The following is a 43,974-nucleotide window of genomic DNA, read 5'->3' on the forward strand; positions in this document are numbered from 1 at the left end:
GCTTTATGCCAGCCAAGTCATTCTAAACTCAACACGTTGCACGCCACATCAAATCGCCAGGCCGCGGGACGGCCCGGCGATCGCGCGGCACCTTCGGTGCTGTTCGCGCGGTTGGCTCTTAGGTCCGTTCCAGGCCATCCCCGCAACGAAGAGCTGTTCATTTCGGCCGCGCACAACCCGGGAAAACGCGCGCCGCGCCGCATGGCGTTTCATGCGGCGCGGGGCAGGGGCTTTGATGGCGCTCAGATATCGAGCGTGTGGTCGCGCTCCCAGCGGCTGAAGTGGTTTACGAAGGAATTCCACTCTTGCTTCTTGAGCTTGAGATAGGCGGCGGAAAATTCGTCGCCCATCGTCGCCTTGAGTTCCTTGTCCTTGTCGTATTCGCGCAACGCGTCGAGCATGTTGAGGGGCAGCTTGGGCGCACCGCGCACCTTGTGGCCCTCGGCGTACATGTCGATATCGTGGCGCTTGCCCGGATCGGCCTTGGAGCGGATGCCCGAGAGACCGGCTGCGATGATGACCGCCTGCAAAAGATAGGGATTGGCCGCGCCGTCAGGCAGGCGCAGCTCGAACCGGCCCGGGCCCGGCACGCGCACCATGTGGGTGCGGTTGTTGCCGGTCCATGTCACCGAATTGGGGGCCCATGTGGCGCCCGAGATGGTGCGCGGGGCATTGATCCGCTTGTAGCTGTTGACGGTCGGGTTGGTGATCGCGGCGAGCGCGCTGGCGTGCTTCATGATGCCGCCGAGGAAATGCTTGCCGCGCTCGGAGAGGCCCAACTCGCCGGTGGGGCCCTCGCCCTCGCCTGCAAAGACGTTGCTCTTGGACGCCTTGCCGGGCGCATCCCAGACCGAGATATGCGCGTGACAGCCATTGCCGGTCAGCCCCTCGATGGGTTTGGGCATGAAGGTGGCGCGGAAGCCGTGCTTTTCCGCGACCGACTTGGTCATGAACTTGAAAAAGGAATGCTTGTCGGCGGTGGACAGTACGTCGTCGAATTCCCAGTTCATCTCGAACTGGCCATTCGCGTCTTCGTGGTCGTTTTGATAGGGGCCCCAGCCCAGCTCCAGCATGTAGTCGCAGATTTCGCGGACGACGTCATAGCGGCGCATGACGGCCTGCTGGTCATAGCAGGGCTTGGCGGCTGTATCGAACGGGTCACTGATCTGATCGCCCTCGGGCGTCAGAAGAAAGAACTCGGCCTCGATGCCGGTCTTGACGTGCAGCCCTTCGGCGGCGGCCTCGTCGATCAGGCGGCGGAGCACGTTGCGCGGGGCCTGACCCACGTCTTTGCCTTCCATCACGCAGTTGGCGGCAACCCAGGCCACTTCGGGTTTCCACGGCAGCTGGATCACCGAGGACGGGTCAGGCACCGCGAGCATATCTGGATGTGCGGGCGTCATGTCGAGCCAGGTGGCAAAGCCCGCAAAGCCCGCGCCATCCTCTTGCATATCCGCAATGGCCTGTGCCGGCACCAGCTTGGCGCGCTGTCCACCGAACAGGTCGGTGAAAGAGATCATGAAGTATTTTACGCCATTGTCCTTGGCAAATTTCGCCAGATCACTGGTCATTTTTTGTCCCCGTTGTCATGCGTTGTAAGGTTGTCTGGAGACGCGGCCCCCATCGGGGCCGCGCCGGGTGTCGTTTCAGAAGGTGCCGCCGGGTTTGCCGGGCCACCAATCGGTCCCCGCGAGAGGCACCCGCGCCATCGCGGCGGCCTCCATGGTCACGGCGCAGAGATCCTCGGGTTCGAGATTGTGCAGATGGTTCTTGCCACAGGCGCGCGCGATGGTCTGCGCCTCAAGGGTCATCACCTTGAGGTAATTGTTGAGCCTGCGCCCGCCCTCGATGGGGTCGAACCGCTTCATCAACTCAGGGTCCTGCGTTGTGATACCCGCCGGGTCGTTGCCTTCGTGCCAATCGTCATAGGCACCGGCGGTGGTGCCGAGCTTGTTGTACTCCGATTCCCATTTCGGGTCGTTGTCGCCAAGCGCGATCAGGGCCGCGGTACCGATGGCCACGGCATCTGCTCCGAGCGCCATGCATTTGGCCACGTCCGCCCCGGTGCGGATGCCGCCCGAGACGACAAGTTGAACCTCGCGGTGCATGCCAAGGTCCTGGAGCGCGCGGACGGCCTCGCGGATGCAGGCCAGTATGGGCTGGCCGACATGCTCGATAAACACGTCCTGCGTTGCCGCCGTGCCGCCCTGCATGCCGTCCAACACGACGACATCTGCCCCCGCCTTGACCGCCAAGGTGGTGTCGAAATAGGGGCGGGCCCCGCCGATCTTGATGTAGATCGGCACTTTCCAGCCGGTGATTTCGCGCAGTTCGAGCAGCTTGATTTCCAGATCGTCGGGGCCGGTCCAGTCGGGGTGACGGCAGGCCGACCGCTGGTCGATGCCCTTGGGCAGGTTGCGCATCTCGGCCACACGGTCCGAGATTTTCTGGCCCAGCAGCATGCCGCCGCCGCCCGGCTTGGCACCCTGGCCCACAACGACCTCGATCGCGTCGGCACGGCGCAGGTCATCGGGGTTCATGCCGTAGCGCGAGGGCAGGTATTGATAGACCAGCTTTTTGGAATGGCCGCGTTCCTCGGCGGTCATGCCGCCATCGCCGGTGGTGGTCGAGGTGCCGGCGAGGGTCGCGCCGCGGCCCAGAGCCTCCTTGGCCGGGCCCGAGAGCGCGCCAAAGCTCATGCCGGCGATCGTGACCGGAATATCGAGCTCGATGGGGTTCTGGGCGTAGCGCGTGCCAAGCGTCACCGAGGTATCGCAGCGCTCGCGGTAGCCTTCGAGCGGGTAGCGTGAGATCGACGCGCCGAGAAACAGCAGGTCGTCGAAATGGGGCACCTTGCGTTTGGCGCCGCCGCCCCGGATGTCATAGATGCCGGTGGCCGCCGCACGCCGGATCTCGGCGTTGATGGATTGCGAGAAAGTCGCCGACTGGATCGGGGTTGTGCGCGGTGCGCCGTGGGTCTCGTCTTTCATGATGTGAGCCCTCAGTAAGCGTTGTCAGGTTTGAAATTGTAGAGTTCGCGTGCGGAGCCGTAGCGTTTGAACTCTTCGGGTCGCGCGTCGCAGCCGCCGCGCTCCAGCAGGTTGGCCAGAATCTCCAGATGTTCGGGGCGCATCTCCTTTTCGATGCAGTCCGCCCCCAGGGATTTGACGCTGCCGCGCACGAAGAGGCGGGCCTCGTAGAGCGAATCGCCAAGAGCGTCGCCCGCATCGCCGCAGACCACAAGATTGCCGGATTGCGCCATGAAGGCGGACATGTGTCCGATATTGCCATGCACGATGATGTCGATGCCCTTCATCGAGATGCCGCAACGCGACGAGGCGTTGCCCTTGATGACCAGCGTGCCACCGCGCCCGGTGGCCCCGGCATATTGGCTGGCATCGCCTTCGACGATCACTGTGCCGCTCATCATGTTCTCGGCGACGCCGGGACCGGCAGAGCCGTGGACATGCACGGTGGCCTGCTTGTTCATGCCGGCGCAGTAATAGCCGGTGGAGCCCTTAACGTGCACTTCGATGGGCGCATCGAGGCCGACGGCGATGGCGTGGCTGCCGCGCGGATTGATCACGTCCCAGGCGGTCTGGTTGGTCTGTTCCGCCTGGGCGTGAAGTGTCGAATTGAGGGTGCGCAGCCCTTCGGCTGCAAGGTCGAATGTCTGCATGTCAGTGCTTCCAGAAATATACGGTTGCGGGTTCCGGCTCCCAGACGCGGGCGTCTTCGATGCCGGGCAGGTTGACCAGAGCGCGATACTCGCTGCCGAAGGCGACATATTGATCGGTTTCGGCCATGACAGCGGGCTTGCAGGCGATGGGATCGCGGACAACGCCAAAGCCGTCCTCGGTGCCCACGACAAAGGTGAAGAAGCCGTCAAGATCCTTGAGCGAGCTTTCAAGCGCCTCGCCGAGGCTCGCGCCCTCGCGCATTTTCCATGTCAGGTAGGCGGCGCCGACCTCGGTGTCGTTCTGGGTCTCGATCCGCACACCTTCGCGCAGGAGCTTGCGGCGCAGCGAGTTGTGATTGGAGAGCGACCCGTTGTGCACGAGACATTGATCGGCACCGGTGTTGAACGGGTGCGCGCCCATGGTCGTGACCGCCGACTCGGTCGCCATGCGGGTGTGGCCGATGCCGTGGCTGCCGCTCATCGACGAGATGTCAAAGCGCGCGGCCACATCCTTGGGCAGGCCGACTTCCTTGTAAATCTCGATGCTTTCGCCGGTTGACATGACGCGCACGTCAGGGGCCACGCGGGCAAGGGCGTCGCGCAGGTCGTCGGCTTTTCCCTCGGGGAAATCGAGCACCGCATGGGTGTCCTTGCGCCGCAATCCGACGGGCGCGCCGATCTCGGACGAGAGCTGCTCTGCGAGCGTCTCGAACACCGTGTCGGCGGCGTCGGATTGGACGGTGAATTTGCTCCGGCCCGAGGTTGCCTCGCCGTAGATCGCGATCCCGGCGCTATCGGGGCCGCGATCTGTCATGGTGATCAACATATCTGTCAACAAGCCGCCAAGCTGAGGCTCGAGCGCCTTGTCCTTGAGGAAGAGTCCGACAATTCCGCACATTCGCGTTTGCTCCACTTTTGAATTCTGCCCAAGGGCTTGGCCGAGTTCGAGGCTCGTACTGATTCTGCCCGGGGGCGTCCCTGTCTCAAGACTAGCATCAGGGATCATCAGCCGCAACTCTTATGAATAAAAGTTTCCTGTAAGTGATATGCGCGAATCGTGGGATCCGCGCAGACCGAAGCGTGTCAGTAGCGTTCGAGGTTCTTCTGTATCTTTTCGGGATCGCCCATCTTGCGGGCTTTCTCGAGGTGCTCGCCTTCGCGGACGAACTGTATCCGGTGCCAACCGATCCAGAAGATCACGCCGAGCACGGTCATCGCGATTTCCCAGCCCTGGAAGGGGTAGATGGGGCCAACCTCGGCAAGATCAACGGCCCAGGATTCGTATCCGATTGTAGACATGGGTCTTCTCCTTATTCTGCGGCTGTTGCCCTGGATGCCAGATAGGCTTTGTCGGCCTCGATGACGTCAAGCTTGGCGTCCTCGTAGGCATGATGTTCTGCGTAATCGAGACCTTGCAGCTCGACCTCTTCGGGGATGCGCAGAACGCCGGCGGCGGCCTGCATCTTGGCCACGATCCATGCGGGCAGGAAGCCCAGGCAGAAGAACATGATCACAGCGCCGATGGTGTTGCCGAGCGGGTTGATCGTGGCGTAGCCCTCATACGGAGAGGACGGCACGCCCCAGAGCAGGAACCCCGCGATGATCAGGCCGACAACGCCCGCGTAGCCATGCACGGCCACGGCACCAACCGCATCGTCGAGCTTGAATTTGCGCTCGACCCAGAAATGCAGCTTGTAGACGATGACAACACCGACAGCCGCCACCAGCATCGCCTGGATCGGGTGATAGAGGTCATTGCCCGCCGAGGCGGTGATGATACCTGCTAGACCGCCGGAGAAGGTCCAGAACGCATCGCCGCGCGATATGACATAGGCCGCCATCAGACCGCCCGAGAGCGACATCAGGAAGTTGAAGGTGATCGCCGAGAGCGAGGTGGGGGCAAGATAGATATTGGTGGCCGTCCACGTGGTGCCGGTGATCTGGCCGTCGATGACCTCTGGCGAGATGAGCGGCACGTTGCAGGCGGCGTAGAAGCCCCAGAACCCGGTGTAGATCAGGAACAGGCCGATCGTTACCATCCACGGGTTATGCGGGGGGATGTCACGGGGTGTGCCATCCGGCGCGAACTTGCCGATGCGCGGACCAAGAACCATGATCACCCCGAGCGCGTAGCCCCCGGCAATGGCGTGGATCACGCCTGACGCATAGGCATCGTGGTAGCCCAGATATTTGACCATCCAGCCGCCATAATGCCAGCCCCATGCCGCGTCGATGATCCACCAGACGGAGCCGATCAGCACCGCGTGCACCCAGAGCGCCGAGGAGCGAATCCGTTCGATGACCGAGCCCGAGACGATCGAGGCGGCTGTCCATGAGAACAGCAGGAACGCCGCCCAGAACACGCCGGTGATCCGGTCGTCGAGGTTGGTCGCCATGTTCTGTGACCATGGCAGGTTGGCGCTGGCCATGTCGTGATCGAGGCCGCCGAAGAACGGGAACATCGGGAAGGCCCAATAGATCCACCATCCGAAGAGGAAGAACGTCACGGTGACCAAAGGAATCACCATGACGTTCTTCATCAGTGTGTGCATGTGGTTGCGTCGGCGGCTCGCGCCGACCTCGTACATGCAAAAGCCCACGTGGATCAGGAACATGAAAACGACCGTGACCCAGTAGTAGAATTCGGTGAAGATGGTTGTTAACGCATCTAGATTTCCGTTCATAGCACTCTCCCTGTTGTGCCGATTTTTCATTGCAGGTGAAAAGTTTTTCCGCAAAGGAGACAAAGATTTGCCCATGTGTCAACAATTTTGACGTGATCGGGCGATCAAATGTTGGGCGGCCCGCAATATCGCAGTGCAAATGCCTATTTTCCCAACAGGAAAAAAATCTGCATGAAAGTGTTGATTTTTGAAGCGATATGGGTCTGAATATCGTGAAGCATAACATCGACAGGGAGCCTGCCATGGCCATCATCTACAGAACATCCGCACTTGCATCGCGACATGCCGAGATCGGCGGAGAGCTTGAGGACTGGAACGGCATGGGAACCGCCTGGTTCTATGATCCGTCCGATGAGCGGGCCGAGGCCGATTATCTGGCGGTGCGCACCAAGGCGGGGTTGATGGATGTGTCTGGCCTCAAGAAAATCCACCTCGTGGGGCCGCATGCCGCGGCGGTCATCGACCGCGCCACCACGCGCAATGTCGACAAGATCATGCCCGGCCGGGCGGTCTATGCCTGTATGCTCAACGACGACGGCAAGTTCATCGACGATTGCGTGATCTACCGCCTATCGGTCAATCACTGGATGGTGGTGCATGGCACCGGCACCGGCCACGAATCGCTGGCCATGGCCGCCTTTGGCAAGAATGTGTCGATGATTTTCGATGACGATCTGCATGACATGTCCCTGCAAGGCCCGCTGGCCGTCGATTTTCTGGAAAAGCACGTGCCGGGTATTCGCGATCTGGCCTATTTCGGCATTCTGCAAACCAAGATCTTTGGCCTGCCGGTCATGATTTCGCGCACCGGCTATACCGGCGAGCGCGGGTACGAGATCTTTTGCGAGGCGCGTCATGCTCCTCAGATCTGGGACCAGATTCTCGAGAACGGCAAAGAGATGGGCATCGTACCGGTGCAGTTCTCGACGTTGGATCTGCTGCGCACCGAGAGCTACCTGCTGTTCTATCCCGGCGACAATTCGGAGACCTATCCGTTCAAGGACGAGCCCTGTGGCGACACCTTGTGGGAACTGGGGCTGGATTTCACGGTCTCGCCCGGCAAGACCGGCTTTCGCGGGGCCGAGAACCACTATGCGCTCAAGGGGCGCGAGCGGTTCAAGATCTATGGTGTGCGCTTGGAGGGCACGACGCCCGCCGATATGGGCGCGGCGCTCGTCAAGGATGGCGAAACCGTGGGCGTTGTCACTTTCGGGATGAATTCCAACCTGAACGAGCACAATGTGGGAATCGCCCGCATGCCGGTGGAATGTGCCGTGCCCGGCACCAAGCTGAGCGTGCGCAACGAGGATGGTTCCGAGATCGCCTGCGTGGCGGAGGAAATGCCGTTCTACGACAAGGAAAAGGTCATCCGGGCCGCCAAAGGCTAAGCCAGTGACCAACGGGCCTGCGGGCCCGGCATGACGCGAAAGGGAGCAGACGCCAAGATGTCGAAATTCCAGTTTCCGGAAAGTATCTCAAGCCGGCCGGTCTATGGCACGCTTGCGCCCCGTCCGGGCAAGGCCCATCTGGTGATCGCCGATGCCGAAGGGGCGGAGGCGATCATCGAACTGGCCGCGCAGGATGCGGCGCTTATGGCCAAGACCCATATCATCTACATCCCCAAGGGGACGGGTGAGACCTATGTCGACCAGCTGCGCGCGCTTGAGCCTGCGCAGCTCTATGTCGGGCCGTCCTATCCGGCCTCGGTGCAGCGTCTGCGCCGGGTGCTGTCGGATGCGCATATGGGATTGCAGGTCTATCTGACAGGCACCGAGGGGCTGATGGGTCAGGCGATGAACGAGGCGGTCAACGCCGGTATCCCGCATAGCGCGATACAGACCGAGCATCGCGGCTCGACCGCGCGGCGCATGCAATGCGTGCATTGCAAGGGCATTACCGAGGACGTGACCACCGATCCGTTCGTGTGTTCGCATTGCGGGCTGAATCTGTTTGTACGCGATCACTATTCGCGCAGGCTGGCCGCGTTTCAGGGGGTGTGCATTGACGCAGAGGACCCTGGAAATGTGCCCCCCGCACAGGAGTTGTACTCATGAGCGCCGCCCCACAGAAGGCCCGCGCCGGGGCTGAAAAGATCGAGGTCGAAGTCTCTGCCATCGTGCCGGTCAACGAATTGGTCACGCGATTCGAGTTTCGGCGCCGCGACGGTCAGTCCTTTCCGCCGTTCTCTGCCGGGGCGCATACCGTGGTCGAGATGCAGGATGATGGCCGGACGCGGCTCAACCCCTACTCCTTGATGTCCGACCCCGGCGATCTGTCGCTCTACGCGATTTCCGTGCGGCGCGATGACGAGGGGCGCGGCGGGTCGCTCTATATGCACCGCAATGTCAATGTCGGCGACGAGATGACCATTACCTATCCGGTCAATCTCTTTCCGCTGGATCTGCGCGCGCGCAAGCATGTGTTCCTTGCCGGGGGCATCGGGATCACGCCGTTCATGGCGATGATTGCCCAACTGGAGCAGACCAACGGAAACTGGGAGCTGCATTACGCCTGTCGCAGTGCCGCGCTCGGGTCTTATGCCGATGACCTGCGCGACAAGTACCCGAACAAGGCGCATATCTATTACGACGATCAGGATCAGGCGATCGCGCTGGATGATCTGCTGGGCGGGCAGCCTCTGGGCACGCATATCTATGTCTGTGGCCCCAAAGGCATGATCGGTTGGGTGCAATCGCGCGCCGAGGCCCTTGGTTGGCCCGAAGAGGTCGTGCATTCCGAGGAGTTTCTGGCCCCGCAGCCCGGCGTGCCCTTTGAGGTGAGGCTGTGCCAGTCGGATCTGGTCGTGCAGGTGGGCGAACACGAGAGCCTGCTGGAGGCCATCGAGCGCTCGGGTGTCGATGCGCCGTTCCTGTGTCGCGGCGGGGCCTGCGGCCAATGCGAGACCGATGTCGTCGAGCTCGATGGCGAGATCATTCACCGCGATCACTGGCTGGATGACGACGAGCATGCCAGCGGCAAGAAAATCATGCCCTGCGTCAGCCGATTCCTCGGCAAGACGCTGGTTCTGGACCGGTAAGGAGCCACGCAGATGACCATTCAGTTCAACAAGGAAACCTTTCGCGACGATTATTCGTTCCGCAATTCGGCCTGGGCCATCAAGCGGTTTCCGTTTCCGTTTCACGAAGACAGCTACATGTACTCGGTGAATATGGAGCAGCATCGTGGCGGGCCTGAGGGATCTGTCTACGAGAAGCGCTTTGACGTGGACGAGCATTATCTGGCGGAAATGGAGGATCGTGCGCTGGTGTTGGCCGACGATCCGCTGCGCTGCCAGTCGCTGCCGCATATGACGCTGGCGGGGTGGGATACGCTCGAATTGATCATGACCTGCAAGGCCGAGGATTATCCTGACCTCTTTGAGTTGCACTGCGATGGCAACCGCTGGCGGTGGATCAACAAGCCGATGGGGATCGACCACAGCTTTACCTTCCTGGACGAGACCACGCTGCCGTGTGGCCCGCTGGAGTATATCACCCGGCAGACGCAGGGGGATTTCGCGGTTCTCGATCAGCGCGACGAGATGCTGTGGATGGATGCCGGCATGGTGACGACGCAGGCCGACTGGTCGCTTGATTTCGACATCGGCATGAATTTCTTTGAATGGCATGCGCCGGTGCCGATGGCCCATGAGATGGGCATCTTCAAGCGCGCGTTGAAGTTTCTGCTCAACGTGCAGCAGGGGGCGCCCGCGCGGCGGCTGAACTGGACGATGACGGTGAACCCGCTGCTCGATACCAGCCCGGAGAACTATCACAAATGGGGTGTGCAAAAGACCACGCTGACGCCTGAGAACATCGGTGCGAAACAGCATCTTAGGGTCGAGTTGCAGACGTTCTTTCGGCTGCCGCGCTCGAATGCGCTGCTGTTCCCGATCCGCTGCTATCTGATCGCGTTTCAGGATCTGGTCACGGTGCCGAAATGGGGCCGCCGCCTGCATCGTGTGGTGCGCGATCTGCCCGAGGAATTGGCCAGCTACAAGGGGTTCATCGACAATCGTCCGATGATGCTCGACTACCTGAGCCAGTTCGATGACGGCCTGCCCACGAGCCCGGGTGTCTGGCCCGATATCGAGAGCGAGCCCGCTTTGCAGAAGTGAACGGCGCGTCTCAGGCGGCGGGGTGATCGCGTCGGGGATTTCGCCCTTGGGCGGATCGACCTCGCGGCCACAGCATCCATCCGGGGGCCGCATCGAACAGCATCTGCGTATAGGGGTGGTTGGGGTCGTTGAAGAGCGCGCCGGTCATGTCGCGGATGATGAGCGGCTCGTAGATCTGATGGGCCAGCGTGTGCGTCGGCCCCTCAGGTCTGCGCGTGCGGGTCTGGCATGAGCGAATCGCCCGCGCGCGCCCAGCGCAGAGCATGAGATTTGGGCTGTCGGTTCAGGTGGCATGTCGCTTTTTGCAACAGGGTTTCGCAATCCTGCAGGCCAATCGGCGCTGCGCTGCGGAAAATCGCATGGAAAAGGAGAGCGTCCATGACGATTGAGACCATGCCCCGCACGCGGTCTGGCGGCCGCTCGGCCCGCCGTGCGATCCGCAACGCGCCCAAGGTTGCGATGCTTGCCGGACTGACCCGGCAGATGCCCTATTGCGAGGTCATGGAGGGCGCGCAGGTCGAGAGGATCGACGCGGCCTCGATGGATATTCTGGAGAATGTCGGTGTGGTGTTTCGCGACGAGATCGCGCTGGCCGATTGGAAACGCGCAGGCGCCAAGGTGGTGGGCGAGCGCGTTTATCTCGACCGTGGTCTGGTGCGGGAGCTGATCGCGACGATCCCCGCGGATTTCACATATCATGCGCGTGACCCTCAGAAAAACGTGCGTCTTGGCGGGCCGCATTCGATCTTCGTGCCGATGACCGGCGCGCCCTATCTGCGCGACCTCGATGATGTGCGGCGCAATCCGATGCTCGACGATCTGGCGATGTTCCACAAGCTGAGCCACATGATGCCCGCGCTGCACTCATCCGCGCATCACATCGTGGAGCCCTATGACCACCCGATCAGCCAGCGGCACCTGCGCATCACCTATTCCTCGATGAAACACTCGAACAAGACATTCATGGGGATGACGACCAGCCCGAAAAACGCCGAGGACGTCATGGAGATGTGTGCGATTCTGTTCGGTGAGGCGTTTCTGGAGGAGCACCCGGTCACCACTGGCAACTGCAACGGCAATTCGCCGCTGGTCTGGGACGAGACGATGCTGGGCGCGATGCGCGCGTTCTGCCGCCGCAACCAGCCGGTGCTGTGCTCGCCCTTCGTGCTGGGCGGGGCGAATACCCCCGCTTCCGTCCCCGCCACCGTGGCGCAGCTCAACGCCGAGGCGCTGTCGGCGCTGGCCTATACACAGGTCATTCGCCGCGGCTGCCCGGCGATCTACGGGCATTACCTGTCGACCGTGTCGATGCGGTCCGGTGCGCCGATGGCGGGGACTCCGGAGATTTCCCTCATGAATTTCATGATCGGCCAGATGGCGCGGCATTACGGCGTGCCGTGGCGCACGTCGAGCACGCTCGGCGGGGCCAAGACATTTGACGCGCAGGCGGGTTACGAGAGTGCGACGACGCTGTCGGCGGTGATCCACGCCGGGGCCAACTATATCTGGCATTCGGCAGGCTGGAACGAGGCGGGGATGCATTGTTCGGTCGCCAAGTTCGTGGTGGATGCCGAGCAATGCGCGATGGCGTATCGCATGGCCGAAGGGCCGAAGTGGGGCGATTTCGACGAGGCGCTCGCCGCGATCCCCGATGTGGGCCCGGGCGGGCACTATCTGGGTCATCCGCATACGCAGAAGAATTTTCAGACCGCATTCTATATGCCGGATATGTTTGACAACAATTCGATCGAGCAATGGGGTGCCGATGGCTCTCGGGAGATAACGGAACGTGCGCTGATCCATGCCCGCAAGCTGCTTGCAACCTATGAAGAGCCCAAGCTGGACGAGGGCGTGAATGAGGCGCTGCTGGAGTATATAACACGCCGCGAGCGCGAAATTCCGGCGGCGGATGCGCTCAATCAGGAATATTGACACCCGTGCCGGCAGGCCCGCGCGAGAGCGTGATTGCCCGCCTCTGCCAAGCCGTGCTACCGTCGCCGAAAAGAGGCAGGGCAGCCCCCGACTATGAAAAAGACGGCACTGAGCAAATATCAGAGGCTCGAGGCTGCGGGCCTGTGGCGCGCCGAGCCCGAGGCGCAGCGTCTTGATGTGATCGTTTCGGTGGGCGAGTCCACGTTGACCATCACCGACATGCGCGACCGGGTTCAGGCGCATTGGTCGATCGCGGCGGTCGCGCGTGCCAATCCGGGACAACACCCCGCGATTTATCATCCGGACGGCGACCTTGGCGAGACACTGGAACTGCCAGAAGACGAAGCCGAAATGGTCACGGCGATTGAAAAGTTGCGCGCGGCGGTGGCGCGTCAGAGGCCGCGGCCCGGCCGGCTGCGTCTGCTCGGGGGATTGGTCAGTGTCGCGGCCGTGGCGGGGCTTGCTGTGTTTTGGCTGCCGGGCGCGGCACGCGAGCATGCGCTGGCTGTCGTGCCGCCGGTCAAGCGTGCCGAGATCGGCGGCGCGCTTCTCGAGGAGTTGCAGGGGGTTGCAGGGCCGATTTGCGAGGGGCCCGGGGCAACTGCGGCGCTCGCACAACTGGCGCGGCGCCTGCCGCCCCGGTCCGGTCGAGCGGCAAGGCTGGTGGTCGTGCGCGGCGGCATCGAGGGGGCATTGCGCCTGCCCGGCGGCGTGGTCGTGATAAACACCGATCTGGTCGAGGATTACGACGAGCCGGATGTCGTCGCGGGCCATGTGATCGCGGCCTATCTGCGGGCCGAGGCGCGCGACCCTTTGGACCGGCTCTTGCGGCAGGGCGGGCTGGCTGCGTCGTTGCGGCTGCTGGCTACGGGTGAGGTGACTGACGCCCTGCTGAGCGCGCATGCAGAACGGTTGATGACCGCCACCCCCCGGCGCGTGCCGCCCGACGTGATGTTGCAGGGATTTGCCGGGTGGAAGGTGCGTGCGCGCCCTTATGCCTATGCGCTCGACATCACCGGCGAGACGACACTGGCCTTGATCGAGGCCGATCCCTTTGCGGGTTCGGATCCGCCGCCGCCGTTGCTGAGCGATGCCGACTGGCTGCGCCTTCAAGGGATTTGCGGCGGGTGACCGATCGGGCCGCTGACATGGCTTTGCCGTATTCGCCCTTGCCCTCGACCGGGCAGGCGCCTAACACGGAGTCCCATGAAACTACTCTTTCTCGGTGATGTGATGGGGCGTGCAGGGCGCGCGGCGGTTGCGGAAAAACTGCCGGGCCTGCGCGCAGACTGGACACTCGATTTCGTTGTGGTCAACGGCGAGAACGCGTCGGGCGGCATGGGGCTGACAGCCGCCCATGCCAAGGGGCTGTTCGAGGCCGGGGCCGATTGCGTGACCCTCGGCGACCATGCCTTTGACCAAAGGGACATGTTGCAGGCGATCGAGCGGGACAATCGCATCATCCGCCCGCTCAACTATTCCAAGGTGGCCCCCGGACGGGGCGCGCGTGTATTTACTGATCGGCGCGGCCGCAAGGTGCTGGTGGCGCAGGTGCTGGGCAATGTCTTCATGCGGCGCGCCTTTGACGATCCGTTCTCGGCGATTGACGTGGCCCTGCGCACGCATCCCCTGGGCGGCGCGGTGCAGGCGGCGGTCGTGGATGTGCATTGCGAGGCGACCAGTGAAAAGATGGCGATGGGCCATTTCTGCGACGGGCGCGCGAGCCTGGTGGTGGGCACGCACACGCATATTCCCACGGCGGATGCGCAGATCCTGCCCGGCGGCACCGGGTTTCAGGGCGATGCGGGCATGTGCGGCGATTACCTGAGCGTGATCGGCATGGACAAGACCGAGCCGATGCGCCGTTTCGTGACCGGCATGGGCAAGGAACGGTTCACCCCTGCAATGGGCGAGATCACCGTGTCTGGCGTCTATGTCGAGACCGACGATGCGACGGGCCGCACGGTTCGCATAGAAATGGTGCGACAGGGCGGGCGGCTCAAGCCGTCAGGCCCTTGATTGCACGGGGTCTTCGCTTCGCGCTTGCCGTGTCAATGATGATCGGAGAAGGTGGCGCAAGGCCGTAAAAAGGGTGAGGGCAGGTGATTCACGTTTTGGGTCTGTCGCAGACCGGACAGGCGATTGTGACGCTCTCCGTCGTCGTTGTGATGTTCATTCTCTTCGTTCGCGAAGTGTATCCGACCGAAGTGGTGGCGATCAGCGGTGCCGCGTTGCTCCTTGCATTGGGGGTGCTGCCGTATGAGGCGGGGCTGGCCGTGCTGTCCAATCCGGCCCCCTGGACGATTGCCGCGATGTTCATCGTGATGGGGGCCCTGGTGCGCACCGGCGCGCTGGATGCATTCACGTCACTGGCGGAACGTCAGGCCAAGGACAACCCGAAGGTTGCGATCGTCATGCTCCTGATCGCGGTGGTCATCGGATCTGCCTTCATGAACAACACGCCCGTCGTCGTGGTGATGATCCCGGTGTTCGTACAACTTTCCCGCAGCCTCAAGGTGCCGGTCTCCAAGCTTCTCATGCCGCTGAGCTATGCCGCGATCCTGGGCGGCACGACGACGCTGATCGGCACCTCCACCAACCTGCTGGTCGATGGCGTCGCGCGGACGGAGGGCATGGAGGCGTTCTCGATTTTCGAAGTGACACCGCTGGGCATCGTGCTGGTGATCTGGGGGGCGATCTATTTGCGCTTTTTCGGGCCGTTCCTGCTGCCTGTGCGTGAAAGCATGGCGGACCTGCTGTCGGATCGCTCGAAGATGAAATTCTTTACCGAGGCGGTGATTCCGCCCGAGAGCAACCTGATCGGCCGCGAGGTGACGGGGGTGCAACTCTTCAAGCGTGAGGGTGTGCGGCTGATCGACCTCATTCGTGGGGACGAGTCGTTGCGCCGCAATCTGGCCGGGGTGACGCTTCAGGTCGGCGACCGCGTGGTCTTGCGCACGCAGATGACCGAATTGCTGAGCCTGCAACGCAACAAGAGCCTCAAGCGCGTCGATCAGGTCTCGGCCGTGGAAACGACCACCGTCGAGGTGCTCATCACGCCGGGCTGCAAGATGATCGGGCGCTCCCTGGGGGGGATGCGTCTGCGTCGGCGGTACGGCGTTTATCCTCTCGCGGTGCATCGCCGCAATCAGAACATCGGGCGCCAACTCGACGATCTGGTTGTGCGGGTCGGGGACACGCTGCTGCTGGAAGGCGCGCCGGAGGATATTCAGCGGCTCTCGCGCGAGATGGACATGGTTGATGTCTCGCACCCGTCGGCCCGCGCGTTCCGGCGTGGCCACGCGCCGCTGGCGGTTATAGCGCTGATGGGGATCGTGGTGCTGGCCGCCCTCGGCGTGGCACCCATCCTCGCTCTTGCGGTGGTCGCCGTGGCGGTGGTGCTGCTGGCGCGCTGCATAGATGCTGACGAGGCGTTTTCGTTCGTCGACGGGCGATTGCTGGCGTTGATCTTTGCCATGCTCGCGATCGGCGCGGCCTTGCAGGCGTCCGGCGCGGTCGAATTGATCGTGGGGGCAATCGCGCCGGGCCTCGCGGTGTTGCCCGGTTTTCTGGTGGTCTGGGCGATCTACCTGCTCACCTCGATATTGACCGAACTGGTCAGCAACAACGCCGTGGCTGTCGTTGTCACGCCGATTGCGATCGGCCTTGCGGATGCCATGGGCATTGATGCCCGGCCCCTTGTCGTGGCGGTCATGGTGGCGGCAAGTGCTGCGTTCGCGACGCCGATCGGATATCAGACCAATACGCTGGTGTATGGTCCCGGCGGTTACAAGTTCACTGACTTTCTGCGTGTGGGCATTCCGCTCAACCTGAGTGTGGGGCTACTGGCCAGCGCGCTCATTCCGTTCATCTGGCCGCTCTGACGGGCAGGGCGGGACGCCTCTGGCGGGGGTATTCTGACCAAGAAGAAACCGGTCAGCGCCAGGAGATTTCAAACTGGCAGGCGGAGGCACATGTGGCGCAACAGGTGGTTTCGATCACCTGAGATCGGGCATGCACGAGCCGGGCGAAGAGCCGCTCAAAGCAGGCCGCGTGCCAGTGGCAGACCGGCGTGGCGCTCTCGCCCGTTTGCGGGATCGGGTTGGTCTCTAAGGTGAAAATCACCGGGTGATGGCCCTGTGCTGTCAGATGACCGCTGCCGCAAAAGGTCCAGCCATGGGCGAGGATCGCGCGCATGAGCAGCGGCGCGGCGAGGGAGGCGGGCAGGGCGTGCAACAGGGTTTGCGCGGCGCGGGGGATGCGATTGGCAAGGATATAGTCGCCGGTGGCGATGCCGGCGGCGGTCGCGATCTGTTGCGCGACTTCGGGATGGTCCCGGCGCAAGGCGCGGTGCAGGGCGGCGACCGGGCGCTCGTCGATCATGGCATCATTGCCAGGCAGCGGGTCAAATCCCACAGGCTCAAAGAGCGCGCGGCGCGCACGTTCGCCCACTATTCGATCCATCACCGGGGCGAGTTGCAGGACCGCGTTGGGGCCAATGCGGGCGGGCATGTGACCGCCGTCAGGCATCCATCTGCTCGGTGCTTCCACCGCAGGCGCGCACCTCGGCCCCGTTGGGCATTTTGAAACCCTCTTTGCGCTCGGTCGCGCGGTCCTTCATCTGGGCGCGCACCGCCACGCGGCGCTCGGCGGCACGGGCGGCACGGTCGGCGCTGGCCTCCCAATCCTCCATCTGTGCCTCGGCGATGGTGCGGGTCTCGTCAAAGTCGAACGTGACCTTGTTCTTGGTCTGCGGGCCCCAGTATCCGGCCTTGCCAAGATCATAGAAGGTGCGGGAAAAGCCTGCCTTGAGAAACGCCTTGAGACAGCCCAGCAGGTAACGCCGCCGATAACCGGTGCCGCGCCACGGGTAATGAAACAGCGCCTTGCGCATGTAGAAGCGGCGGTAGTTCTTCATCACCCCGTCCAGCAACTCGCCGCGCGTCATGGTGGCGGGTTTCATGATCGGGGTGACGAAGTTGTATTTCGAGAAATCGAAAATCTCGACCCGATCGCGCAACTCCTGAAAGAGCGGCGTGAAGGGCCATGGCGTATACATCGCCCAGTTTGCCAGATCCGGCTGCCAGTCCCACGCCATCTGAAAGGTTTCCTCCAGCGTCTCGGGCGTCTCATTATCAAGCCCGACGATGAACTGCGCCTCGGTGAAGATATCGGCCTCGCGCAGCAGGCGGATCGCCTCCTTGTTTTCCTCGACCCTGGTTTCCTTGTTGAACTGGTCGAGTTTCAACTGCGCCGCCGCCTCGGTGCCAAGGCTGACATGCACCAACCCCGCCTTACGGTAGAACGCCAGCAGGTCACGGTCGCGGTAGATGTCCGTGACGCGGGTGTTGATGCCCCATTGCACGCGGGCAGGCAGGTCGCGCTTGATCAGCTCTTCGCAGAACTGGACGAATTTCTTCTTGTTGATGGTCGGTTCCTCGTCAGCGAGGATGAAAAACCCGACGCCGTGGTTGTTCACCAGATTCTCGATCTCATCGACGACCTTTTTGGGGTCGCGCACGCGGTAATCGCGCCAGAATTTCCATTGTGAGCAGAACGAGCAGGTGAACGGACAGCCGCGCGCCATGTTGGGGATGGCGACGCGCTTGCCCAGGGGCACGTAGATGTATTTCTCCCATTCCAGAAGCGACCAGTCGGGATTGATCGAATCGAGGTCCTTGACCGTGGCCGCCGCCGGGGTGGCCTTGATCGTGTCACCGTCGAGATAGGCCAGCCCCTTGATCGCGCCGCGCGCGGCGGGCCATTCGCCCTGATCGACGGCGCGGATGAGGTTGAGAAAGATCTCCTCACCCTCGCCGCGCACGATCACATCCACCCAAGGGGCCTCGGACAACACCTGTTTATACATGAACGTGGCATGCACGCCGCCGAGGACACGGAGCGCGTCCGGTACTTCCTCCTGTGCGAGTTTGAGAATATTTTCGGCTACGTAGATCGACGGGGTGATCGCGGTGACGCCGATGACATCGGGCTGCAACGCGTGCAGGCGGGCGCGCAGGGTGTCGTCGTCCAGATGATTGGTCATCGCGTCGATGAAGGTGACATCGTCATAACCCGCATCGCGCAAGTGCCCTGCGAGATAGGCGACCCAGGCGGGCGGCCAGCTTCCTGCGATCTCGGCGCCGCCGGAGTGGTAATTGGGGTGGATCAGTACGATGCGCATGGTGGTGCCTCCCTGTTCTGTCAACTCAGGCTATCAAAGAATATGTCTAGTTTAGTTGACATACATCAAACCGCTCCGGTGCGGCGCTGTGCGAGAGGGGCGTTGCCCTGCGGCGCATCACCGGATAAAAGGCGGCAGATTTCCGAAGATGCAGGAGAAGGCACCATGGCCGGCCATTCCAAATGGGCGAATATTCAACACCGCAAGGGGCGGCAGGATGCTGTCCGGGCCAAGCTCTTTTCGAAGTTCTCAAAGGAGATCACGGTCGCGGCCAAGATGGGCGATCCGGACCCGGACAAGAACCCGCGCCTGCGGCTTGCGATCAAGGAAGCCAAGGCGCAATCCATGCCCAAGGACAATATCGAGCGCGCCATCAAGAAGGCGAGCGGCGGCGATGCCGAGGATTACGAGGAAATCCGCTATGAGGGCTATGGCCCCAACGGGGTCGCGGTGATTGTCGAGGCGATGACCGACAACCGCAATCGCACCGCGTCGACCGTGCGTTCGACCTTTACCAAGAACGGCGGCAATCTGGGCGAGACCGGCAGTGTCGGCTTCATGTTCGAGCGTAAGGGTGAGGTGACCTATCCGGCGGAGGTGGGCGACGCCGATACGGTGATGATGGCCGCGATCGAGGCGGGCGCCGAGGATGTCGAAAGCAGCGAGGATGGTCACGTGATCTGGTGTGCCGATACCGATCTCAATGATGTGGCGACCGTGCTAGAGGAGGAATTGGGCGAGAGCACTTCGACCAAGCTGGTTTGGAAACCCACCACGACGACCGAGATGGACCTCGAGAATATGCAAAAGCTTATGAAGCTGATCGAGGCGCTGGAGGATGACGACGACGTGCAGCGCGTCACCACCAATTTCGAGGCCTCCGACGAGGTGATGGAACAGCTTTGACGGTCGGGCGGGCTGAGCTGTCTCAGACTGCGGTTGATGGTCCGAAATCTTGAAAAGATTTCGGTCCGATTTCTTTTGAAGAAATCGGTGTGAGGGCGGGGGTAAGCCAGCGGACGGGCCCGCGGTTGCAGAAGATCACGATCTGGCCGGAGTTTTCCGCCACCTGAAACCCGCGCCGGTGGATTTCACGCATGAACAGGTCCATCCCCGCAAACCGCTCCACATCCCGTTTCTTGCGCCGGATCACGGTGCCTTGTTGCACGGATTTTGAGGTGAAGAGGTCATGCAGCCAGATCTCGGGCGTGAGGGGAGAGTTTCGGTTTCGCATGACGCGAGGATGCGGGACGGTTGGTTAAGGGGAGGTTAAGGGACGTGGGGTGGGTGATGCCTCGCCATTTCATGAAACGGCCAGTATTGGTGGGTTGGAACCCCACCCTACGCTTTGTAGGATTGGATTTCCGACTAGGCGGTCGGCTGATGAACGAGTTGGGCAGGGTTTCATTGAAATTTCGGGCGTGCTTAGGTCATCTGCTTGCACCGAATAACGCTCAGAGGATCCAAATGAATTTTGAAGCGATTTGGCAAGATTACTGGAAAATGCTCTATTCGGATTTGGAGCAAGAAAACGAATTCCCTGAAGTATCTCCGCTTCTGTGCCACTACACTTCGATGCAGAATCTCGAAAACATACTAGCGGGCGAAGAAGTTTGGCTATCAAATCCTTTGTATATGAATGACCTTGAAGAGGTAAGGTTCGGTGTCAACACCGGGTTTGACTTAGTGATGAAAGATGACGGAATCCGTTCAGCGCTAGGTTCAGACGAACGAGCAGAGCGATTTTTCAACACTTTCGCTGAAAGTTATGATGAATACGCTCGGGAGCATGTCCTAGACCTATACGTAATGTGCTTCTCGATACATGAAGATGATGATCAAGATGGTCGACTATCAATGTGGCGGGGATATGGGCAGAACGGTAAGGGAGCAGCAGTTGTCTTCGACACATCGAAGGTGAAAGCAATGGAGAATAGCCCGCTTGCTCTTGCACCCGTTCACTATGCCAGTGTTGAAGATCGAATTGCACGTTTTGATGTAAAAATTCAAGAAGTTGCGCACTTTCTGGAAAATAACAGAGTGCCGTTGGAATATGTACATGCGACGGCTCAAGCGCTCTTCCAGCGGATTTGTTTGTATGCGGTGTTTTCTAAGCACATTGGATTTAAAGAGGAAAATGAATGGCGGTTAGTCTATTTGAAGGACCGTGATCTTGGTAACGCTTTGCATCCATATTTTAGCTACTTAAACGGGTCTGACGGTATTCAACCCAAGTTAAAGCTTCCAATGGGTGCGATACCGGGCGTTATAAGCGATGAGTTTCGCTTATCCGATGTAGTGCATTCTATTATTATCGGTCCAAGCGCTTCTTCTCCTTTAACTCAAGCATCAATCAAACGCATGTTGACAGCAAGAAACAAACCCGAACTGATCGAAAGGTTGCGGATGTCGAGTATTCCTTTCCGTGCCACATAGCCTACCGCCCCCGCCGCTTCACATTCCCCCCGCGCTGCCCCGGCCGCCCCGCCGTTGACCGCCCGCGTGAGCCCACGGCGGCGTCGCTTGCCTTCTCAACGGCCTGTTGCCGCGCCAGTGGATCGTCGGCCACCGCCAGATCCACCGCCTCCAGCCGCTTGACCTCATCCCGCAGGCGGGCGGCCTCTTCGAATTCCAAATTTTCGGCGGCCTTGCGCATGTCGGTGCGCAGCCCTTCCAGCACCGCTTGCAGGTTGGCCCCGGCCATCGGCTTGTCGACGCGTGCCGTCACGCGGTTCATGTCCACGTCGCCCTTGTAGAGCCCCTGCAGGATGTCATCGACATTCTTGCGGATCGTGGCGGGGGTGATGCCGTGTTCCTCGTTATAGGCGATCTGCTTGGCGCGGCGGCGGTCGGTTTCGTCCATCGCGCGCTGCATCGAGCCGGTGATGCGGTCGGCATACATAATCACGCGGCCGTCGGCGTTGCGCGCGGCGCGGCCGATGGTCTGGATGAGCGAGGTTTCCGAGCGCAGAAAGCCCTCCTTGTCCGCATCTAGAATGGCCACCAGCCCGCATTCGGGGATATCGAGCCCCTCGCGCAGGAGGTTGATGCCGATCAGCACGTCGAAGGCGCCGAGGCGCAGGTCGCGCAGGATCTCGATCCGCTCGATCGTGTCGATATCGGAATGCATGTAGCGCACGCGGATGCCCTGTTCGTGCAGGTATTCGGTCAGGTCCTCGGCCATGCGCTTGGTCAGCGTGGTGCAGAGCGTGCGATAGCCCGCCTCGGCCACCCGGCGCACCTCGTCCAGCAAGTCATCGACCTGGGTGTCGACGGGGCGGATTTCGACCTGCGGATCGAGAAGCCCGGTGGGGCGGATCACCTGCTCGGTGAAGACGCCGCCGGTCTGCTCCATCTCCCACGCGGCGGGGGTGGCGGAGACAAAGACCGATTGCGGGCGCATCGCGTTCCATTCCTCGAACTTGAGGGGGCGGTTGTCCATGCAGGAGGGCAGGCGAAAGCCATGTTCGGCCAGGGTGAACTTGCGCCGGTAGTCGCCCTTGTACATGCCGCCGATCTGCGGGACCGAGACGTGGGATTCGTCGGCGAAGACGATGGCGGTGTCGGGGATGAATTCAAAGAGGGTGGGGGGCGGCTCGCCGGGGGCGCGTCCGGTGAGGTAACGTGAATAGTTCTCGATGCCGTTGCAGACGCCGGTTGCCTCCAGCATCTCCAGATCGAACTGCGTGCGCTGTTCCAGCCGCTGTGCCTCTAGCAGCTTGCCTTCTCCGACCAGTTGGTCGAGGCGCTGACGCAGCTCTTTTTTGATGCCGATGATGGCCTGCTGCATGGTCGGCTTGGGTGTGACGTAATGCGAGTTGGCATAGACGCGGATCTGATCGAACGTGCCGGTCTTTTCACCGGTGAGCGGGTCGAACTCGGTAATCTGCTCCAGCTCTTCGCCAAAGAATGACAACCGCCAGGCGCGGTCTTCGAGGTGGGCGGGAAAGATTTCGAGACTGTCGCCACGCACCCGGAACGAGCCGCGTTGAAAGGCCTGATCGTTTCGCTTGTATTGCTGGGCCACGAGATCGGCCATGATCGCGCGCTGGTCATAGCTCTCGCCGGCCTTGAGATCCTGGGTCATGGCGCCATAGGTCTCGACGCTGCCGATACCGTAGATGCAGCTGACCGAGGCGACGATGATCACATCGTCACGCTCCAGCAGCGCGCGGGTGGCCGAGTGGCGCATCCGGTCGATCTGCTCGTTGATCTGGGATTCCTTCTCGATATAGGTGTCGGAGCGGGCGACATAGGCCTCGGGCTGGTAATAGTCGTAGTAGCTGACGAAGTACTCGACAGCGTTATCGGGGAAAAATCCCTTGAATTCCCCGTAGAGCTGGGCGGCCAGCGTCTTGTTCGGGGCGAGGATGATCGCGGGGCGCTGTGTTTCCTCGATGATCTTGGCCATGGTGAAGGTCTTGCCGGTGCCGGTCGCACCCAAAAGCACCTGATCGCGTTCGCCGTCGGCTATGCCGGTTGAAAGCTCGGCGATGGCGGTGGGCTGGTCGCCCGCCGGCTCGAACACGGTGGCGAGTTGAAATTGCTTGCCGCCTTCGAGTTTGTCACGGGCCGTCACGTCCGGTGCCGGATGGCTCAGGACCGGGGCGGTCTTGTCGGAATGGGCATAGGGCATGGCGGTGGTCCTTTGACTGAGGTTCACATTTGTTCTCTTTGAAGCGGGGTTCAAGCCCCAATGCGGGTTGCGTTCGGTTTTACCCTTGGCGCAACGAATGGGCACAGCCGATCAGAGGGATCATGATGCCCGCAGGCAGCCACGCTTTCGGGCTTGTCGGGCGCTGCACAAGAGAGGCACCGTATGTCTGGCACCCGGCCTATGCCGATATGGTGCGGCCTCGCTCAAAGTTTGAAGACCCCGCTTGCCCACACGCTTGAGACGAATCGCCGTTGGCGGTCTTACGCAACGTCATATGTTCCCGGCGTCGGACATAGTGCCGCAGGGCGCGGGAAACGGCATGATTTTGGTTTGAGATGATCGGGTTTTTGAGGGCCAAGCCGTTCTGGATGCCGAAAATCACCAGAGAAACAAGTATGGAAAACTTTTTTACACAGTTTCAGGGGAGCGAATACAAGAAATTCACCTATCTTTTGGTTAGTTAATAGCCCTTTGTTAATTTTTTGCGCATTTTTCGCTATTGTATCCCAAGGAGTACGGAGCCTGCCTGACTGTTCCTCAGGAGGCCCATGGGATGGAGGATTTCAAGCGATGAGCGAGACAAGCGCGGCCATTGGTGCCGGGGATGCCGAATTTCACATCAATGCGTCGGATTACGCGGATATGTATGCCGCGTCGATCAATGACCCCGAGGGGTTCTGGGGCGAGCACGGCAAGCGGCTCGACTGGATCAAGCCTTACACACGCGTAAAGAACACCTCGTTCGCCTATGACGACGTGTCGATCAAATGGTTCGAGGATGGCACGCTGAACGTCGCCGCCAACTGTGTCGACCGGCATCTGGCGACGCGCGGCGATCAGACCGCGATCATCTGGGAACCGGACGAGCCCACCGACGAGGCGCTGCATATCACATATCGTGAGTTGCACGCACAGGTCGGCAAGATGGCCAATGTGCTGAAATCGCTCGGCGTCGAAAAGGGCGACCGGGTGGTGATCTACCTGCCGATGATCCCCGAGGCGGCCTATGCGATGCTGGCCTGTGCGCGGATCGGCGCGATTCATTCTATCGTTTTCGCGGGATTTTCGCCTGACGCCCTGGGCGCGCGGATCAACGGCTGCGACGCCAAGGTTGTGATCACCGCCGATCACGCCCCGCGCGGCGGGCGCAAGACAAAGCTCAAGGACAACGTCAATCAGGCGCTGCTGCATGACACCGACGATGTGAAATGCCTGGTGGTGCAGCGCACCGGCGATCAGGTGGCGTGGCGCAATGGCCTCGATTTCTGGTGGCATGAAGAGGCCGAGAAGGTCAGTGCCGACTGCGCCCCCGAGGAAATGAATGCCGAAGATCCGCTGTTCATCCTCTATACCTCCGGCTCCACCGGCATGCCCAAGGGTGTGGTGCATAGCACCGGCGGCTATCTCACCTACGCGTCGATGACGCATGAGTATATTTTCGACTATCACGAGGGTGATATCTACTGGTGCACCGCCGATGTGGGCTGGGTCACGGGCCATAGCTATATCGTCTACGGGCCGTTGGCCAATGGCGCCACGACCGTGATGTTCGAGGGCGTGCCGACCTACCCGGATGCGGGCCGGTTCTGGCAGGTCTGCGAGCGGCACAAGGTCACACAGTTCTACACCGCCCCCACCGCCATCCGTGCGCTGATGGGCAAGGGCACCGCCCCGGTCGAAGGGTCGGACCTGAGCAGCCTGCGCCTGCTGGGGTCGGTCGGTGAGCCGATCAACCCCGAGGCGTGGAACTGGTACAACGAGAATGTCGGCAAGGGCCGCTGCCCCATCGTGGACACGTGGTGGCAGACGGAAACCGGCGGTATCCTGATCACCCCGCTGCCCGGCGTGACGCCCAACCCCAAGCCCGGTTCGGCGACCAAGCCGTTCTTTGGCGTGGCCCCCGTCGTGCTCGACGATCAGGGCAATGAGTTGGAGGGTGCTGTCGAGGGCGTGCTGGCGATCAAGGACAGCTGGCCCGGTCAGATGCGCACCGTCTGGGGCGATCACAAGCGGTTCGTGTCGACCTATTTCGAGATGTTCAAGGGCTACTATTTCTCGGGCGATGGCTGCCGCCGCGACGCGGATGGCGATTACTGGATCACCGGCCGTGTCGATGACGTGATCAACGTCTCGGGGCACCGCATGGGCACGGCGGAAGTCGAAAGCGCGCTGGTTGCGCATTCGACCGTCAGCGAGGCTGCCGTGGTCGGTTATCCACATGATATCAAGGGGCAGGGCATCTATTGCTATGTCACTCTGATGGACGGGATCGAGGCCACGGACGAGCTGCGCACGCAGCTTGCCAACTGGGTGCGTCAGGAGATCGGCCCGATCGCCAAGCCGGATGTCATCCAATGGGCGCCGGGCCTGCCCAAGACGCGCTCGGGCAAGATCATGCGCCGCATCCTGCGCAAGATCGCCGAGAACGACTTTGACAGCCTTGGGGATACCTCGACGCTGGCCGATCCTTCGGTGGTGGATGATCTGATCACCAACCGCGCGACCGCATGAGGGGGCTGTGACAATGGACGGAACCAAGACAGCACAAACCGCCGCCAATCTGGTCCTGCTCGGGCCGCCGGGTGCTGGCAAGGGCACGCAGGCGCGGATGCTTCAGGACGCGTTCGGGCTGGTGCAACTCTCGACCGGAGATCTGCTGCGCGCCGCCGTCACGGCGGGCACCGACGCAGGCCAACAGGCCAAGGCAGTGATGGAGGCGGGCGATCTGGTGTCCGACGAGATCGTCATCGCGATCCTGCGCGACCGGCTGGCTGAGCCGGACTGTGCGCAGGGCGTCATTCTCGATGGCTTTCCGCGCACCACGGTGCAGGCCGAGGCGCTGGATGGCCTGATGGCCGATCTGGGCGCAGGCATTCGTGCCGCGATCAGCCTCGAGGTGGATGACGCCGCGATGGTGACACGCATTTCCGGGCGTTCGACCTGTGCCGGCTGCGGCGAAGGGTATCACGACGTGTTCAAGACCCCCGCCGTGGAGGGCACCTGCGATAAATGCGGCGGCACTGAAATGACCCGCCGCGCCGATGACAACGCTGAAACGGTGGAGAGCCGCCTGCGCGCCTATCACGCGCAGACCGCGCCGCTGATCGATTATTACGACGCGCGGGGCGTGCTCGTCCGCGTCGATGCCATGGCCGAGATCGGCACCGTGGCGCAAGAGCTGAACACGATCGTCAAGCAGGCGGTCGCGTAAGGGAAGGCCCGCGCCGGGATGGTCCCGGCCCGGTCAGGAGGAAACCTTTGACAAAAGGGAGGACACGCTTTGTCCGATAAGGAAGCCGCAAAGGCATATTGGAAAACCAATGTGCGCATCATTCTCTGGAGCCTGGTGATCTGGGCTCTGGTCTCGTTCGGGTTCGGCATTCTGTTGCGCCCCATGTTGTCGGGGATCGCCGTGGGCGGCACCGACCTTGGGTTCTGGTTCGCACAGCAAGGCTCGATCCTGGTCTTTCTGGCGCTGATCTTCTTCTACGCCTGGCGGATGAACAAACTCGATGCCGAACACGGCGTCGGTGAAGAATAAGGGAGCCGGGGACAATGGATCAGTTTACACTCAACCTGATATTCGTGGGCGCATCCTTCGCGCTTTATATCGGCATCGCGATCTGGGCACGCGCCGGATCGACCTCTGAATTCTATGCGGCTGGCCGTGGGGTTCACCCCGTGACCAACGGCATGGCGACCGCCGCCGACTGGATGTCGGCTGCCTCGTTCATCTCGATGGCGGGCCTCATCGCCTTTACCGGCTATGACAACTCGACCTTCCTGATGGGCTGGACCGGTGGCTATGTGCTGCTGGCGCTGCTGCTGGCACCCTACCTGCGCAAGTTCGGCAAGTTCACCGTCTCCGAGTTCATCGGCGACCGGTTCTATAGCCCGACCGCGCGCATGGTTGCGGTGGTCTGTCTGATCGTCGCGTCGCTGACCTATGTGATCGGCCAGATGACCGGCGTCGGCGTGGCCTTTGGCCGCTTTCTGGAGATCTCCAACACCGCCGGTCTGCTGATCGGGGCCTGTGTGGTCTTTGCCTACGCGGTGTTCGGCGGCATGAAGGGCGTGACCTACACGCAGGTGGCACAATATGTCGTGCTTATCCTCGCCTATACCATTCCGGCGATCTTCATCTCGCTGCAACTGACCGGCAACCCGATCCCGGGTCTGGGTCTCTTTGGCGATCACGTCGCATCCGGCGAGCCGCTTTTGGCGAAGCTTGATCAGATCGTGCGCGAACTGGGCTTCAATGAATATACCGCCCATCATGGCGATACGTTCAACATGGTGCTGTTTACCCTGTCGCTGATGATCGGCACCGCCGGTCTGCCGCACGTGATCATGCGCTTCTTCACCGTTCCCCGCGTGGCCGATGCCCGCTGGTCGGCGGGCTGGGCGCTGGTCTTTATCGCGCTGCTCTACCTCACGGCCCCGGCTGTGGGTGCGATGGCACGGCTCAACATCACCGAGTTGATGTGGCCCAACGGCACCGATGCGCAGGCGGTTTCCGTCGAGGATATCGAAACCGATCCCAAGTATGACTGGATGGCCACCTGGCAGAAAACCGGTCTCCTGGGCTGGGAAGACAAGAACGGCGACGGGCGTATCCAATACTACAACGACGCCAATGCCGACATGCAGGAAAAGGCCGCTGCGAACGGCTGGGAAGGCAATGAGCTGACCAACTTCAACCGCGACATCCTGGTGCTGGCCAACCCCGAGATCGCCAACCTTCCGGGCTGGGTGATCGGCCTGGTCGCGGCGGGTGGTCTTGCGGCTGCTCTGTCGACGGCTGCCGGTCTCTTGCTGGCCATCTCCTCGGCGGTGAGCCACGACCTGATCAAGGGTCAGCTCAACCCGGGCATCTCGGAAAAGGGCGAGCTTTTGTCGGCGCGGGTCGCGATGGCGGCGGCGATCGTGGTGGCCACCTATCTGGGCCTCAACCCTCCGGGCTTTGCCGCGCAAACCGTGGCGCTGGCCTTTGGTCTTGCGGCGGCGTCGATCTTCCCGGCGCTGATGATGGGCATCTTTACAAAGGTGAACAACAAGGGCGCCGTGGCGGGCATGATCACGGGTCTCGCGGTCACGCTGATCTACATCTTCCTGCACAAGGGCTGGTTCTTTATCCCTGACACCAACAGCTTTACCGACGCCGATCCGCTGCTTGGCACGATCAAGTCGACCTCCTTTGGGGCTGTGGGTGCGATGATCAACTTCGCGGTGGCCTTCACCGTGTCGAAGATGACGGCCCCGATCCCGCAAGAGATCGAGGACCTGGTCGAAAGCGTCCGCGTGCCCAAGGGTGCGGCGGCGGCTGCGGCCGATCACTAAATGATGCGGGCAGGGGCGGCGCACAATGCCGCCCCTGTCTTTTTCGCCCGCCGATATTTACGGCCACGACCGGGCGCTTTTAGGTTATTGATCCCGAACACCCCAAGAAAGGCCCGGCAATGCCCGAGACCGACCCCGCCCTGATCGACACGCTGTGTGCGCAGGCCCCCTTTGACGCGCTGACGGAGGCGATGCGCGCGCGGCTTGCCCCCGGTCTGACGGCGGTCAAGGTGGCGCAGGGCGAGACGCTCTTTACCAAGGGGGCGCCGATCAGCGGGCTTTATATCGTCATTTCGGGCGCGTTCGACATTCAGACCGGGGCCAATGACCTCGTGTCGCATCGCGGCCCCGGCGATATCATGGGTGAGCGCGGCCTGCTTCGCGATGGCACCGCGCAACTGACCGCCCGCGCGTCCGAGCCTGCGCGCCTCATCCTCATCCCCGGGGCGGAGTTCCTCGCGCTGATGGAGGAGTGCGACGGGATCGCCCGCTGGTTTGCCCGCGCGCGGCCCACCGACCCTGCCGACACCGGCCCCTATGCGACCGGTCTGACCGCGCTTCAGGTCTCGGACCTGATGGCGAGACATCCTGTCACCTGCGGGCCGGAGGCCACGATCACCGATGTGGCGAAGTTGATGCGCGATCACGTGATTTCCTCGGTCGTGGTGATGGAGGGCGGGCAGCTGGCGGGCATCATCACCGCCCATGACCTGACCAACAAGGTGCTGGCCGAGGGGCTGGACGGGCAGATCAGGGTGGCCCAAGTGATGACGCCCGATCCGGTGACCATCGCGCCGGGGCGGCTGGGCCTTGATGCGCTGATGCTGCTGTCGGAGCTCAAGGTCAATCACCTGCCGGTGGCGCAGGGCGGCCGCGTGGTCGGGATGATCGGCAAGACCGACCTCTTCCGCCAACAGGCCGCTACGGCGAGCCACATGGTCGCCGATATCGCCCATGCCGAGAGCGCGCAGGATATGGCGCATGTGATGGAGCGTGTGCCGGGCCTTCTGGCGCAGCTGGTGCAGGCGGGGGTCAAGCCCGCCTCGATCACCCGGCGGATCACCGATATCACCGATGCGATCACAAGGCGGCTCTTGCGGCTGGCCGAGGCACGGCTGGGCCCGCCGCCGGTGCCGTATCTCTGGGCCGCCTGCGGCTCTCAGGGGCGCCGCGAGCAAACCGGCGTCAGCGATCAGGACAATTGCCTGATCCTCGACGACGCCTTTGATGCGGCGGAACACGACGCCTATTTCGCCGATCTCGCCAAATTCGTCAGCGACGGGCTGGATACCTGCGGGTTCTTCTACTGCCCCGGTGACATGATGGCGAGCAATCCGCGCTGGCGGCAGCCGCGCCGGGTGTGGCGCGAGTATTTCGCGGGCTGGATCGCGCAGCCCGACAACGAGGCGCAGATGCTGGCCTCGGTGATGTTCGACCTGCGCGCTATCGCGGGCGAGACGGCGCTGTTCGAGAACCTGCAAACCGAGGTGCTGGCGCAGGCGAAGAAGAATTCGATCTTCGTGGCGCATATGATCTCGAACGCGCTCAAGCATACCGTGCCGCTGGGCCTCTTGCGGGGCTTTGCGCTCATTCGGTCGGGCGAGCACAAGAACACCATCGATCTCAAGCATTCCGGCGTCGTGCCGGTGGTCGATCTGGGGCGGATCTACGCGCTGCTGGGATCGCTGGAAGAGGCGGGCACCCGCGACCGGATCGAGGGCGCGCGTGCGGGCGGCGTGATCTCGGAAAGCGGCGCGCATGATCTGCTGGATGCCTATGACCTGATCGCCGAGACCCGGCTGCGTCATCAGGCGGCGCAGATCGCGGGGGGCAAGACCCCGGATAATTTTATGAACCCGTCCGATCTGTCGGATCTGGAACGCAATCACCTGCGCGATGCCTTCATGGTGGTCAAGACAATGCAATCGGCCATCGGGCAGTCGCGCGGGGCAAGAGGATAACCCATGTTCTTTGAACTCATCGCCACATTCGCCGCAGGCGCGGTCGCTGCCGGTCTCGCCCTCATCGCGGGGCATCTGAGCGGCGGACGCCTGCCCAAATGGATCACGCCGGTCATGGCCGGGATCGCCATGCTGGGCTATGCGATCTGGTCGGAATATAGCTGGGCCGGTCGCACCACTGACGGGCTGCCCGAGGGGGTGGAGGTGCTGGTCACGGTCGAGGAAACGCGGTTTTGGAAACCCTGGACCTATGTCGTGCCGCAGACCACGCGGATCATGGCGCTGGATCGCGAGAGCGTGCAGACCAATCCGGAGGCCCCCGGTATCCTGCTGGCCGATCTTTACTTTTTCGCACGCTGGACACCGCCCGCGAAACGCCCGCAACTTGTGAATTGTGCAGAAGGCGCGCGCGCCGATGTGAGTGGTACGGCGCTGGCCGACCCGTCCGAGGCCACGTGGAGGAGCATGGCTGAGGACGACCCGCTGAGCGAGGCGCTCTGCCAGACGTGAGTGCGCCGGACATGACCGGGAGAGGAGGCCCGCAATGTCGCAAAAAACCGTTCTGCTCGTCGAGGACGAGGATAATATCGCACTGGCGCTCACCCATCTGATCGGGCGGGCGGGCTATGCCCTGCGCCGGGTGGCCTCGGGAAATGCCGCCCTCGAGGCGCTGGCCGAGGAGCGCCCCGATCTGGTGGTGCTCGACGTGATGCTGCCCGAGCGTTCGGGCTATGAGATTTGTCAGCTCATTCGCCGGGACGCCGCCCTCAGGGGCATCAAGGTGCTGATGATCACCGCGGGCGGCGGCGAGGTGGAGCGGCGCAAGGGCATGGCGGTGGGCGCCGATGCCTTCATGACCAAACCTTTCGCGGCGGCAGATCTGACCGCGCAGATCAACGCGCTTCTGACGGAGGAGGGAGCATGATCGAGCGTCTGACCAAGCGCCTTGGCCTGCGTGTGCGCTTTGCGCTCTTCTTTGCCGCCCTCGGGCTGGGCGGGGCTGTGCTGATCGCGGTGGCGCTGGTTTTCGGCTACTCTCGCGCGGGCGGGCCGCCCGATGGTTACGTGATCGCGGGGCTGATCGGGGGGCTGGGGCTGCTGGGGCTGGCGGCCTGGATCGGGCTGCTGTTCGATGAAAACGTCGCCAAGCCGATCCTTGCGCTCGCCTCTGATCTGACCACCCGCGCCCGCGCCGATGTCGATTTGCAGATCGACGAGGGGCAGGCCAAGCATCTCAGCACGCTCGCCCCCGCCGCCAATGCGATCAACGCCGCGCTCTCGGAGGCGCGCGCTGCAAGGCAACGCGCGGTGGAGCGTGAGACTGCCCGCATCGCCCGCGAAAAGGCGCTCTTCGAGGCGCTGTTTCGGGATCTGGGCGAGGGTGCGGTGGTGGCCACGCCCGACAATCGCGTGATGCTGTATAACCGCATGGCGCAGGACCTTTTGGGCGAGATCGGGCTTGACCGTCCGCTGTCGGCCTTTTTGCGGCCTGAGCCGGTGATGGACGCGCTGGCGCGGATGCAAAAGGCCCGCGTGCGCGGCGAGATCACCGCCGAGACCTTTCTGGCCGCCTCTGCCGATGGTCAACGGTTCCTGCTGGGCCGCGTCAGCCCGATCCTGTCGGATGAGGAACTGTCGGGCCATGTTCTGATCTTCCGCGACGCGACCGAGGATCTGAGCGCCCATGCCGCCCATGATCACCTCTTCACCGCGCTGATGGAGGGGGTGCGCCGCCCCGCAGGCACCATCGGCGCGCTGCTGGACGTGCTGCAATCGGTGGACGATCTCGCGCCCGAGGATCGCGCCAGGATGCGGCAGGGGATCGAGGACGAGGTGGCGCGGCTCTTTACCTGCCTCGACGATTTCAGCGCCCGCCATGCCGCGATCAAGTCGCGCCGCTGGCCGATGTCGCCGGTCGCGGTGAGCCATGTGTTCGACGGGGTGCGCGCGCATTCTAATACGGATGTCAGGATCACCCGCAGCGAGGCGATGCTGGCCTGCGACGGCTTTGCGGTGGCCACGCTTTTGGCGCTGCTCTCATGCCACCTGACCGAGGACGGCACGCGTGACGGGCTGACCCTCGCGGCGGAGGTGGAGGGGGGCGAGACCCGGCTGATCCTTGGCTGGCAGGGCGAGGCGGTGACCGACGGGCAGTTGACCGGCTGGCTGCGCGCGCCGCTCTCGGAGGCGTATGGTGCTTATTCCGGGCGCGATGCGCTGGCCGCGCATCAGACCGATCTCTGGGCCGAAACGAATGCTGCCGGCCACCGGATCGTTCTGCCTCTCGCCTCGGCCGCCCCGCCGCTCGCCCCCGGTGACGCGCGGCCCGAATTCTACGACTTCAACCTGCCCGACACGCCCGGCGGCGATCTGGCCGACAGGCGCTTGTCAGACCTGAGTTTTGTCGTCTTCGACACCGAGACCACCGGCCTCTCGCCGCGCGGCGGCGACGAGATCGTGCAGATCGCCGGTCTGCGCATCGTCAATGGCCGCATCCTGCGCGGCGAGACCTTTGACACATTGGTCAACCCGGGCCGCGCCATCCCGCCCGCCTCGACCCGGGTGCATCACATCACCGACGCGATGGTCGAGGATGCGCCGGACATTTCCGAGGCCGGGCAGCGGTTTCACGACTTTTGTCAGGGCGCGGTGCTTGTCGCGCATAACGCACCGTTCGATCTGGCGTTTTTGCGGCTCAAGGAGCAGGTGATCGGGCGGCGGTTTGACAATCCGGTGCTGTGCACCGTGCTGATGTCGGCGGGGCTGTTCGACCATACCGGGCAGCATACGCTCGATGCGCTCTGCGACCGGTTCGGCGTGCATATCCCGCCTGAGGCGCGCCATACCGCCATGGGCGACACGGTGGCCACCGCGGAGGTCTTTGTACGCATGTTGGACCTCTTGCAGGCCAAGGGCGTGACCACGCTTGGCGGTGCGATCACCGAAGAGGGGCGGATGACCCGCATCCGCAAGGCGCAGAATTATTGATGTCGCCGGGCAGGCGACCTGACGGACGATACCCGGGGTCGGCTATTCTCCGGCCTCTGCCTCTGTCCATCGGTTGAGGTAGTCAGACTGATAGACCTTGTCGGCGGACTTGGTTGCGCGCTGTGGTTTGCGCACCGCGTAATCCAGAATGATCCCGCCCTCTGCAAGCGCGCCGGACAGGCGCGGGCGCTTGCCTGTGACATTGGGGTTGGTGGTGGTCACCACCTTGAGGGCATGGGCAGGCTTGAGCGGTTGCAGGGCACAGCGCAGAACCTCATAGCCAAGGGTTGCCTCCCAGAACCCGTAGACCATTTCTGGATTGATCTGGTAAAAAGAGTGATTGACCCAGTTGTTGCAGGGGCTGTGGCCGATCAGAACGCCACCGGGTTTGAGCATCTTGTGAATGTTGCGGTAGGCGGTGGGCAAATCAAAGATATGTTCGCATGTTCCGCCATCATAGATCACGTCAAATGCGCCGTCCAGTTCGCGGGGCAGGGGTGCGCTCAGATCCTGAATGACGCTTGCCTGCTCGAAATCCGAGAGGTCCATCGAGTCGACGCTCTCAAAGCCGAGCCGCTCGAAGAACGGCTCTGAATAAGTGTCACCCTCTGTGACCAGATCTGTCGCGGAGACGCCGGGAAGATGTGTCTCCAGAACCTTGTCCAGCAGGCGCGCCGAGGGGCCGCGCCGCGACCCGATCCAGCGTTGACGCCCGAGCATCAGGAACTTGCCCGACAGCGCGTGGTCCTTGACCGTTTCGATCAGCCTGGCGGCTAGTGTGTCTGGAATGGCCATTGGTCTGCTCTCGTCATTCTTGTTTTGCCGGAGTTTACGGGTTTGCGGGACGGGATCAAGCGGCACAAATGCACCACGGAGCGTATCCGGCTTCATAATCACTTACAGATCAGAAAAATCATGAGTCTCCTTATGAAAGATAAAATCAAGCCGTATCATGCTGTTGGCAAGACGCGAATGCGCCGCGCTTGGACTGGCGTTCGAAGAGGTTTTTCAAGATCAGTAAGTTATCTCCCGACGGGGCATAGATGCGAGCGGGTTGCGTGCCCGAGTTTTTCGAGCGGTTTGAACGGCAACGTGGCACTCTTTCGGGCCGGTATACAATCATGACGGCATCGGGTGCCGAAGAGCGGGTGTAGTGTGATCCGGCGGGCATGATTGGGGTGGTTTACAACCCCGAGACGCGCCGCGTGACGCGCGAAACAGAGCCGCGACGGGCTTGACCCTTGCGCGAGCCTCGATTAAGTCATCCACCAAAGCGGGCGTTGTGTAATGGTAAGACCTCAGCCTTCCAAGCTGATGATACGGGTTCGATTCCCGTCGCCCGCTCCAAGCTTTCCCCCTGCGGCTGATCTGTCCTCTTGACCCCGGCGTGATCGCCCTCCAAGAACCGGTGCCAAACGACAAGAGGGTAAGACCGCATGGTGCGTAGGGCCGAAAACGGGGCTGATCTGCTGGATCGGGATAAATCGAAGCGCGTCGGCGCACTGGCTGAGCTGTGGCCGTTCCTGCGTCCGTACAGGGCACTGTTGATCGCGGCGATACTGGCGCTCGTCCTGACCGCGAGCGTGGCGCTCGTGCTGCCGCTGGCCGTGCGCCGCGTGGTGGATAATTTCGGGACCGCAGACGGTGCCATTCTCGATCAGTATTTCGGTGCGGCCCTCGGGATCGCCGCGCTGCTCGCGCTTGGCACGGGATTGCGTTACATGCTCGTCACCCGGCTGGGCGAGCGCGTGGTCGCGGATATCCGCAAGGCCGTGTTCGACCGTGTCATCGGCATGAGCCCGGCGTTTTTCGAGCGTCTCATGACTGGTGAGGTGCTGAGCCGGATCACCACCGATACCACGCTGATCCTGTCGGTCATCGGCTCGTCCATCTCGATCGCGTTGCGCAACCTGTTGATTCTCGTTGGCGGCCTCGGCCTGATGCTGATCACCTCGCCCAAGCTGACGGGGCTCGTGCTGTTGATCGTGCCGCTGGTGATCGTGCCGATCCTCACGCTGGGGCGGCGCATGCGGGTGCTGAGCCGCGAGAATCAGGACTGGATCGCCAACAGTTCGGGCAATGCATCAGAGGCGCTCTTGTCGGTTCAGGCGGTGCAGGCGTTTACGCATGAAGGCGAGAGCCGGGCGCGCTTTGCCGATGTAACCGAGCGCAGCCATGACGCGGCGCGGCGGCGGGTCAATACCCGCGCGCTGATGACGGTGATCGTGATCTTTCTGGTCTTTACCGGCATCGTAGGTGTGCTGTGGATCGGCGCGCGCGATGTACGCGCCGACGCGATGAGTGCCGGGAGCCTTGTGCAATTCGTGATCTACGCGGTCATGGTTGCCGGTGCGGTTGCGGCGCTCTCGGAGATCTGGGGCGAGTTACAGCGCGCGGCGGGCGCCACCGAGAGACTGGTCGAACTCTTGCAGGCCGATGACCCGGTCCGCGATCCGGCGCAGCCGCGTGCCGTGCCGCGCCCGGTGAAGGGCGAAATCATATTCGACGGCGTTCAATTCGCTTACCCGTCACGTCCCGAGACGCCCGCGCTCGACAATGTGAGCCTGACCATCCGCCCCGGCGAGACGGTCGCGCTTGTCGGGCCGTCAGGGGCCGGTAAAACCAGTGTCATTCAGCTCATCCAGCGATTTTATGACCCGGACGGCGGCAGGATCACGTTGGATGGTGTCTCTCTGGCGGATATGGCGCGGCATGAGTTCCGTCGCGATTTGGCGCTGGTGCCGCAAGATCCGGTGATCTTTGCGGCCTCGGCGCGCGAAAATATCCGGTTTGGTCGGCTCGATGCGACCGATGCGGAGATTGAAGCCGCGGCCAAGGCGGCGGCGGCGCATGAGTTTATCCGTGCGCTGCCCGAGGGATATGACACCTATGTTGGCGAGCGCGGTGTGATGCTGTCCGGGGGCCAGAAGCAACGGATCGCCATCGCCCGCGCGATCCTGCGCGATGCACCTGTTTTGCTGCTGGACGAAGCCACCAGCGCGCTCGACGCCGAAAGCGAACGCGCGGTACAGCAGGCGGTCGAAACCATGGCGCGCACGCGCACGACGATCATTGTCGCGCACCGTCTTGCGACCGTGAAAAAGGCGGATCGCATCGTTGTGATGGAGCAGGGGCGGATCCTGGCGCAGGGCACGCATGATAGCCTTGTTGCGGAGAACGGACTCTATGCAAGGCTGGCGCGGCTTCAGTTCACCGACGGCGAGGCGGCCTGAACGCGGCCATTCGCCCCTTGCCGAGGCGCGCGCGATTTGGGATAAGATCAGGAAAAGCAGTCAGGGAGAGACGCATGCCCGCGCGCATTTACAAACCCGCCCGCAACGCGATGCAGTCCGGCACCGCAGGGACCCGCAAATGGGTGCTGGAGTTCGTATCGGAAACCGCGCGCGAGGTCGATCCGCTCATGGGCTGGACGTCGAACGACGATACACAGACCCAGGTACGTCTGCGGTTTTCCACCAAGGATGCGGCGCTGCAATACGCCAAGGAACATGGCATAGACGTGGTCGTTCAAGAGCCGCACAAACGCAAGACCAACATCCGGCCGGGCGGATATGGCGACAATTTCGCCACCTCCCGCCGGCAAGTCTGGACGCATTGAAACCTGTGTAAATCGGGGCAACACTCAGAGAGTTTTGGCGACTCCGGAAGGACTTGAACCCTCAACCTCGGACTTAGAAGGTCCTTGCTCTATCCAGTTGAGCTACGGAGCCGCGCAAAACGGTTCGCAAACCGTTTCGCCCGTTGTTTAGCGATCACCGCAGCTGAAATCAAAAGCAAAATGCACGCAGTCCCAATTGTTGGCTTGCCGGTCTTTCAGGCATGCCTGCGCATGCGCGTTCTGTGCCTGGCAGGAGATCTCTACCCTGCGGTCACGTCGCCCCGGTCTTGTCCGGGAACGGGTCCTGCTGATATCCCACACCCGCCAGATAGAGCCCATGTGGCGGGCAAACCGGTCCGCAGGCCGCACGATCACGGGCCTCCAGAGCGCTTTTGACTTGCTCGGGTTGCCAGCTTCCGGCGCCCACGCGCTCCAAGGTGCCGACAAGACTGCGGACCTGATTGTGCAGGAACGAGCGCGCGCGCAGATGAAAATGCAATTCCGGTCCAGAGAACCCTGAGACGGGCTCGATCTCTAATGCATCCAGTGTCTTGAGTGGGCTTTTTGCCTGACAGATCGTGGATCTGAAGGTCGTGAAATCGTGATGCCCCAAAAGACAGGCGGCGCCTGCGCGCATGGCGTCGATATCGAGCCCGCGCGGCACCTGCCATACCAGACCTTTTGCGTGCGTTGCGGGCGCGCGCCGCATCAGGAGGCGAAACAGATAGCGCCGCTCTGTCGCGGAAAAGCGTGCGTGCCAATCTGCCGCCACCTGTTCACATCGGACGATCGCCACCGGCTGCGGCTTCAGGTGATAGTTGAGCGCCTGCCCGAGGCGAAACGGATCCCAGTGGCGCTCGAGATCACAATGCGCCACCTGCGCCAAGGCATGCACACCCGCATCTGTGCGCCCGGCGGCGGCTATAGTGTGGGGACCGGGCTCCAGCTTGTCCAATGCGGCCTCGATGGCGCCCTGCACCGAGGGATGTTCGGACTGCCGCTGCCATCCGCAAAACGGTGCGCCGTGGTACTCGATCTGTAGGGCGTAACGGGGCATGCTGTTCAACGCGTTGTGCGGGATTCGGGTTTCATCTGGCTCAAAATACCTCGGGGGTCCGGGGGCAGCGCCCCCGGGGCGGTATGCCGGCCTAGAATTCTGCGCCGCCGTTCTGCTGCCATGGCTTCACCAGATTGCCAAAGCGGGTGAACTGCGCCTCGAAACTCAGCTCAACGGTTCCGATGGGTCCGTGACGCTGCTTGCCGATGATGACTTCGGCCTTGCCATGCAGGCGTGACATTGCTTCCTGCCATTCGGCCATCTTGTCCATCTCGTGATCGCCGGGTTTCTCGCGTTCCTTGTAATACTCTTCGCGGAACACGAACATGACCACGTCCGCGTCCTGCTCGATCGATCCCGATTCGCGCAGATCCGACAGTTGTGGCCGCTTGTCTTCGCGGCTCTCGACCTGACGCGAGAGCTGGGAGAGCGCGATGACGGGGATGTTCAACTCCTTGGCGATGGCCTTGAGTCCCATCGAGATCTCGCCGATCTCCTGAACACGATTATCGGAGGCACCGCGTACCAGTTGCAGGTAGTCGACGATCAGCACGTCGAGTCCATGCGTGCGCTTGAGACGCCGTGCCCGCGCCGCGAGCTGTGAGATCGGAATCGCGGCGGTATCGTCGATATAGAGCGGGCAGGCTTCAAGCTGTTTGGCGGCCTCGACAAAACGGCGAAATTCGGTTTCGTCCATGTCGCCTTGACGAATCTTGTGCGAGGAAATCTCGGATGCTTCGGCGAGCACCCGGCCCGCCAACTGCTCGGCGCTCATCTCTAGCGAGAAGAACCCCACGACACCGCCATCGACCGCCCCGTCGGTGCCATCTGACAACGTACCACGGCGATACGCACGCGCCACGTTGAACGCGATGTTGGTGGCAAGCGAGGTCTTGCCCATCGAGGGTCGCCCGGCGAGGATCAAAAGGTCGGATTTGTGCAGCCCGCCCAGTTTGCTATCCAAGTCGGCGAGGCCGGTCGACACGCCCGCGAGACCACCCTCGCGCTGATAGGCGGCATTGGCGACATTAACAGCGTCCGTTACCGCCTTGAGAAAACTTTGAAAACCCGTCTCAGACTGACCCTGCTCGGCGAGTTGATAGAGCTTTTGCTCCGCCTCGACGATCTGGTCCTTGGGTTCGCTTTCGACATCGACGCGCGCGGCTTTGCCGGCGATGTCATGACCGAGAGCGATCAATTCACGCCGGACCGCCAGATCATAGATCATCTGGGCATAGTCGCGCACCGCGAAGGTCGAGATGGCCGCACCGGCGAGTTTGGCCAGATAGGCAGGGCCGCCCAATTCCTTGAGCCCGTCATCATCCTCGAGGAAGGCACGGAGGGTCACGGGCGAGGCGAGGTTATTCTTGGCAATGCGCGTCGCTGCTGTCTCGAAAATGCGGGCATGGACCGGATCATAGAAATGCTTGGGCCCGATGATCTGCGCGACGCGGTCATATATGTCGTTGTTTGTCAGGATGGCGCCGAGCAACTGCTGCTCTGCCTCGATCGAATGCGGCACGCTCGCTGCCGACTGGATTTCTGTTCCGGTCGGATTGAATGCGGTGAGTCCGGTCATGCCTGCTGCCCCTGTTCAGGTGGTTTTTCTGTTCGGTCGTTCTAGGCGAAGCTGCCCGTCATCGCCACTTGGATATGTCTGTGGATGATCTGCGGGACAACCCGGTGGATAATCCGGTACCACTGAACTGCGATCAGCATCCTGTAGCTCGACCACGTGAACCTACCACATCTTCATCAGATATGCGATTCGAGTATGGGCCGATCCTGCGATCCTGTGGACAAGTTTATTTCTTGTTTGCGGCCTGCCACTTACGTGGATCACGCAGAAATTCCTCTACCGTATCCATGGTTTGCGGATCAAAGGCCCCTTGGGTGCGGGCCTCTGCCAGCACATCCCACCAGGTGCAGAGATGGTGCAAGGCAACGCCGTGATCGCCGAGGGTTTTCTCGGTCTCGGGGAAAATGTCGTAAAAGAAAATTACCGCCGTGTGCCCGCAACTGGCCCCGGTCTCGCGGATGGCATCGACGAAGCTGAGTTTGGAGCCGCCATCGGTGGTGAGGTCCTCGACCAGAAGCACCCGCTGGCCTTCGCTCATCGCGCCTTCAATGCGGGCGTTACGGCCGTAACCCTTGGGTTTCTTGCGGACATAGGTCATCGGCAGGGCCATGCGTTCGGCCACCAGCGCGGCAAAGGGAATGCCCGCCGTCTCGCCGCCGGCGATATTGTCGAACGCCTCGAACCCGGCGTCGCGCATCACGGTGACGGTGAGAAAATCCATCAAGGTGGAGCGGATGCGCGGGTAGGAGATCAGCTTGCGGCAGTCGATATAGGTGGGCGAGGGCAGGCCGGAGGCCAGCGTGAAGGGCTCCTCCGCGTTGAAATGCACGGCGCCGATTTCGAGCAGCATACGGGCGGTGAGGCGGGCGATTTCATCCTTGGGCGGGTAGGTGGCGGGGATCATGGCGTGGTCCTTGGGTTGGGCGCTGCGCCGAAGAGATTTGATGCCTCCGGCGGGGATATTTCGGGCAAGATGAAGATCAGGTCACCTGCCAGTGCAGCGCGAAGCCGGGGTCGAACACGGTGACGGGGCCATCATCTGTTTCGATCTTGTCAGGATAGGTGACCGTGTCGCCCTTGGTGAGGGTGATCTGCGCCTCGTTCGGGGGCAGACCGTAGAAGGCGGGGCCGTGGAGCGAGGTGAAGCCCTCGAGACGGTTCAGCGCGTTTTCCTCCTCGAACACATGGGCGAGGATCGACATGGTGTTGGGGGCGGTGAAGCAGCCGGCACAGCCACAGGCGCTTTGCTTCAGCGGGTCGGTATGGGGCGCGCTGTCGGTGCCGAGGAAAAACCGTGCGTCGCCTGAGGTGGCGGCGCGGCGCAGGGCGAGGCGGTGTTCCTCGCGCTTGGCCACGGGCAGGCAATAGTAATGCGGTTTGATCCCGCCCACGAGGAGGTGGTTGCGGTTGATCACGAGGTGATGGGTGGTGATGGTGGCGGCGAGGTCGCGGTCGTTCGCGGTCACATACTCCACGCCGTCCCGCGTCGTGATATGCTCCATCACCACGCGCAGCCCCGGCGTGGCGCGACGCACAGGGTCGAGCACGCGGTCGATGAACACCGCCTCGCGGTCGAAGATGTCGATCTCCGGGTCCGTCACCTCGCCATGCACGCAGAGCGGCAGGCCGATCTCGGCCATTTTCTCAAGCACCGGCCGCACTTTGTCAAAGTCGCGCACGCCGGAGGCGGAATTGGTGGTGGCCCCTGCGGGATAGAGCTTTACGGCGGTGATCAGCCCCTCGGCATGGGCGGCGGCGACGTCGTCCGGGTCGGTCTCTTCGGTGAGGTAGAGCGTCATCAGCGGGGTGAAATCCATCCCCTCTGGCAGCGCGGTCAGGATACGCTCGCGGTACGCGCGCGCGTCACGGGCCGTGACGACGGGCGGCACGAGATTGGGCATGATGATGGCGCGGGCGAAGTGGCGGGCGCTTTCGGGCAGGACGGCGCCCAGCATCGCGCCGTCGCGCAGGTGCAGGTGCCAATCGTCGGGGCGGCGAAGGGTCAGGATCTGGCTCATGGCGCAAGCGCATACACAATCGCGGGGTCCAAGACCAGAGAAACAGCGCCGTCCCTTACGCTATTGTGGATCCTGTTTTGCGCGCAACATGTTCAACGCTTTGCGAAAGCGAGGGCCGCCCACGCGGCGGGCGATCGCGTTGCGGCAATGCATCATCGCCAGAAGGTCACGCTCTTCGGACATGAGGCGCTGCAACACGCTAAAGAGATAAGGGGTGTCATCGCGGCGCTTGCGATAGAGCTGGGCGAGGCTGAGCGGGGTCAATTTTCCGGCTCTGATCTGGGCGAGCAGGCGAAAGATGACCCCCATGCGCAACAGGGCTTTCTCGCTCTGATATCCGAGATGCCGGGTCCGGAACTTGAGAACGTTGGAGCGTGTGAAGAGCGCGGCATGCATGGCGTCGAGGTCGATGTCGGGATCATAGAGCAATACCGCTTCGGATGCTGCATCCAGCATGTCGGGGGCATAGCCGTAGCGATTCGTAAACGATGTCCGGCGCATCCGCAGATAGCGATCATCCCACTCTGTGACGCGTGGATCGAGCGTGGCCTGGGGGCGCAGCATGACGACCTTGGCTCCGGGGGAGGCCACAGAAAACGCCGCCGCCGCGTAACCGCAAGCGCCGGCGCCGTAAAAAATGACCTCGTCGAACTCGTCAAAGAATCCGTCGTCGATCAGCCTGTCGAAATAGCCATATACCATGCCGTCTCGAAACCAGGTGTCGCGCTTGCTTATGAGGCACAGGTGCGACCAGCCCAAAGCCTTGGTCAGCGCCCAGCCCAGAGGCTGTGCCTTTGGTGATATTTCGGATAGGCGGTGATGGGTCTCGAACGTCACGAGCAGGGTCTTGGGCTCACGCTCTATCAACACGGCAGCATGCGCATCGCCCAAAGGCTCGGCATAGCCATCGTCGCCCGCCAAGGCGTTGGCGCGCTCGCACCACGCATCCCAGTCGAGCCCTGAGAGATCGGTGTCGAAAATATCGGGGCTGTCCTGCATGTTTGATCAAAACCTCGGTCATGTTGGAGCCATTGCTGCGCGGCCCTGATTGACGCTTATCCTGTCTTTTGAATCGGGCAAAAGTTGGGAAAAAGATGGGGCATTCCGCGAGGCTTGGCCATGCGGGTTGCCGCTTGCGCCCTTGACCGCCCCGGACTTGCGATGCACTTCATTGCCGTGCGGAGTGAAATCGGAGGCCAAAAGCGTGACAAATCCCACATCCATCGGCGCGGTTCAGGACATGCTGGCGGGACAGGACTATGTCTGCGGGCGCGCCTTGGGCACGGTGACCTATCTCGCGCTGACCCTCGGGCGGCCCTTGTTTCTCGAGGGTGAGGCGGGGACCGGCAAGACCGAGATCGCCAAGGCCATCGCTTTGGGCCTCGGGCGGCGGCTCATTCGGTTGCAATGCTATGAGGGGTTGGATGCGGCAAGCGCTGTCTATGAGTGGAATTTCGCCGAACAGATGATTGCCATCCGCACCGCCGAGGCCGCAGGCGGCGTGGATCGCGGACACCTGAAGGATGAGCTTTTTACCGAGCAATACCTGGTCGAGCGCCCGCTCTTGCAGGCGATGCGGCCGCAAGCGGGCGGCGCGCCGGTGCTGCTGATCGACGAGATCGACCGCACAGACGAGCCCTTCGAGGCGTTCCTGCTGGAGGCGCTGTCGGATTTTCAGGTGACGATACCGGAGCTTGGCACGATCCATGCGCCAGAACCGCCGATCGTGATCCTGACCTCGAACCGCACCCGCGAGGTGCATGACGCGCTCAAACGCCGCTGCCTCTATCACTGGGTGGAATACCCGACGTTCGAGCGTGAAATCGAGATCTTGCAGGCCCGCGCGCCCGAGGCGGCAGAGCAGTTGAGCCGCGAGGTGGTCGCCTTTGTCCAGGCCCTGCGCACAGAGGATCTGTTCAAGAAACCGGGCGTGGCCGAGACCATCGACTGGGCCAAATGCCTGCTGGCGCTCGACGTGGTCAGCCTTAGCCCCGAGGTGATCGCCGACACGTTGGGCGCGATCCTGAAATATCAGGACGATATCGCCCGAATGCAGGGCTCGGAGGCGAAACGCATTCTCGACGAGGTGCGCAGCACGCTGGAGCCGACCTGATGTTTCTTCTGGCCTCAAATATCCTGGGGGGGTGTGGGGGCCAGAC

The 43,974-nt window shown here is 62.3% G+C and carries 38 protein-coding genes and 2 tRNA genes; 22 read left to right on the forward strand and 18 right to left on the reverse strand.

The features are described from left to right. Positions 1-242: 242 nt before the first annotated feature. From glnT to Q0X85_RS12515, 6 genes are all read right to left on the reverse strand, one after another. Positions 243-1,571, reverse strand: coding sequence for a type III glutamate--ammonia ligase (gene glnT / locus Q0X85_RS12490; RefSeq protein ID WP_297772378.1), 1,329 nt, complete (start codon positions 1,569-1,571; stop codon positions 243-245). A 75-nt stretch (positions 1,572-1,646) separates the two neighbouring features. Continuing rightward, the gene (locus Q0X85_RS12495; RefSeq protein ID WP_297772380.1) at positions 1,647-2,990 is read right to left on the reverse strand and encodes an FMN-binding glutamate synthase family protein; all 1,344 of its coding nucleotides are present in this window, start codon (positions 2,988-2,990) and stop codon (positions 1,647-1,649) included. Positions 2,991-3,001: 11 nt separating this feature from the next. Beyond that, positions 3,002-3,679, reverse strand: coding sequence for a GXGXG domain-containing protein (locus Q0X85_RS12500; RefSeq protein ID WP_297772381.1), 678 nt, complete (start codon positions 3,677-3,679; stop codon positions 3,002-3,004). Between the two features lies 1 nt (position 3,680). Continuing rightward, entirely contained in the window at positions 3,681-4,577 is an 897-nt protein-coding gene (locus Q0X85_RS12505; RefSeq protein ID WP_297772383.1) for a glutamine amidotransferase family protein, read from the reverse strand. 185 nt (positions 4,578-4,762) lie between these two features. Further along, positions 4,763-4,978, reverse strand: coding sequence for a hypothetical protein (locus tag Q0X85_RS12510; RefSeq protein ID WP_297772385.1), 216 nt, complete (start codon positions 4,976-4,978; stop codon positions 4,763-4,765). An 11-nt stretch (positions 4,979-4,989) separates the two neighbouring features. After that, a complete protein-coding gene (locus tag Q0X85_RS12515) occupies positions 4,990-6,363 on the reverse strand; it encodes an ammonium transporter (RefSeq protein ID WP_297772386.1) in 1,374 nt (457 codons plus the stop codon). A gap of 242 nt (positions 6,364-6,605) precedes the next feature. Between Q0X85_RS12515 and Q0X85_RS12520 the strand changes: the two genes are divergently transcribed. From Q0X85_RS12520 to Q0X85_RS12535, 4 genes are read left to right on the forward strand one after another with little or no spacing between them, the layout of a single operon-like run. Further along, positions 6,606-7,751, forward strand: a complete 1,146-nt coding sequence (locus Q0X85_RS12520; RefSeq protein ID WP_297772388.1) for an aminomethyltransferase family protein — start codon at positions 6,606-6,608, stop codon at positions 7,749-7,751. A gap of 57 nt (positions 7,752-7,808) precedes the next feature. Beyond that, positions 7,809-8,417 (forward strand): dimethylamine monooxygenase subunit DmmA, encoded by a 609-nt coding sequence (dmmA, locus tag Q0X85_RS12525; protein WP_297772390.1) that lies wholly within the window; start codon positions 7,809-7,811, stop codon positions 8,415-8,417. After that, positions 8,414-9,400, forward strand: coding sequence for a PDR/VanB family oxidoreductase (locus Q0X85_RS12530; RefSeq protein WP_297772392.1), 987 nt, complete (start codon positions 8,414-8,416; stop codon positions 9,398-9,400). Before dmmA ends, Q0X85_RS12530 begins: the two co-directional genes overlap by 4 nt. 12 nt (positions 9,401-9,412) lie before the next feature. Then, on the forward strand, positions 9,413-10,480 hold the full coding sequence (locus tag Q0X85_RS12535) for a DUF3445 domain-containing protein (RefSeq protein ID WP_297772394.1): 1,068 nt from the start codon (positions 9,413-9,415) through the stop codon (positions 10,478-10,480). Between the two features lie 10 nt (positions 10,481-10,490). On the opposite strand, the gene Q0X85_RS19820 is transcribed toward Q0X85_RS12535, so the two are convergent. Further along, a complete protein-coding gene (locus Q0X85_RS19820) occupies positions 10,491-10,745 on the reverse strand; it encodes a hypothetical protein (protein ID WP_366129937.1) in 255 nt (84 codons plus the stop codon). Between the two features lie 113 nt (positions 10,746-10,858). On the opposite strand from Q0X85_RS19820, the gene Q0X85_RS12545 reads away from it, so the two are divergent. The 4 genes from Q0X85_RS12545 (at position 10,859) to Q0X85_RS12560 (ending at position 16,296) form a co-directional block, all read left to right on the forward strand. After that, entirely contained in the window at positions 10,859-12,412 is a 1,554-nt protein-coding gene (locus tag Q0X85_RS12545; protein ID WP_297772396.1) for a trimethylamine methyltransferase family protein, read from the forward strand. A 93-nt stretch (positions 12,413-12,505) separates the two neighbouring features. Continuing rightward, complete coding sequence (locus tag Q0X85_RS12550; RefSeq protein ID WP_297772398.1) at positions 12,506-13,543, forward strand: hypothetical protein; 1,038 nt, start codon at positions 12,506-12,508, stop codon at positions 13,541-13,543. 75 nt (positions 13,544-13,618) lie between these two features. Beyond that, on the forward strand, positions 13,619-14,431 hold the full coding sequence (locus Q0X85_RS12555) for a TIGR00282 family metallophosphoesterase (RefSeq protein WP_297772400.1): 813 nt from the start codon (positions 13,619-13,621) through the stop codon (positions 14,429-14,431). 86 nt (positions 14,432-14,517) lie between these two features. Beyond that, positions 14,518-16,296 carry an SLC13 family permease gene (locus tag Q0X85_RS12560; protein ID WP_297772431.1) on the forward strand — a complete coding sequence of 593 codons (1,779 nt, stop codon included), beginning with the start codon at positions 14,518-14,520 and terminating at the stop codon, positions 16,294-16,296. Between the two features lie 52 nt (positions 16,297-16,348). On the opposite strand, the gene bchJ is transcribed toward Q0X85_RS12560, so the two are convergent. Further along, positions 16,349-16,924, reverse strand: a complete 576-nt coding sequence (gene bchJ / locus Q0X85_RS12565) for a bacteriochlorophyll 4-vinyl reductase (protein WP_297772402.1) — start codon at positions 16,922-16,924, stop codon at positions 16,349-16,351. A gap of 10 nt (positions 16,925-16,934) precedes the next feature. Next, on the reverse strand, positions 16,935-18,596 hold the full coding sequence (gene bchE / locus Q0X85_RS12570) for a magnesium-protoporphyrin IX monomethyl ester anaerobic oxidative cyclase (RefSeq protein WP_297772403.1): 1,662 nt from the start codon (positions 18,594-18,596) through the stop codon (positions 16,935-16,937). Between the two features lie 165 nt (positions 18,597-18,761). Here bchE and Q0X85_RS12575 point away from each other — a divergent pair, with 165 nt between their 5' ends. Beyond that, the gene (locus Q0X85_RS12575) at positions 18,762-19,502 is read left to right on the forward strand and encodes a YebC/PmpR family DNA-binding transcriptional regulator (RefSeq protein WP_297772405.1); all 741 of its coding nucleotides are present in this window, start codon (positions 18,762-18,764) and stop codon (positions 19,500-19,502) included. 22 nt (positions 19,503-19,524) lie between these two features. On the opposite strand, the gene Q0X85_RS12580 is transcribed toward Q0X85_RS12575, so the two are convergent. Beyond that, entirely contained in the window at positions 19,525-19,749 is a 225-nt protein-coding gene (locus Q0X85_RS12580; protein ID WP_366129941.1) for an aspartate aminotransferase, read from the reverse strand. 314 nt (positions 19,750-20,063) lie between these two features. Between Q0X85_RS12580 and Q0X85_RS12585 the strand changes: the two genes are divergently transcribed. Then, entirely contained in the window at positions 20,064-21,032 is a 969-nt protein-coding gene (locus tag Q0X85_RS12585) for a DUF2971 domain-containing protein (protein WP_074786137.1), read from the forward strand. Between the two features lies 1 nt (position 21,033). Here Q0X85_RS12585 and uvrB read toward each other — a convergent pair whose 3' ends face one another. Beyond that, positions 21,034-23,232 carry an excinuclease ABC subunit UvrB gene (uvrB, locus tag Q0X85_RS12590; RefSeq protein ID WP_297772407.1) on the reverse strand — a complete coding sequence of 733 codons (2,199 nt, stop codon included), beginning with the start codon at positions 23,230-23,232 and terminating at the stop codon, positions 21,034-21,036. A gap of 591 nt (positions 23,233-23,823) precedes the next feature. Here uvrB and acs point away from each other — a divergent pair. The 8 genes from acs (at position 23,824) to Q0X85_RS12630 (ending at position 33,542) form a co-directional block, all read left to right on the forward strand. Then, complete coding sequence (gene acs / locus Q0X85_RS12595; RefSeq protein WP_297772408.1) at positions 23,824-25,764, forward strand: acetate--CoA ligase; 1,941 nt, start codon at positions 23,824-23,826, stop codon at positions 25,762-25,764. A 13-nt stretch (positions 25,765-25,777) separates the two neighbouring features. After that, a complete protein-coding gene (locus Q0X85_RS12600; RefSeq protein WP_297772409.1) occupies positions 25,778-26,464 on the forward strand; it encodes an adenylate kinase in 687 nt (228 codons plus the stop codon). 69 nt (positions 26,465-26,533) lie between these two features. Then, on the forward strand, positions 26,534-26,794 hold the full coding sequence (locus tag Q0X85_RS12605) for a DUF4212 domain-containing protein (protein WP_050662583.1): 261 nt from the start codon (positions 26,534-26,536) through the stop codon (positions 26,792-26,794). 14 nt (positions 26,795-26,808) lie between these two features. Next, positions 26,809-28,593: a sodium:solute symporter family protein gene (locus Q0X85_RS12610; RefSeq protein ID WP_297772410.1), complete on the forward strand. Its 1,785-nt coding sequence runs from the start codon at positions 26,809-26,811 to the stop codon at positions 28,591-28,593. A 119-nt stretch (positions 28,594-28,712) separates the two neighbouring features. Next, positions 28,713-30,554, forward strand: coding sequence for a DUF294 nucleotidyltransferase-like domain-containing protein (locus tag Q0X85_RS12615; protein WP_297772411.1), 1,842 nt, complete (start codon positions 28,713-28,715; stop codon positions 30,552-30,554). Positions 30,555-30,557: 3 nt separating this feature from the next. Then, positions 30,558-31,064: a hypothetical protein gene (locus Q0X85_RS12620; protein ID WP_297772412.1), complete on the forward strand. Its 507-nt coding sequence runs from the start codon at positions 30,558-30,560 to the stop codon at positions 31,062-31,064. A gap of 34 nt (positions 31,065-31,098) precedes the next feature. After that, positions 31,099-31,479 (forward strand): response regulator, encoded by a 381-nt coding sequence (locus Q0X85_RS12625; protein ID WP_297772413.1) that lies wholly within the window; start codon positions 31,099-31,101, stop codon positions 31,477-31,479. Further along, positions 31,476-33,542: an exonuclease domain-containing protein gene (locus Q0X85_RS12630; RefSeq protein WP_297772414.1), complete on the forward strand. Its 2,067-nt coding sequence runs from the start codon at positions 31,476-31,478 to the stop codon at positions 33,540-33,542. Before Q0X85_RS12625 ends, Q0X85_RS12630 begins: the two co-directional genes overlap by 4 nt. A 42-nt stretch (positions 33,543-33,584) precedes the next feature. Here Q0X85_RS12630 and Q0X85_RS12635 read toward each other — a convergent pair whose 3' ends face one another. After that, a complete protein-coding gene (locus Q0X85_RS12635; protein ID WP_297772415.1) occupies positions 33,585-34,337 on the reverse strand; it encodes a class I SAM-dependent methyltransferase in 753 nt (250 codons plus the stop codon). Between the two features lie 478 nt (positions 34,338-34,815). Here Q0X85_RS12635 and Q0X85_RS12640 point away from each other — a divergent pair. From Q0X85_RS12640 to Q0X85_RS12650, 3 genes are all read left to right on the forward strand, one after another. After that, positions 34,816-34,889: transfer RNA gene (locus Q0X85_RS12640), tRNA-Gly, on the forward strand. Between the two features lie 89 nt (positions 34,890-34,978). Then, positions 34,979-36,775, forward strand: a complete 1,797-nt coding sequence (locus Q0X85_RS12645) for an ABC transporter transmembrane domain-containing protein (RefSeq protein WP_297772416.1) — start codon at positions 34,979-34,981, stop codon at positions 36,773-36,775. Between the two features lie 74 nt (positions 36,776-36,849). Next, positions 36,850-37,161, forward strand: coding sequence for an ETC complex I subunit (locus Q0X85_RS12650; RefSeq protein ID WP_297772418.1), 312 nt, complete (start codon positions 36,850-36,852; stop codon positions 37,159-37,161). 35 nt (positions 37,162-37,196) lie between these two features. Here Q0X85_RS12650 and Q0X85_RS12655 read toward each other — a convergent pair. From Q0X85_RS12655 to Q0X85_RS12680, 6 genes are all read right to left on the reverse strand, one after another. Continuing rightward, positions 37,197-37,273, reverse strand: a tRNA-Arg gene (locus Q0X85_RS12655). Positions 37,274-37,432: 159 nt separating this feature from the next. Then, positions 37,433-38,218 (reverse strand): tRNA pseudouridine(38-40) synthase TruA, encoded by a 786-nt coding sequence (truA, locus tag Q0X85_RS12660; protein WP_297772420.1) that lies wholly within the window; start codon positions 38,216-38,218, stop codon positions 37,433-37,435. A gap of 91 nt (positions 38,219-38,309) precedes the next feature. Continuing rightward, positions 38,310-39,797: a replicative DNA helicase gene (locus Q0X85_RS12665; protein ID WP_297772422.1), complete on the reverse strand. Its 1,488-nt coding sequence runs from the start codon at positions 39,795-39,797 to the stop codon at positions 38,310-38,312. Between the two features lie 226 nt (positions 39,798-40,023). Next, positions 40,024-40,701, reverse strand: coding sequence for an orotate phosphoribosyltransferase (locus Q0X85_RS12670; RefSeq protein ID WP_297772424.1), 678 nt, complete (start codon positions 40,699-40,701; stop codon positions 40,024-40,026). Positions 40,702-40,777: 76 nt separating this feature from the next. Beyond that, complete coding sequence (gene pyrC / locus Q0X85_RS12675) at positions 40,778-41,815, reverse strand: dihydroorotase (RefSeq protein ID WP_297772426.1); 1,038 nt, start codon at positions 41,813-41,815, stop codon at positions 40,778-40,780. 60 nt (positions 41,816-41,875) lie between these two features. Further along, positions 41,876-42,814: a phosphoadenosine phosphosulfate reductase gene (locus Q0X85_RS12680; RefSeq protein WP_297772428.1), complete on the reverse strand. Its 939-nt coding sequence runs from the start codon at positions 42,812-42,814 to the stop codon at positions 41,876-41,878. A gap of 205 nt (positions 42,815-43,019) precedes the next feature. On the opposite strand from Q0X85_RS12680, the gene Q0X85_RS12685 reads away from it, so the two are divergent. After that, positions 43,020-43,928, forward strand: coding sequence for a MoxR family ATPase (locus tag Q0X85_RS12685; RefSeq protein ID WP_297772430.1), 909 nt, complete (start codon positions 43,020-43,022; stop codon positions 43,926-43,928). The last annotated feature ends 46 nt before the right edge of the window (positions 43,929-43,974 follow it).

Source organism: uncultured Roseovarius sp., from assembly GCF_947259555.1.
GTDB lineage: Bacteria > Pseudomonadota > Alphaproteobacteria > Rhodobacterales > Rhodobacteraceae > Roseovarius.

Coding starts and splice junctions, on each gene's coding strand:
- glnT (WP_297772378.1), bottom strand. CDS start 1,571: ATGACCAGTGATCTGGCGAAATTTGCCAAGGACAATGGCGTAAAATAC.
- Q0X85_RS12495 (WP_297772380.1), bottom strand. CDS start 2,990: ATGAAAGACGAGACCCACGGCGCACCGCGCACAACCCCGATCCAGTCG.
- Q0X85_RS12500 (WP_297772381.1), bottom strand. CDS start 3,679: ATGCAGACATTCGACCTTGCAGCCGAAGGGCTGCGCACCCTCAATTCG.
- Q0X85_RS12505 (WP_297772383.1), bottom strand. CDS start 4,577: ATGTGCGGAATTGTCGGACTCTTCCTCAAGGACAAGGCGCTCGAGCCT.
- Q0X85_RS12510 (WP_297772385.1), bottom strand. CDS start 4,978: ATGTCTACAATCGGATACGAATCCTGGGCCGTTGATCTTGCCGAGGTT.
- Q0X85_RS12515 (WP_297772386.1), bottom strand. CDS start 6,363: ATGAACGGAAATCTAGATGCGTTAACAACCATCTTCACCGAATTCTAC.
- Q0X85_RS12520 (WP_297772388.1), top strand. CDS start 6,606: ATGGCCATCATCTACAGAACATCCGCACTTGCATCGCGACATGCCGAG.
- dmmA (WP_297772390.1), top strand. CDS start 7,809: ATGTCGAAATTCCAGTTTCCGGAAAGTATCTCAAGCCGGCCGGTCTAT.
- Q0X85_RS12530 (WP_297772392.1), top strand. CDS start 8,414: ATGAGCGCCGCCCCACAGAAGGCCCGCGCCGGGGCTGAAAAGATCGAG.
- Q0X85_RS12535 (WP_297772394.1), top strand. CDS start 9,413: ATGACCATTCAGTTCAACAAGGAAACCTTTCGCGACGATTATTCGTTC.
- Q0X85_RS19820 (WP_366129937.1), bottom strand. CDS start 10,745: ATGCTCTGCGCTGGGCGCGCGCGGGCGATTCGCTCATGCCAGACCCGC.
- Q0X85_RS12545 (WP_297772396.1), top strand. CDS start 10,859: ATGACGATTGAGACCATGCCCCGCACGCGGTCTGGCGGCCGCTCGGCC.
- Q0X85_RS12550 (WP_297772398.1), top strand. CDS start 12,506: ATGAAAAAGACGGCACTGAGCAAATATCAGAGGCTCGAGGCTGCGGGC.
- Q0X85_RS12555 (WP_297772400.1), top strand. CDS start 13,619: ATGAAACTACTCTTTCTCGGTGATGTGATGGGGCGTGCAGGGCGCGCG.
- bchJ (WP_297772402.1), bottom strand. CDS start 16,924: ATGCCCGCCCGCATTGGCCCCAACGCGGTCCTGCAACTCGCCCCGGTG.
- bchE (WP_297772403.1), bottom strand. CDS start 18,596: ATGCGCATCGTACTGATCCACCCCAATTACCACTCCGGCGGCGCCGAG.
- Q0X85_RS12575 (WP_297772405.1), top strand. CDS start 18,762: ATGGCCGGCCATTCCAAATGGGCGAATATTCAACACCGCAAGGGGCGG.
- Q0X85_RS12585 (WP_074786137.1), top strand. CDS start 20,064: ATGAATTTTGAAGCGATTTGGCAAGATTACTGGAAAATGCTCTATTCG.
- uvrB (WP_297772407.1), bottom strand. CDS start 23,232: ATGCCCTATGCCCATTCCGACAAGACCGCCCCGGTCCTGAGCCATCCG.
- acs (WP_297772408.1), top strand. CDS start 23,824: ATGAGCGAGACAAGCGCGGCCATTGGTGCCGGGGATGCCGAATTTCAC.
- Q0X85_RS12600 (WP_297772409.1), top strand. CDS start 25,778: ATGGACGGAACCAAGACAGCACAAACCGCCGCCAATCTGGTCCTGCTC.
- Q0X85_RS12610 (WP_297772410.1), top strand. CDS start 26,809: ATGGATCAGTTTACACTCAACCTGATATTCGTGGGCGCATCCTTCGCG.
- Q0X85_RS12615 (WP_297772411.1), top strand. CDS start 28,713: ATGCCCGAGACCGACCCCGCCCTGATCGACACGCTGTGTGCGCAGGCC.
- Q0X85_RS12620 (WP_297772412.1), top strand. CDS start 30,558: ATGTTCTTTGAACTCATCGCCACATTCGCCGCAGGCGCGGTCGCTGCC.
- Q0X85_RS12625 (WP_297772413.1), top strand. CDS start 31,099: ATGTCGCAAAAAACCGTTCTGCTCGTCGAGGACGAGGATAATATCGCA.
- Q0X85_RS12630 (WP_297772414.1), top strand. CDS start 31,476: ATGATCGAGCGTCTGACCAAGCGCCTTGGCCTGCGTGTGCGCTTTGCG.
- Q0X85_RS12635 (WP_297772415.1), bottom strand. CDS start 34,337: ATGGCCATTCCAGACACACTAGCCGCCAGGCTGATCGAAACGGTCAAG.
- Q0X85_RS12645 (WP_297772416.1), top strand. CDS start 34,979: ATGGTGCGTAGGGCCGAAAACGGGGCTGATCTGCTGGATCGGGATAAA.
- Q0X85_RS12650 (WP_297772418.1), top strand. CDS start 36,850: ATGCCCGCGCGCATTTACAAACCCGCCCGCAACGCGATGCAGTCCGGC.
- truA (WP_297772420.1), bottom strand. CDS start 38,218: ATGCCCCGTTACGCCCTACAGATCGAGTACCACGGCGCACCGTTTTGC.
- Q0X85_RS12665 (WP_297772422.1), bottom strand. CDS start 39,797: ATGACCGGACTCACCGCATTCAATCCGACCGGAACAGAAATCCAGTCG.
- Q0X85_RS12670 (WP_297772424.1), bottom strand. CDS start 40,701: ATGATCCCCGCCACCTACCCGCCCAAGGATGAAATCGCCCGCCTCACC.
- pyrC (WP_297772426.1), bottom strand. CDS start 41,815: ATGAGCCAGATCCTGACCCTTCGCCGCCCCGACGATTGGCACCTGCAC.
- Q0X85_RS12680 (WP_297772428.1), bottom strand. CDS start 42,814: ATGCAGGACAGCCCCGATATTTTCGACACCGATCTCTCAGGGCTCGAC.